Source organism: Pirellulales bacterium, assembly GCA_035656635.1.
In the GTDB taxonomy this organism is placed as follows: domain Bacteria; phylum Planctomycetota; class Planctomycetia; order Pirellulales; family JADZDJ01; genus DATJYL01.
In genome coordinates this window covers 1-48,859 of sequence record DASRSD010000077.1, presented here as the reverse complement: position 1 = coordinate 48,859, position 48,859 = coordinate 1, and the positions used below count along the sequence as shown (strand labels likewise).

Here is a 48,859-nt window from a genome sequence, read left to right as displayed (position 1 = left end):
TGTTTGCTTAATACATTTTCCGCCGTGTGCTGGTACGTTACTTGCAAAATAAACGCCGCATTAAGAAACAGGGCACAGGCGGAGGCGGATCGTCAAGGTCAGCGCGAGAATGCGCCAGAAGGGACTTCTCCAAGAGATTAAACGCGTGCATATCCGCAGGAACCAGGTTGCAGGTCTTTACCCGCCTACTACCAACAATCCTACTGATATTTTGTTCTCTTCCCTTCTTGCGTGCCCAAGCTGCGCATGATCCGTAAGGCGGTCGGATGATGTGGTTGCGTTTTCGTTTTTCAGGCGAGGAATTTTCCTTTGCCGCCGTGCCCGTTTCCAAACCTTCAGGCGTTTGTTTCCATCCTTCTGGCAAATTGAACGAGGTGTTGCATGTCTGCTGATCCTTCCTCTGGCCCGGTCATGAAAAAGACGCTCGGGCTCACCGGGCTGACGATGAACGCCATGGCGCTCATCGCCCCCGGCGCGTTTTTGTGGCTGACATTCCAAATCCAATCGCAATATGGTGCGCCAATGGCTGGCTGCGCTATTTGGTTTGGAATTTTGGCAGCGATTATGCTGTGTTTCGCCACCGCCATTTCCTATGCCGAATTATCGAAGCTGTATCCTGGGGCAGGCTCATCGTACTTCTTTGCCGAACAAGCATTTTTGTCAAAAACGCACGCTTATAAGTTCGCACGGCTGGCCAAATTCATCACCGGCTGGGCTAGCCACTTGTACTACTGGGTCTATCCAGGATTAATGGTTGGTGTAACCGCAATATTGGTGGGCTATTTGGCAAATCAATTCTGGCCTGACACCTTTAACGGAACGATCAGCAGCCCAACGTTGATGATTGGCTTCTGCATCGTATTTGCCATTGGTGTCTCGTACATCGCCCACCGCGGCGTGTCCGGTTCCACTGGCGTAAATATCGCCATCAACGTAATTCAAATTAGCGCATTGTTGGTGTTCTCTGTCATTGCCCTGGGCTATCGCTTGAGCCATGGCGAGGGCTCCGTCGGTTGGACGTTTGACCCCGATGGCAATCCGATCAACGTTGTTTTGGAACAAGATAAAGACGGCAGCCCCGTAAAGATCAAGAACGACAAAGGGGAAGATGTTTACAAAGTCGTTCAGGAAAACGGCACAGATAAGCCGTACCGTCTTACCTACAACGGCGCTGGGGTCGATCAAACCCCGGTCGATGCCACCAAGCCAACGGGCGATAAGCAAGATACGTTTGAATTTCACGACTCGGCGCTCTCGGTGGTTTCTCCGCACGGGTTCAGTTTTATAATCATTCAGGCGTGTGTGGCGATTCTCATCCTTGTCGGTTTCGAATCCGTCACCTCGATGGGCGAGGAAGCGAAAAATGCTAAGCGTGATATTCCTAGAGCCGTCTTGTTGTCGCTATTCATACAAGGCGTGGTTTGTTACTTAATCGAATACTTTTGTGCCGGTTACTTCCTTAATCCTGGTTATCCAATTACCAAAGCCGCCAGCTCCGGGGCTCCCATCGGCGATATGATGACTCTAGCCGGGACGTGGCTGTTCGGCAGCCCATCGGCAGGAAAGACCTTCATGCTGATCGAAGCCGCTACCGTGTTCCTGGCGCTCATTGGCACCACGCTTTCGTGCATGAATACCGGAGCGCGCGTCACGTACGCCATGGGTCGCGACGACGAAATGCCGGCACACTTTGGCATGTTGCATGGCAAGAACTTGTCGCCGCACCGTGCCATTTGGACGCTGTGCGGGGTTTCGATTGTGATCGGAATCATTACCGTGCTCTGGTGCCTATGTGGGCCGGCCGTGCCCGCCACGATGGATACTGCTCTCTCTGACGGCCAAAAAGCAAGCATTTGGTATCCCAGCTTTTTGGTGTTCAGCAGCGCCAAAGCTGCGGCCCTTCCGAACAGTTTGTTGATTGTCACTTTGACGAGTAACTTCGGCACGTTCATGCTGTACATGCTAACTTGCTGGGTGGCTATCGTGGCTTTTCGCGAACATCATAGCTTCAGCGGATTTAAGCACATGTTCATCCCGCTGTTTGGACTAATTGCTAATTTGCTTTGCATGCTCTTTTACATTGTCGGTCCAATATTCGTGAGCGGAATGAGTCCCTACGAACCTCGTTGGGCTCTTGCGGTCGCCGCTGTCTGGGGCATTTACGGCGGCTTATACTTCGTCTTCTCTGGCAAGAAAAAAGGCAAAACGTCGTTCGTCAGCAGTGCCGATGCGGCGGCTCGTCGGGCTGCACCGGCCTGAGGATGTGCCTCGTATAGTTTCAGCCTGTTAAAACTGGTACCCTGGGTGCCACGGGTGGTAATCGCCCGTGGCGCCCTTTTATTTTTTTGCGGCAATAGAGCCTGCGACTTCACCGCATCTGCGCGGCGATTTTCCAGTTCCATAAAGCGGCAGTTTTCGAGTTCAACAAAAATCGAGCCGGACGGAAAAATGGGTGCTAGCCAAGTACAATAGCAAGCGGAAAGGAATGGGCGACGGCTTTCCGTTTCAAACCGATTGAGGGAGCGTTCATGATTCGCAGGCGGAACGTTTTTTCATGGGCCGGGCTGGCCATGCTGCTTGTGGCTTTGAATTCACGAGTGGCATTGGCCCAGGAACCCAATTCGCTGCCCATCGCCCAGCCCACCACGAATTCATCATTCCCGTGGTTTATTACTTGGGCGCTTGCTGCTGGTTGCCTAACGCTGCTTGTCCCGGCGGGCATGGCGCTGGTGGCCGGTGGTATGAATCGCCCCAAGAATTCCGCCCACATGTTTGCTATGAGTTTGATGATTGTGCCGCTGGCCGGTTGCGCGATTTTTTTGTACGGATTTGCACTCGGCTGGGGAAATTTAGCCGGCGGCCTGGCCCCGCCTGGCTGGTCGACCGCCTTAGGCAGCGAGCTGAATCAACTCAATCGCGGAATTGGCTTCGGCTCGGAAGCCAGCGCGCCCGACACATCGATTTTCGGCCTGTTTGGCGCCACGGGCTTTGCGCTAACGGGACTGTACACGCCCGGCGTGTTGGCCCTGTTTTTTTTGATGTCGGCTTTCCTGATGGTCGCCGCAACCATTCCCACCGGCGCCATGGCGGAGCGCTGGGCCTGGCGCAGCTTCGTGCTGTACGGTTTTTGGGTGATTGTGCCGCTGGCATTGTTTGCCAATTGGGTTTGGGGAGGCGGATGGCTCGCCCAAATGGGAAAAAATTGGAACTTGGGTCACGGCGCGGTCGATTTCGCCGGTTCCGGCGTCATTCACGCCATGGGGGCAATCATTGGTTTGGCTGGCACCATTTGCATTGGCTCGCGGTTGGGAAAATTTGTGAACCGCCGCCCCCGTGCCATGCCGGGCCACAATATTCCTTACGTCGTCGTCGGCACCCTCATCTTGCTATTTGCCTGGTTCGGAATGACCGCCGGCGCCACGTTGGCGGGCACCGATTTGCAGCTCAGCTCGGTCTTTGTGAACACGCTGCTGGGCGGTATCGGAGGCGCGGTGGGCGCAATGTTCTATTTACTGGCCACCGTGAAGAAGCCCGATCCCACGCTGATGTGCAATGGTCTGGTGGCAGGCCTGGTATCTATTAGCGGCGCCTGCGCTTTTGTGAGCCCGTGGGCGGCGCTTGTAATTGGCGTTGTAGGCGGTGTGTTGATCATTATCAGCGTGCTGTTTTGGGATAAAGTTGGCGTCGACGATCCGGTGGGCGCGGTTTCCATGCACGGCGTGGCTGGGTTGTGGGGAGTTATTTCCGTCGGGTTGTTTGCCAATGGCAAATTTGGCGCCGGCTGGAACGGAGTGGCCCGGGAAGTTTTTTCCAAGTCCGGCGCTGATGGCGTGCGCGGTCTGTTCTACGGCGACGCCAGCCAATTGACGGCACAACTGATTGAAGCGGGCGTGCTAATTGTGTTCGGATTTCTCGTAGCTTATGGCTGCTTCAAGCTCAGCGCCCTCATCACGCCGTTGCGTGTCAGCCGTGATGCCGAATTGCAGGGACTGGACGGCAGCGAAATGGGCACTCTGGCATATCCCGATTTCGTGCTCAAAAGCGGAATTTTAGATGCGTAATGTCGACGAGCAACCGAGAACCCCAGCCTCTTCGTCCAGCGCCGCAGCACGCAGCGATTCCGTTTCTTGGCAGCGCTACGCCGCCACGACGGCCGTCATCGCCAGCTGCGCTTTGCTGGCTTGGATTAGTGACCATGTCGGGCTGACGTCGACGAACATCGCCATGATTTTTCTGGCGGCCGTGGCCCTGGTGGCGGCGCGGTTTGGCCGCGGGCCGGCAATTGCAGCGGCGGTACTCAGCGTGTTAGTATTCGATTACTTCTTTGTAGAGCCGCGGTTCACGTTTTCTCGCAGCGATACGCAGTACATTGTGACACTGGGCGTGATGTTGGGAATCGGCATCCTCATCAGCGAACTTACCGCCCGGCTGCAAACACAGCTACGTTCCTCGCAACAGCACGAGCGGCAAACGGAGGAGCAATTTCGTGCATCGCAACGCCAAGAACGCCGTACCACCCAACTTTATCGTATGACGCGCCAATTAAGCGAATTGGCAGGGACCGAGTTTCTCGTTCCCCGTGCCGGCCGGCAATTGACTGAAGTGTTTGGCGGCGAGGTGGTGTTGCTGCTGCCCAAGCCTGACGGCGAACTGCTAGTGCGGTTTGGCAGCGAAGCCATCGTGGCTGGCAACCCGGCCGATTTAGCTGCAGCGCATTGGGTGGCCGAAAACCACCGCAGCGGCGGACTGGGAACCGACCTGCTCCCGGATGCCACGGCCATGTGGATTCCGATGATTGGATCGCAGCGCCTCATGGGAGTGCTGGCGGTCCGCCCCGGCGATGTGAATCGGTTGTTCGATCCTGAAGAGCGGCGCATGCTGGAAACCTGCGCCAGCCTGATCGCTCTAGCGATTGAGCGTGATCAATCTCGGCTAGAAGTTCAGCAAGCTCAACTGCACGTTCAGGCGGAACAATTTCGTAATGCGCTGCTAAGTTCCGTTTCGCACGATTTACGCACGCCGCTGGCAATGATCGCGGTGACCGCTTCCAGCATTCTCGATCATTCCACCGATCCCCAGTCCCCCGCCAACCGCGAAATGCTGCAAACCGTGGTCGACGAATCGCACCGCCTATCCCGGCAGGTCGATAATTTGTTGGAAATGGCCCGCCTGAACTCCGGCACCTTGGTGCTGAATTGCGACTGGCAGGTGCTGGAGGAACTGATTGGCGTGGTGCTGGCGCGGCTGCGTGGGGAATTGCAAGGACACAGTGTATCCGTAGATATCCCACACGACTTTCCCATGCTGTGGGTCGCGGCCGACCTCATCGAGCAGGTGCTGGCCAACTTGTTGGAAAATGCGATCCGTTACACGCCCCAGGGCACGCGGATCCAAATTTCAGCCGTCCGCCGCAGCGACATCGCCGAAATCATCGTGGCCGACAACGGCCCCGGCCTGCCCGCAGGAAACCCCACCAAGCTGTTCGAAAAATTTTATCGGGGCACGCGAGTTGTTGCCGACGGCCAGCGCGGCATCGGCCTGGGGTTGCCCATTTGCCAAGGCATTGTGCAGGCGCATCGGGGAAACATTCGGGCGGCCAATCGTCCCACCGGAGGCGCCGAATTTATTATCTCACTGCCCTGCCCACAACAAAGCCCGCAGGTTAATTTAGATGTAGAAGATTCGTTGGCTTGAATCCCTTCGTTCTGAGTTAATCTGCGGCATTTGCCCATGTCGACCGCCACCTCCTCACCGCCGCTGGTCTTGTTGGTGGAAGACGAAGCCCCCATGCGCAAATTCCTGCGAGCATTTTTGTCCGGGGCGGGTTATCGCATTGAGGAAGCCAGCGCCGGCGAGGAAGCACTGTCGATCGCAGCCGAAAGTCCGCCGGACGTGGTGATTTTGGACCTCGGCTTGCCCGATATGGATGGCCAGGAAGTGCTTCGCAAGCTGCGCGATTGGCTAAAGGCGCCCATCATCGTGCTTTCTGTGCGAAATCAGGATGTACAGAAGATTTCCGCACTGGATCACGGCGCCGACGATTACCTACAAAAGCCCTTCAGCACCGGCGAATTGCTGGCCCGCATTCGCGTGGCCTTGCGGCATACCGCCCAAGTGCAAACCGGCAACGAGGCGCCGGTGTTCGAATCGGGCGATTTGAAAGTCGATTTAGCCGCCCGCCGCGTATTTGTTCGCGGCGAGGAGGTGCATTTGACGCGCATGGAGTACAACTTGCTGACCACCCTGGTGCGATACGCGGGCAAAGTGCTGACGCATCAATTTCTCTTGGCCGAAGTGTGGGGCCCGACGCAGGCGGAAAACACGCAGCATTTGCGGGTTTTCATGGCCGGGTTGCGGCGCAAAATCGAGGCCGATCCCGCACAGCCGCGCCACTTGCTTACCGAGCAAGGCGTCGGCTATCGCCTGGCGTTTGAATAACGCAATAGCAGAAATATTGCCTTCAACGTTTAGCCGCGACGCGCTAACGGAGCGGTTGATGGGACGAGCGGGTGGTGAGTTGCTTTGCTGCAGGCGCGCGAAGATTTCATAAAGTTGTATCGCTAAAAAATAAAAACTTTATAAATTTGCCAATCTTTCCGGCAACTGCCGCTTGGCGGCGAAGCATTTGTTTTTCATGCCGCGCATGCGTGCATCCAGTTTTTCTGTGATTGCACACTCGTAAGCTAGCACGCTGTAAGCAGTTGTAAATGCGCGCTTAAATTGCGCGCACTGCGCGCTGCTGCGGTACAGCGATTGCAAATCGCCTCGCGGCCTCCATTAGTGCGAGGTCCAATTCAATTTTGTCGTCGGTGTGCGCTTTGTACGGTCCTTTTATCCGAGGAGAATGTGTCATGTCGAACAGGCGGAAATGGTGGCAAGTATTAATTAGTAGAAAGCCGGTCATTTGGTTTGTGGCAATTGTTTTGGGGTTCGTTGTTTCTCGATCATATGTTTTCTCTCAGGATGCAAAAAAGGCGCCGGACGCAGCCGTTCCTGCTGCTGCCGCTCCTGCTGCTGCCACTACCGCTCCGGCCGCTGCTCCTGCTGAGGCGGCCGCTGCAACGCCCAAGCTACCCGATTATTTCAGTTCGGACTTAACGAAAAAAGACGACAGCGGTTTACTCTTTTGGCCTGATGCCACGGGCGGTCATGCGGGCGTGTGGGCAACCCCAGCCGGCGATGGTAAGGGCGATGTTCCGACCACACTGAGTAAAGAAGACAACTATGATCGCATCTCGCACAATTTATTCTCGATCAACTTCGTGTGGACGTTGGTAACCGGCTTCTTGGTGATGTTCATGCAAGCCGGTTTCGCCATGGTGGAAGGCGGCTTGTGCCGTTCGAAAAACTCGGCCCATACCTTCGCCATGAACTTCATGATTTATCCGCTCGGCTGCATCGCATTTTACGTGTACGGTTTCGCATTGGGTTGGGGTAACTGGTACAACGGTCCCGTGCCGCCAGGTTGGTACGCATCTCTTGGCCCAGGCACTGCGGTTCTGAACCAAGGCATCGGTATCGGACCCGACTCCAGCGGCAACGGCGCTTTCAAATATGGAATTGTTGGCACCAAGGGTTGGTGCTTGCAGGGCGTTGACGATGTCGGCGTGATGGCGCTGTTCTTCTTCATGATGGTGTTCATGGACACCACCGCCACCATTCCCACGGGCGCCATGGCGGAACGTTGGACGTGGAAAAACTTCTGTCTCTATGGTCTGTGGGTCGCGCTGCCGTATTGCATCTATGCCAACTGGCTATGGGGAGGAGGTTGGCTCGCACAAATGGGCGTCAACTGGGGCTTTGGGCATGGCGCCGTCGACTTTGCCGGTTCCGGCGTAGTGCATGCCATGGGTGGCATTATCGGTCTGGCAGGTGCAATCTGTATCGGGCCGCGCATTGGCAAATATGTTGATGGGAAAATTAACGCGTTCCCTGGTCACAGTCTGCCTATGGCCCTCATCGGTACTTTTATTCTGGCCTTCGGTTGGTTCGGATTTAATCCCGGCTCCACGTTGGCAGGCTCCGATCTGCGGATTGCACATGTCGTGGTGAACACCATGTTGGCCAGCGTTACAGGCGCCTTGGCAACCATGTGCTATATGATGTTTGTCCAAGGAAAGAAACCTGATCCATCCATGCTTTGCAACGGCATGTTGGCGGGCTTAGTCGCCATTACAGCTCCTTCCGCCTTTGTAAATAGTATGGGCGCTTGTATCATCGGGGCCGTCGCCGGCGTGCTTGTGGTCTGGAGCGTCGCCTTCTTCGATAAGGTTCGTGTCGACGATCCCGTAGGCGCCATTTCTGTTCACGGAGCTTGTGGCTTGTGGGGCGTTTTGTCGGTCGGATTGCTAGCGACCGGGCAGTACGGAGCTGGCTGGAACGGTGTCGTCCGCGATGCCTGGGTTAAAGCACCAGGAGCGGGTGGAATCGATGGCGTTCGTGGTCTGTTCTACGGTGATCCTAGTCAGCTCGTAGCGCAGATCATCGACTGTGGTGTAGTCTTCGTATTCGGTTTCGCGATGGCGATGATCTGGTTCAAATTCAGCAACCTAATCACGCCGCTTCGTGTCAGCAGGGAAACCGAAATCGAAGGTCTCGATATGCCTGAAATGGGCGCCCTGGGCTGGCCCGATTTCGAGCACACCGGTAGCTCCTAGTTTCTGTCAAACGTTCTGCAAGGTAAAGTCAATCACGTTGACGTCTCGCTCCGATGGTGCATGCACCATCGGAGCGGAGCGCTACTAAAACGGCGGTAAATCCTTCTCACTCACAAATAGATTCCTGATCCAGGAGAATTCCCGTGAAAAAGATCGAGGCGGTAATCCGGCACTTCAAATTGGAAGAAGTAAAAAACGCGCTCAGTGCCAAAGGCGTGCAAGGCATGACGGTAACCGAAGTGCGCGGCTTCGGCCGCCAAAAGGGGCACACCGAAACCTATCGCGGCGCGGAATATGCCGTCGATTTTCTTCCCAAGGTTAAGCTTGAGGTGGTGGCCGACGAAAAAGATGCTCAGAGTGTGATTGACGCCATCGTGAACGCGGCCCGCACCGGCCAAGTGGGCGACGGCAAAATTTTCGTCAGCTCGCTGACCGACGTGGTCCGCATCCGCACCGGCGAAACTAACGCCTCGGCGATTTAATGCACGGCCAGTTTGATGTGGGCCAGATTAACGCGGGCCGATTTCAAGCCCTCTCCCCTTGGGAGAGGGCAGGGTGAGGGTGCCGTAGAACCTTGGCCCGCTTCCAGGCGCGTCCAACTTGCTTTGGCTAGTTCAACCTTGGCCTGCTACAATGTGCCCGGTTCGTTTGCGAGCGTTTCAGTCCAGATGCTTTTCGGCGTGCTTCCACGAAAGCCAGCGTCATGGGCGCTTTTCTCACGGGCGACGATGTAAAACTCCAAGGTGCGCCGGCGCTATCGACCGATGCCGGGCCATCGGCCACGATTCGTCAATCGTCGACGTCGCTAAAACTCCCCAACGATAATTCGCCGCAACATCAAGTCGCCCCCGTCTGGCACCAAAGCCCTTGGTTTTGGGTCATGTGCCTGACGGGGGTCGATTATTTCAGCACGCTGGGGTATCAGCCGTCGATTGCTTTCGAGGCCGCCGGCATGTTGGCCCCCTTGGCCACCGTGGTGTTGGTGCTGCTGACGCTGTTTGGGGCCGTGCCGGTTTATTCGCACGTGGCCGGACAATCGCCTCATGGGCAAGGCTCGATTGCCATGCTGGAGCAATTGGTGCACGGCTGGAAAGGCAAAACGCTGGTGCTGATTCTGCTCGGTTTTGCTGCCACCGATTTTGTCATCACCAAAACGCTGAGCGCCGCCGATGCCGCCGTGCATTTAACTCACAACCCGTATTGGGCGAAAATGCCCGCCTTCATCCGTCAACTGAGCGAAGGCAAGCAACAAATGATGGTAACCATGCTGCTGCTCGTCTTGCTGGGGGCCAGTTTTTTGCGCGGCTTCCGCGAGGTGATTGGCCTGGCTGTGGTCATCGTGGGCGTGTATCTGACGCTAAATGCCATCGTCATCGGCAGCGGATTGGTTTACTTACTGGCGCATCCGGCCCGGTTGGAAGGTTGGTGGCAAAACGTTTGCGACGGCAACTGGCACATTAAGCATTTGCCGGCGCTGGTGTCGGGAACCAGCCTGGGCTCGATTGCCGCCATTTGCCTGCTGATTTTTCCGAAGCTGGCCCTGGGCCTGAGCGGCTTTGAAACCGGCGTGGCCGTGATGCCGCTGATTCAAGGCGACAAAGACGACGATCCGCAAAATCCGCTGGGCCGCATCCGCAACACGCGCAAGCTGATGGTGACGGCCGCCTTGCTGATGTCGGTGTTGTTGCTTAGCTCTTCAATTGTCACCGCCACGCTGATCGACCCCAGTTTGCTCGGCGAAGGGGGCGTGGCCCAAGGGCGTGCGCTGGCGTATTTGGCTCACAACGGCGGCCCAATTTGCCCGCTGTTTGGCGAAGTGTTCGGCACCATTTACGATCTTTCGACCGTGGTCATTCTCAGCTTCGCCGGCGCCAGCGCGATGGCGGGCCTGCTGAATCTGGTGCCGCAGTATTTGCCTCGCTATGGCATGGCCCCGGAATGGGCCCGCGTGGTTCGGCCGCTGGTGCTCATTTTCACCGCCATTAACCTGCTGGTCACTTGGATTTTTCATGCCGATGTGGAAGCCCAAGGGGGCGCTTACGCCACCGGCGTGTTGGTGCTGATTTCCAGCGGCTGCGTGGCCACCGTGATCGATCGCTACCGCAAAAGCGAAAACATTTACACTCCGTTTCGCATTCCCTGGGCATACGTGTTCATTACCGCAGTGTTTTTCTACACCACGGCGCGCAACATGATCGAACGGCCCGACGGCATTAAAATCGCCAGTTGCTTTATCGTGGCCGTGGTCGTGTTGTCGTTCTGGTCGCGGATGCGGCGCAGCACCGAGCTGCGCTTCGCCGGCTTCGAATTTGTGAGCTACGAATCGCGCTTCCTGTGGGACAGCTTGAAGCACTTGGAATTCCCCGTGCTGGTGCCCCATCGCCCCGGTGCGCGCGATTTGGCCCAAAAAGAGCAAATCATCCGCGAGCGCCATCGAATTGCCGATGAGGTGCCGATTGTGTTCATCGAAGCGGAGTTGGGCGACACCAGCGAGTTCGAGCAAATGCCGCTCATGGAAATTCGCCAAAGCGAGGAACGGTTTATCATTGGCGTGCGGCGCTGCGCATCGGTGGCCCACGTCATCGCCACCATTGCCCTGGAGCTGTCGCGCGCCGGCCGGCCGCCGGAGGTGCACTTCGGCTGGTCGAACGAAAACCCGATGGCCGCCAGCATTAGCTTCCTGTTGTTCGGCGAGGGGAACGTTCCCTGGATGGTTCGCGAGCTGATCCGCCGGGCCGAGCCCAACCCCACCCTGCAACCGGAGGTGTTCATCGGTTAGTCGCCACAGGTTTGCCCGGTCGCCTAATTTGAAAAAAATGTAATGGTGGCTGTCCCAGCCGCCGGCGTGTCACTCGAGAAAAACGGCTGAGGACAGCCGTCACTACATTGTGGAGTGGCCAAATTAGGCGATCACCGGCTGCCCTGGCGTTTTCATTCCGCATGACGTAAGAATGCAGGGCGGCGTGGCCGTCCGTAGCCACGTTCTTTCACTCCTGAACGATTTTTTTTGAATGGCCAGCACCAACCACCCGCAAGCTCCGACTTCCGCTACAGGAACGGCATTTACACGGCCGGCTTCCTCGACGGGCGTGATGATTGCCGCCGGCGTCATCATCGCTTGTTACGCTTTCTGGCTGCTAGCCGGCGGGCCGCAGCATGCGACGAGCTTAATCGTGGACGAAATGCATGCCACGGCGGCAGCCGCTACGGCTGAGCCAGCAAGCCCCACCGTGGGGCAACAGGCGGAACACACCCCGCCGCCGTTGTACATGGTGATTCCGTTCGTGCTCATGCTGGCTGCGATTGCGATTCTTCCGCTGCTGCATGGGGCCAAGCATTGGTGGGAAAGCAATTTGCACCGCTTTTACGTGGCCGGTGGGCTGGCAGCCCTGACGGTGCTGTATTACGGATTGGCGCATCAGTTCCCCATCATTGGCCACTTTCCCGCACGCCATGTTTCGCCATTTACCCCGGAAGAATTCCTCCATTGGGGCACAGTCGGCAACTTGTTGGCCAACGCGATGCTGAATGAATATGTTCCATTCATCATTCTGCTGATGTGTTTATACACCATCAGCGGCGGCATTCGCATCGAGGGGGATTTACCGGCACATCCGGCAACCAACACGGCTTTTTTGGCGATTGGCGCCCTGTTGGCGAGCCTGATTGGCACCACCGGCGCGGCCATGGTTTTAATTCGCCCGCTGCTGGAAACGAATCGCCAGCGTAAGCATGTGGCTCATACCGTCGTGCTGTTCACCTTTGTCGTATGCAACTGCGGCGGATGTTTGCTGCCGCTGGGCGACCCCCCGCTGTTCCTGGGCTACCTGCAAGGCGTGCCGTTTTTGTGGACGCTGAGCTTGTGGAAAGAATGGCTCTTCATCAACGGCTGCCTGCTGGCCATTTATTGGGCCTGGGACCGGTACTATGTCTATCCGCGAGAAGAAGCCCGCGATATTGTCCGCGACGAAGCCCAGGTTCATCGCTTGCGCTTCGCCGGCTGGCAACTGAATGGGCTCCTGCTGTTGGGCGTCATTCTGGCCGTGGCGTTCCTCGACCCTAGCAAAGCTTTCCCCGGCACCAATTGGCATCCTTGGCTTTATTTGCGCGAGGTTGTGCAGTTGGGACTGTTGGCTTTATCGCTACTGCTCGGCTCGGCCCATACGCGGAAGATGAACGATTTCAATTTCGCGGCCATCATCGAAGTGGCCGTGTTGTTCTTCGGCATTTTCATTTGCATGCAGCCGGCGCTGCAAATTCTGAACGCCCGGGGGGCCGAGCTCGGCTTGAACACTCCGTACAAATTCTTTTGGGCCAGCGGCACGCTGTCGTCGTTCCTGGACAACGCGCCCACCTATTTGGTGTATTTCGAAGCCGCCAATGCCATGACGACCGCCCCCGGCCATGGCATATTGGCGCTGCAAAGCGGACATTTCATCCGCGAAGATCTGCTGGCCGCCATCAGCCTTGGCGCCGTTATGATGGGCAGCATGACCTACATTGGCAACGGGCCCAATTTCATGGTTAAATCGATCGCCGAATCCTGGGGCGTGCGTATGCCTAGCTTCTTCGGCTACATGGTTTATAGCTGCGTCATTCTCTTGCCGCTTTTGGTGTTGCTAAACCTGCTATTTTTGTAGCCCGATGTTTCACGCCGTGAATTTTTTAGCGTGCCAGCGAGCTGCTAACGACTACTGTGCGACCGATTCCACATGCGCCAGCACTAAGCGGATGAGGTCGTACGGCACGCGGCCATCCAAACGTTCAAACACGGGACTTAATCGGCGTGCTTCGAGTTGAGCCGCAGCGGCGGTCACTTGGCGGTAAATTTCGTCGCTGACCCAGCAATCGATTCGCGGCGGTTTTTCTTCGGCGATGAATTCCACCAGGTAGCTGCACGTCGTACTGCGCGCCCGATTGATTTTGTGTTTCACGTCGTCAATCGACCAGCGTTGGCGAAATAACTCGAACGCTTGCGATTTCACCGCATTCGGCAGCTTTGGCTTGATATAGGCCGCTTGCGGTTCGCCGGCGCTGCCGCCCAATGCAGAAACGGAAGTGGGAGCAATTTGATCGGCATCGATTTTGTATTCGGCGCAGTAATGGCGAACCAGTTCGACCAGCCCGGCGCCAAAATCGGCCAACCGTTTTTCGCCGATGCCCCGGACTTCCTTCAACAATTCCAGCCGAGTGGGCCGAATTCGCGCCAGACTGCGCAACGAGGCATCGTCCAGCACCAAATAGGGCGGCACTTGGCGCTCGTGGGCTAAGTCCAGCCGCCAAGTTCGCAACCGCTCGAACAGGTCGCGGTCCACGCCTTCCCAGGAATCGGCATCCACCTGGGCCTGCGTCGGGGCCGTCTGCTTGGGCCGCAGCAATTTAACTTCTCGCTGGCCGCGCAATACCTCCCGGGAAGCCGCGTTGAGCTTTAGCAGGGGCCGCTCGCCCGGCGTGCGATCCAGCAAACCTTGATCGACCAGTTGATACACCATCGATTGCACGTGCTTTTTGGGCACTTCACGCAACAGGCCGTACGTGCTGAGCTGCTCGTGCCGGCAGTTGCGAATCATTTCGGTGTTCGCGCCGGTCAGCACATCGACCACGTGCCCCACGCCAAATCGCTCCTCAACCCGCGCAACGCACGACAGAATTTTTTGTGCCGCGACGGTGCCATCTTCCACTGTCTCCACGTCGGCCAAGCACACATCGCAGGCTCCGCAGTTTTCCCGTTCGTAGGGTTGGCCGAAGTATTCGACCAGCGCCCGGTGCCGGCAGCGCGGCGAATTGCACAGCCGTTGCATTTGTTGGAGCAATTGCTGTTGGGCCTCGATAAACTGGCCGGGATTTTCGGCATCGGCGGCGCTTTTATGAATCAGGCCATCCCACCGCATGGCGTCGGCAAACGAATACAGTAGCACGCACTCGGCCTCCAACCCGTCGCGCCCGGCCCGGCCTGTTTCTTGCTGATAATGCTCGACCGTTTTTGGCATGGCCGTGTGCAGCACGCAGCGCACATTGCTGCGGTCGATGCCCATGCCAAACGCCACCGTGGCCACAACCACGTTCAATTTCTCTGCAGCAAAGGCATCCTGCACTTGATGCCGCACGGCCGGATCCAAGCCCGCATGATACGCCGCCGCTTGAATGCCATTGGCATTCAACACGGCCGCCACGCACTCGGCATCTTTTCGCGTGAGGCAGTATACGATAACCGCTTCCCCGGCATAACGCCGCACGACTTCGATGCTTTGCCCATATACGTCAACCTGGGGCAGCACACGGTAGACCAAATTCGGCCGATCGAACGAACCGACCAATACCGCCGGGTCGCGCAAATTTAATTGCCGGATCACGTCCTCGCGCACCCGGAGTGTGGCCGTTGCGGTGAACGCGTGCAAGCTGGCCTGCGGAAATTGCTCGCGCAGCTTGGCCAGTTGGCGGTATTCCGGCCGAAAGTCGTGCCCCCAATGGCTGATGCAATGGGCCTCATCAATGGCAAACCGCCGCACATTCAGCCGCTGGGCCATGTTCAAAAACCACGGCGTGACCGCCCGCTCCGGCGCAACAAACAACAACCGATATTCGCCACGCAGCAGACTCTGCTCGATGTTTCTCCGCTCTTCATTTTCGATGCCGCTATGTAGCGCCGCCGCCGGATAGCCGCATTCGCGCAGGCCATCGACCTGGTCTTTCATCAGCGAAATGAGCGGCGAAATGACCACGTCGGTCCCGCCGGTCATGGCCGGCGGCGCCTGATAACACAGCGATTTGCCGCCGCCGGTGGGCAGCACCACCAGCGAATCGCGGCCGGTCAAAGCCGCTTCAATGGCCTCCGCCTGGAACGGCCGCAGTTGCTGAAATCCCCAAAAACGGCGAATGGTGGCCAGCACCGCGGGAGGCACCGTGCCAGAAGCATTATCCGGAACCGCGGGCACAGGGGATACAGCGGCAGTGGACATATGAACCGTTCCTCACGTGGAAAGCTGTTATACCACCCTTTCGGCATAAGTAAAGCGCGCGCGGCATAGAATCTCGCCTTCTCGCTGGACGAGCGGCAGGCTGACATTTATCATTGAGCCACTTGTCGGAAGAAACCGCGCAACTGCCGTCAAATTTGCCAGACCCTAGCCCAGGATTGTTTCATGGCCGAATTGAATTTGGAGCCGCCGGCGAAAATCGATCTGCATCCCGGGCCGTGGTATCGGGAGATGACCGCGCACTGCTGGTTCGTGCTGATTGTCGCGGCCATGGCCTGGCTGTTCGATTGCCTCGATCAGCACTTGTTCAACCAGGCGCGCCGCCCCGCCATGGAAGAATTGCTCTCCGGAACCGGCGCCAATGCTACGGCCTACGGTTATTATGTGACCGGCATTTTTCTCTTGGGCTGGGGCACCGGCGGCATTTTCTTTGGTGCTTTGGGCGATAAAATCGGCCGCGCCAAAACGCTTATCGTTTGTATTTTGCTGTACTCGGTCTGCACCGGACTCATTTTCTTTTCCCACGCATTTTGGGATTTCGCCGTTTTTCAATTGATGACCGGCCTGGGCATTGGCGGCGTGTTTGCCGTCGGCGTAGCCTTGGTGGCCGAAACGGTCCCCTCGTCTGCCCGCGCCGGCGCGCTCGGTTTGCTGCAGGCCCTTTCCACGGTCGGCAATGCGCTGGCGGCCGTCATCGGTTATGCCTTTGGGCTGCTTGCCGTGCCGCATGCCTGGCGATGGATGTTCGTCGTCGGCGCGCTGCCGGCGGCCATGGTTGTTTTAGTCCAACGCAAAGTCCACGAACCAGAACTCTGGCTCAAAGCCAAGGCCGAAGGCAAACTCGCCGGCAGTTTGCTCGGCTCGCTGGGAAAATTGTTTTCCGATCCTCGCTGGCGAAAAAACGCCATCATCGGCCTGGTGTTGGGCTGCGCCGGCATTGTCGGCTTTTGGGGCGTCGGCGTGTTCAGCAACGATTTGGTCCGCACCGTGCTTAAAGATTCGCTCGCTTCCAAACACTTGGAACCGGCGGATCTCGACAGCCAGCTCACCACCTGGGTCGCCATCAATTTGTTCATGATGCAAATCGGCGGCTTCACCGGCATGATGCTCTACGCTCGCTTGGCCCGCGTCCTGGGCCGAAAGCCGACCTTTGCCATTGCCTTCGTCCTGGCGTTTCTGGCCACGGTCCTGGAATTCCAGGGCATGACTTCGCATTACCAGGTCTTCTGGCTCACGCCGATCATGGGCTTTTGCCAACTTGGAATTTTCGCGCTGTATGCGATTTACTTCCCCGAACTTTTCCCGACCAGCCTCCGGGCGACGGGCACCTCGTTTTGCTACAACTTCGGCCGATTCGTGGCGGCCGCCGGCGCGTTCATTCAAGGCTATTACGCCCTCAGCCAGGCGTCGTCCAAACCGGTCGATACGCTTCGCAGCATCGGCACGTGGACGGCGCTGGTGTACCTTGTCGGCATTCTCGCCCTACCCTTCGCCCCGGAAACGAAAGGCAAGCTGCTGCCGGAATAAAGTTTCGGGTATGGTATGGTTATCTAGTGCGCGCCTTATGTTTGTGTAGCGTTTTCGATGCAGCCGGAAGGCCACGCCTTCCGGTCCCGATGCTGTGAGCATCCGGCTACCCCAATACCCAATTAGCCGTCCGCCTCGGTGGGCGCTGCCGGAGAAATAAACGTGGCGGTTTTCCAGTGGATCATCGAGCACGTCAAATGGCTGATGAGCCTGGCTCGTCCGGAAAACTTGCGCGCCATCGTCAATCCAGAGTGGGCTCCTTGGGCCGGTTACGCCATCCTCGGCGCCATCGTCTTTAGCGAAACGGGGCTGTTGGTCGGCTTTTTTCTGCCGGGCGATTCCCTGCTGTTTGCCGCCGGGTTTTTAGCCAGCCAGGATGTATTCAACATCGTCGTGCTCGATCTGGTATTAATTCCGGCGGCCATTTGCGGCGACGCCTGCAATTATTTTCTCGGGCGGCAACTGGAAGAACATGTGTTCGAAAAGGGTCGCTTGCGCTTCGTCAAGCATGAGTACTTGATGTCCGCCAAAGCGTTCTACGAAAAACACGGCGGTAAGGCGATTGTGCTGGCCAAATTCGTGCCGATTGTGCGCACCTTTACGCCGTTTGTGGCCGGCGTTGCGCGCATGACGTACCGCCGCTTTTTAATGTTCAATGTGCTGGGCGCCGGCAGTTGGATTTTGCTGATGACCTGGGCCGGCTATTGGCTGGGGCGCTTTGCGTGGATTAAAGATCATTTCGAGCTGGTGGTGCTGGGCATCGTGTTGGTAAGCGTTTTGCCGGTGCTCTTGGGCATTTTTCGCGCTTGGCGCGGCGAAGAACTGCTCCACGGCGACGAACGCCCGGCAGATTAATTCTCCGCCCGTGGCCCGCGCGCTCCGCTACCGCGTCGCGGCTAAACATCACAACATTCCGCATTCCGCATTCCGCATTCCCTATTCCCTATTCCCTATTCCCTATTCCCATTCCCCAATCGCGGCTCCGCCAGCCGTTCTTCCAACTGCTCCGCCGGCAGCACGACGCCGCAACTCACGATGTATTCCACCGCCTGCTCCACCGTCATGTTGACATCGATCACGTCGCTTTTGGGAATGAGCATCGTATACCCGCTCACCGGCACCGGGCTGGTCGGCAGTCAAATCGTCAACATTGGCACGCCAGCGATCGTTTGCACGTCGGTCATCCCCTCGTTGGTGACAAACGCCAACGACCACACATCGCGGCACGGATATTCCACGGCCACCACGCGAGTGAAATCCAATTCCCGTTCGCTAAACACATAATTCGTGACTTGCTTGGCCGAGCTGTACACGGCCCGCACCACCGGCAGCCGGCCAATCCCTTGTTCAAACCAACCCCAAAACGCCCGGCCCAACCCGGCGGCGAACATGCTCCCCAACACATACATCAGCAGCACAAACACCACCAAAAACACGGGTCCCACAATCCAGGGGCGCAAGTATGTGACATCCAGCCAGCGGCGATACGCCTCTTGCCCGCTTTCCGGCGGCGCTTCCCCCGGGCTGCGTTTCACCACGGTGGTGTAGACCGCAAGCGGAACGAACTGCCCGCTTTCGAGCTGCTTGTATTCGTGCCCTTCGGAAACGAACACCGTCGGATCGGCCGTGGGCTGGGCATCGGGAAGCTGGGTGCGTATGTCGGCCCAGTGGCCCACAATCAATTCGCGCGTGCCGTCCAGCACCGGCTCCAGAATGTAATAATCGACCGTCTTCACAATCCACAGCAAAATCACCAGCGTTAACAGCGGCGCCGCCACCACCCCCAGCCCGCGCAGCACCGCGGTGCGAAATGGCCTGACCCCGGACGAAAGCTGCGTCGATAGGCCCGATTTTTCTAGAGCCATGACCGTTGGGGGCGCTGGGAAAAAGGATCGTTCGGCGACTCCGCCGCGGCGGGGAAAATTCCCGTGGATTGGTAAACCGGGCGCGTGTAGCACCCTGGCGGCGGAGCAAATGCAGCGTCGAGTCTACGCGGTTTTGCTTCCCGTTGCCAGTTCGAGCGGCCCAGCCACCTTGATTGATCGGACGCCAGCCGATAGCTTGGTAGATTCACGTTTTCACGAGGAGATACTCGGCATGGTCCGCACCCGTCCCCGCACCAAACTCAAATTAATGCGTAAAGCCCGCCGCTGCCCCAAGTGCGGCGCGAAGCTCAATAATCAGCAAATCCGCTGCAAGCGCTGCGCCGCCGAAGCAAGCCTGATTGGCATTGCTCCGGGCACAAAAAAAGGGCGCTACGTCAAGCCGTATCGTCGCCGTCGCAAAAGACCGCTAGACGGCGGCTAAATCGAGCGCTTGTCAAGTTCACAAAGCCGGGCATGGTATGCCCGGTGCAGGGCATTTGTGCGGCGCTCCGTTCCGGCGATGCCATCGCCGGCTTTATGGATCGTGGCATTTACTTGTCCGAGGCGTCGTGAATGAGCTGGCCTTTGGTCGGCTCGCCGCGGTCCACCGCTTTGCCGCTGGCTACATAATGCTCAAATTGCAGCGGCAGGCCCTCCCCTTCGCCAAAATTGGGCTTCGTTTGCAAATGGATGTGCAGATGCGGCTCCGAGGTGTTGCCGCTATTGCCGCATAATCCGATGGCCTGCCCTTGCGTGACGTGGTCTCCCGGCTTCACCTTCAGGCTCCCCTTTTGCAAGTGGCACAAAAACAAATACTCGTCATTGCCCAAATCCAGCACGACGTGGTTGCCAGCCGCTTCGGCCGGATTCATCTTTCCCGGCTTGTTGTCGTCAATTCCATCGACAACCGCCGCCACTAAACCAGCCGCCGGTGCGATAATGGCCTGCCCGAAGCAATAGTAATCCTCGTTTTTGACTCCGATGCCCGAGTGCGTTTGGCCATTTTTCATCATCACGATGTCATCGGCAAAGCGCTGATCCGAGTAGGACGCATGATAATTATCTTTGACACTGCGGCCTCCCCAGAACACGGTCCAGGTTCCGGCAAATGGCAAGCGTGCGTCGGCCTTGGTTTTATAGTCCAAGAAATTTGATGGCGCTTCTCCGGTGGGTTGAATCAGGAAGCCGGCCAGTGTTCCGTCGGAGGTGACCGAAGCGCTGATCGAAAACATTTGCCCCTTGGTCGATTTCACCAACCGCGTGTAGTCGGCCCCCAATTTCTCATCGGCGGTGATGGCGCCATTGCCGACGCTGCCGGCGCGCATGGCATTCATGCTGGCGGCGTCCTTCATTAGTGCCCGTAGTTCCGGCGAAGCATGTTCCAGCAACAACTGCATGTTTCCCTTCAAGAACGCATCCACATAGCTGCGCGCAGTTTGTTCCGTCGACTTGTCTTCGGCAAACGCTGTGATGGCCATAACTGCGGGCAGTATCAGCACCAACCGATTTAGGCGTCTCATATTCTTCTCGCTGAGTGAGTTGGGGTGTGGTTGCTCAGAACGTGTTCATCAGGTGGGGCATGGCGTGCCAGGTGGTTGATTGTGGCCTCGCCCTCCCTTTTTCTCCACCATCGCCGGTTTTATGCATGTACCCAAGCGCTGCAATGGTTGTTTCACGCGCGGCGACGATCTTCAAAATTTCTTTCCAAAATTGGGCCACCCGTTTGTTATAGTGCGCTTTCATACCAACAGACTAGCCGTTTGAGCCACTCCGAGCCGGATTTTTCCAGCCTGCTATTGTGAGCCGAGCCGAGCTATCCGCAACTGATGTTGTGGGCCGAGCCGGGCTGTCCACAGCCCGGTGTTGTTCGAACGGCCGCACGCCACGCAGCACAAAATCACCAACAATGCACATGCCGGAACCAAAACGCCATCGAATTTGTCCACCGGCCCGACGATGCCGCTCGGGCATTGGCGCGGTGCGCGTGAATCTGCCGCTGAAGAAACTCACCTTTTCCGTCCGAAAAATAAAAACCTGGAACAAAATGGATAAAGCGACTGTCGGCAGCACACACTTTGAGAGCGTGCCAACTCAACGGTGTGACGGGCGGCGTGGCCTAATTTGCTCATCGCGAATCGACTGCCGCACCGGTATACTAATGAATGATCGGACGCATTTACACGCCGTAGCCGAGAATTTTTTTCATATGCTCGATACCAGTTCCAGCACTCCCGAATTGCTTGCTCCCGCCGGTGATTGGGAAGCGATGCGCGCTGCCGTGGCGAACGGAGCCAACGCGGTTTATTTCGGCCTTTCCAATTTCAATGCCCGGCATCGGGCGGCGAATTTCACGCTCGACGAACTGCCCGAGGTCATGGCGTATTTGCACGGGCATAATGTCCGCGGATACGTGGCTTTGAACACTTTGATTTTCTCCAGCGAATTGCCGGAGGCCGCTGGTTTCGTTGCCGCCATGGTGGCGGCCGGGGCCGACGCCGTCATTGTTCAAGATTTGGGGCTCGCGAATTTGATTCGCCACTTGGCGCCGGACCTGGCGGTTCACGGTTCTACCCAAATGACGTTGACCGAGGCACGCGGAATTGAGTTTGTCCGCCGCTTGGGAGTGCAACGGGTGATTGTGGCCCGGGAACTTTCCATCGACGACATTTCCCACATTGCCGCGAAAACCGCCATGCCGCTGGAGGTGTTTGTCCACGGCGCCCTGTGCGTGGCCTATAGCGGGCAATGCCTAACTAGCGAAGCCTTGGGAGGCCGCAGCGCGAACCGTGGGCAGTGTGCCCAGGCCTGCCGATTGCCGTACGAATTGTTTGTCGACGGCCAGCAGCGCGATACTGGCGACCGACAGTATTTGCTCAGCCCGCAAGATTTGGCGGCCCACGATTTAATTGAGCCGCTGGTGAAACTCGGCGTGTGCAGCTTCAAAATCGAAGGCCGCTTGAAAAGCGCCGAGTATGTAGCGATCACTTCGCAAACTTATCGCGCCGCCATCGATGCGGCCGCGGCGAATCTGCCGTTCGCCTTAGATCGCCAAAAGCAGCGCGATCTGCAACAAAGTTTTTCGCGCGGTTTCAGCCACGGTTTTCTTAGCGGCGTAAACCATCAAGTGTTGGTTCCCGGGCGATTTCCCAAAAGCCGCGGCGTGCGGCTGGGCACGGTGGTCGATAAAACGGCACGTGGCGTCATCGTGGAACTGGATTCCGCAGATTCGGAACATTTGCACCACATCGTTCAACCCGGCGACGGCATCGTGTTTGACGAAGGGCATCCCGAGCAAGACGAACAAGGTGGGCGCGTCATCGAAGCGCAAAAGCTTGCGCCCAACGCTTCGTGTAGCGGGGCTAATTGCAAAACGCGGGGTGGTGAACATTGCATCGAAATGGTTTTGCACCACGGCAGCGTGAATTTGGCCGCCATCGCCCTGGGCAGCCTGGTGTGGAAAACCGACGATCCGCAACTACGCCAGCGAATGGGGCAAACGTTTGCCCGCGACGTGGTGATTCACCGCGAGCCGTTGCAGTTCACGATTTCAGGCACTCTAGGCGCTTCTTTGAATTTGGAAGTGCGCGATTCCCGCGAAAACCTCGGCAGCGCAACGTGGCCCGGGCCTTTGCAGGCAGCGCGAAAGCATCCGGTGACTCCCGAACTGCTGCGCGAACAACTGGGCCGCTTGGGCGGCACGTCTTTTGAATTGGCCGACATGCAAAATGATTTGCCGCCGAATGTGATGGTGCCCAAAAGCGTACTGAACGATTTGCGCCGGCAGGCGGTTGCCTTGTTGCAACGAAATCGCGAAGCGAAGCGCAATCGCACGGTTTATCCGCAAGCCTTGGACGAATTGCGCCGCGACGTTCAGAACCATCGCTGCAAATTCCCTGCTGACCAGCCAGCGCTTAACGTGCTAGTCCGCAACATGGAGCAACTCGAAGCAGTTTTGGCCTGGCGGCCGGAAACTCCGCTCTTGCCTCCCGCGATGGTCTATGCCGATTTCGAAGATCTCCGCCGCTATCACGAAGCGGTGGCCAAAGCCCGTTCTGCCCGCATGCCAATTGGCTTGGCGTCGTTGCGGATCATCAAGCCGGGCGAAGAAGGCCTGCTCCGGATCATCGCCAAGGCCCAACCCGATGCGGTGTTGGTGCGGAACTTGGCGGCGTTGATGTTTTTCCGCGAAGAAGCGCCAGCTGCGGCCGAGCAGAAATTGATTGCATCTTTCCAACTCATTGGCGATTTTTCGCTCAACGTGGCCAACGAATTAACCGCCCATTTGCTGGCACAGGAAGGCCTCTCGCGGCTTGTGCCCAGTTACGATTTGAACTGGGAACAACTGGCCGCCATGCTGCGTCGAATGGATCCTGGGCTATTGGAAGTTGTCGTTCATCAGCACATGCCCATGTTTCACATGGAGCATTGCGTGTTCGCCGCGATGCTTTCGAATGGCAAAGATTCCCGTGATTGCGGCCGGCCGTGCGATCGCCATAAAGTAGAGCTGCGCGACCGCACTGGCGCTGCTTTCCCACTGCTGGCCGATACGGGCTGTCGCAACACGATTTTCAATTCCGTGGCACAATCGGGCGCGGAATATATTCCCAGCATGTTAGCCTTGGGCGTGCGGCATTTCCGCGTGGAATTGCTGCGCGAATCGGCTGTCCAAGTGGCGCCATTATTGGAACACTACGCCCGAGTAATCAACGGGCTGGAGCCACCGCGGCAAGCCTGGAGAAGCTTGCAAGTGTTGAATCAACTGGGTGTTACCCGCGGCACGTTGCAACTGGCGTAAACAAAAATTTGCATAATTAAAGCTCGATTTTGAACCGTGTGTCTGCTTCGCCTGTTTGAATTACAATGAAAGTATCGAGTGGAAACCGCTTCATGTTGCTGGTGCGTGATGTAACCGCCGTTTGCACGGAGGCTGGCCGTTGTTTTGGAGATTTCCGTGCAAAAGCTTGCTTCTGGGCGATGGGTCTGCCTATCGCCATTTGTGGTCCTCTCGATTGCCATGCTGGTAGCGACCGGTGTCGCCTCGCCGGTCGCTGCGCAATTCGATCAAACGCCTACCGCTAGCTCCGCGCAAGGCAGCAACGCACCGAAGACCGATCAATCCCAAACGACGAAAATTCAATTTGGCGTTCGAGTCAGGGCCGTGGGCGGAGCGTGCCGGGGAATGGTAGCGACCATTCCGGTGCCGCTCGATTGGCCCGAGCAAAAAGTATCGATCGACAGTGAAGATATTTCCAGCACTGTACACGAATTGAACTACCGCACTTTGCAAGGCGGTGCCAAGCAAATGATTGTTACCATTCCCATCTTAAACGCCGGCGAAGAGGCCCACGCGTTGGTGACGTTCGAGATCACGCGCTCCTCGGTTCTGCCGCCGGACGACCCTTCCATTTACAAGGAATGCCCCAAGGACAAGCTACCCAAAGACGTTCTGCAATTCTTGCAACCCAGTCCGTTTATCGAAAGCACGCATCCGAAAATTACCGCCCTAGCGAAAGAAACAACCGAAGGCAAAGCCGATTGGGAAAAAGTGGAAGCTCTATACGATGATACTCGCGAAAAAATCAAATACAAAAATGGCCCGCTTAAAGGGGCCCTCAAGGGCCTGCTCGACGGCACGGGGGATTGCGAAGAATTAACCTCGCTGTTTGTCGCGTTGTGCCGGGCCAGCAACATTCCGGCCCGTACCGTCTGGGTGCCGGGACACTGCTATCCGGAATTTTATTTGGTGGACGAGGCGGGCAAAGGATATTGGTTTCCCTGCCAGGCCGCGGGAGCCCGCGCTTTCGGAGGCATTCCGGAACATCGGGCAATTTTGCAAAAGGGAGATAATTTCCACGACCCCGACCGGCCCGACAAAAAGCTGCGTTACGTGAGCCAATTTCTCAAAGGCTCTTCGGTCACGCCACGCGCATCCGGCGGCGCCGCCGCGCCGGCAGGTCAGCCGCAAGTGCAATTTGTCGGCGGCGAATCAACTTAAGCAATGCAACGATGGCACACCGCCATCCTCACCCACAGAATTGCTAGCATCGAACGGTCCGCTATTGGCCCGACCGTCTCAATTTGCTAGAAATGCAAACCCTTTGCGGTTGAACGGGCTTGAGTGATAGCAATGGTCATGGGCCCTGTTCCGCGCGCGCACTTCGCGCACGAAGCGCGGAGTTCCAACCAACTTCCGCCGATTTACCCTGCCACGGATGGCTTTGGAATGAACAATTTTTACCGCACGCTGCGGTTGGTGTTCCGCTATAAGTGGACGCTGGCGGCCTCCACATTCACCGCCATTATGGTGGCGCTGTTGTGGGGCCTAAACATTTCCGGCGTTTTTCCGGTGTTGGCGGTCATCAGCAGCCACGAATCGCTGCAAGATTGGCTGCGCGACGACATCGCGCAAACACAGACCAAAATCGACGGTTTGACTGCAAAAACCGAGCAGCTCCAGACCGAGGTGAAAGAGAAACAAGCGGAACTCAAAGAAAAAAAAGACGCCCAGGCCTCGGCCGCCCCCGCCGATCAGCAGCCTTCCGCCGATCAAAACCATTTGCTTGTCGAGCTGCATCGCCTGCAATCGGAACTGACAACCGGCCGAAACGGCCTCAGGGCCGAGCAATCGCACCTGAAACACTGCCTGCTTTTCCAGCCCTACGTGGAGAAGTATTTGCCCGGCGATGCCTATCAAGCTTTGTTCGTCATCATGATGGTCATTTCGGCCGGCTACATTCTTAAAAACATTTTTCTCGTACTCGATTCGGTTCTGGTCGATCGGCTCTCGAACTTAGTTACGCTCGATTTGCGTAAAAAATTCTACCGCCGCACGTTGCGGATGGATTTAGGCAGCTTCAGCGATGCCCGGGTCAGCGAATTAATGACGCGCTTCACCAACGACATCGCCGCTGTCAATAGCGGTATTCAAACCGTCATCGGCAAGGCGGTGCGCGAGCCGTTAAAAATGCTGGCTTGCTTGATTTTCGCCGCCCTCATCTGCTGGCGGCTGCTGGTCATTTCGCTATTAATCGCTCCGCTGGCGGGCTACCTAATCCGCCGCCTGTCCAAAACTCTGAAGCGCGCCAACCGCAAAGCCTTGGAAGAAACTTCCACGCTGTACAACATTCTCAGCGAAACGTTTGGCGGCATTAAGGTGGTGAAAGCCTTCACCATGGAACGCCACGAACGTCTGCGGTTTCATCAAAACAGCAAAGCGTTTTACCGCAAGTCAATGAAAATTGCGTGGCTCGATGCGCTGATTCATCCCGTGACCGAACTGGCCGGCATCACGATGATTTGCCTTACCATTTTGGCGGGCACGTATCTTATCATTAAGAACGAAACTTACCTGTTGGGCATTAAAATTTGCGATCGGCCGCTGGAATTCACCGATTTAGCATTGTTTTACGCCATGTTGGCCGGTTCGATCGACCCAGCCCGACGGCTCTCCGACGTGTTCAACAGCATCCAACGGGCCTTTGCCGCCTCCGATCGCGTATATCAGCTGTTCGATCGTGAACCCAGCGTGTGCAATCCTGCCAAGCCGCGCACGCTGGCGCGCCATCATCGGCATATTGTTTTCGACGAGGTCTGCTTCAGTTACCTGGCCGATCAGCCGGTGCTCCGCAATCTTAGCCTGCGCATTCCTTACGGCGAAACGCTGGCGATTGTCGGCGCCAACGGTTCTGGAAAAACCACGTTGGCCAATTTAATTGCGCGATTTTATGACCCTAACAGCGGTTCGATCCACATTGACGATGTCGATTTGCGGGAAGTCCGCCTGCGCGATTTGCGCAGTCAAATTGGTTTGGTTACGCAAGAGCCGCTGCTATTTGACGATACGGTGTTCAATAACATTCGCTATGGCTCGCCGCTGGCGACCAAGCAACAGGTGATCGATGCGGCCCGTAAAGCTTATGCGCATCGGTTTATCGAAGAACTGCTGGAAAAGGGCTATGACACCAACGTAGGGCAATTGGGCGGCCGGCTATCCGGAGGGCAGCGGCAGCGCATTTCATTGGCGCGGGCCATCTTGCGCGATCCGCCAATCCTCATTCTCGACGAGGCGACTAGTCAAATCGATTTGGAAAGCGAGCAGTTAATTCACAAGGTGCTGGAGCAATTTGCGCGTGGCAGAACCTCCATCATCATTACGCACCGCTTGCAAACGCTCGACTTGGCCGACCGTGTGCTCGTGCTGGACAACGGTCGCGTGGCCGATTTAGGGACGCACGACGAGCTTGTCAGCCGCTGCGATCTTTACCGCCGGCTATATCAAATTCATCTTCGCGAATCGGCTTGAGTGTTCATGGCTGGTATCATAGTTTGAGAAGCACTTCGCTCAAGTGCCAATCGACATGAACCAATCTGCCACATTGCCGGCGTGCCGGCGCTGCCTTGTTGCGATGTTGCTCAAGCCTAGGTTCCCCTTGGCAGTGATCGCGGTGTCGATGGTCCTGGTATTGCCGGCCCTGCATGTCGGCTGGGCGCTGGACGATTATTACCAGCGATGGCTTTTGCTGGGTTCGCCAAAGTACCCTGAGTTTGGCCACCCACCGCTCGATATGTTCGATTTTTCCGATGGCAACCCACAGCGGGTAGAGCGCGGCAAAGAAATTGGATTTCTTCCCTGGTGGTCATCCCCCAATCTTCGAGCCGCGTTTTGGAAGCCCCTTACCGCATTTACGCACTTGGTCGATTACACGCTGTGGCCGAATTCGCCGTGGACCATGCATTTGCACAGCATCGTGTGGTTTTGCCTATTTTTGGGGAGTGTGGCGCTGCTTTATCGCCAAACTTTAGGTCGAACAATAGCCGCTGCATTGGCCACATTGCTGTTTACCATAGACGGAGCGCATGCCATTCCGGCTGCTTGGCTCGCCAACCGAAATGCAGTGCTGGCGGCGTTTTTTGGAGTGTTAACCGTTAGTACTCACCTGGGCTGGCGGCGCGATGGACGAAAGTGGTGCGCCGCCATGACCCCCATTTTGCTGGCCGCCAGTTTGCTCTCCGCCGAGGCCGGCCTGGGCACGTGTGCATACGTGTTTGCTTATGAAGTAACGCTCAGCCGAGATCGGTGGCGCCGCAAATTTGGCTGCTTACTGCCGTATGCAATGGTCGTCGTCGTTTGGCGCATTGCTTGGAGTTGGCAACACTACGGCGTGGTGGAAACAGGGCTATTTTATTTGGATCCGTTGACCGATCCGCTTGGTTTCATCGGCAGCGCTCTGATGCGCATTCCCATTTTACTGCTCGGGCAATGGGCGTTGCCGCCGGCCGAAATCAACTTGTTCCTTAGTTCACATGGCATTGCTGGTCTGGCTTTGGCTGGATTCGTCGTTCTATCGCTCTTGACGATGGCATTGCTTTCGTTGCTGCGGACCAGCGCTGTAGCACGATTTTGGGCGGTGGGGATGTTGTTGTCCACGCTGCCCATCGCCGCGGCGGTGCCCATGAACCGCCACTTGTTGTTGACTGGGATCGGGGCCATGGGATTGCTGGGACAATACTTGGCCGCTGCGATGCGGGCCCGGTTTTGGCATGTCACCCTCGCGAAAAAAATCTTTCACGCTGTGCTGATTAGTGTGATGTCGCTGATTCATTTGGTTCTGGCTCCGCTGGTATTGGTGGTCATGGCCGCCTTTCCTTTGGGTCCGCCACAATTCCTGGGCAACATGCACGTGATTCCAGGCGTCGAGGCGGATGAAGAAAATCGAAATTTGTTGATTGTCAATCATCCGCTGCCAATGCAAGTGCAGGATTTGCTCTCGCAGCGAATTGTCGATGGCGATCCACTGCCTCGCAGCACCGTCGTTTTGGCTCCTGCCAGCACACCCCTTAGTATTTCGCGGCCCGACGCCGACTCGCTCTTGGTGCATGCCGAAGAAGGATATTTTACGGATCCCTTGTCCCTGCTCGGTTCCAGCGTGGAGCACCCCCTGCCTCAAAGCAGCACGGTTGCTCTGCCGGCCGTGGACATTACGGTGCGGCAGGTTTCGGCCGACGGGCGGCCGGTCGATGTCTTGTACCGGTTTAAGGCGCCGCTGGAAGACCGATCGCTGCACTGGGTCTGCTGGCAAGCGGGCCGTTTTATCCCGTTTATACCGCCGAAGATCGGCGAAACCTGTCTCCTGCCGGCTGCCCGCCAAAAGCTACCCTAACGAGATCGGCCCTATCCCCTGTAACTTGACCGTAGCTCTGCCCGGCGGATAAATTTATTAGTAGCAGGGTTTGCTGCCGGGCGTGCGGAGGACGCTTGGAAAGACGCCTGCAATGGGATTTCTTTTGAATTGGGCCAGTGGCCAATGTCGCAACGTGCAAGCTGCGGCAGGCTAACGGGAAGGGATTTCGATGCCGCCTCTTCTGATCGATGTTCGCAGCGCTGAGGATACGCGCGATTGCATCCACCGCGCCGTGCAGGCGTTGGCCGAAGGAAAACTCGTGGCCTTTCCCACAGAAACCGTCTATGCTCTGGCCACCAGTGCCTTGAACGCCAGCGCTATCGCCAACATGCTAAAAACCAAGCGCCGCTCCCCCGGACAACCACCGCTAACCTTGGGCATTAAAAGCGCCGACGAGGCGCTCGATTATGTCCCTCAAATGACCCCCTTAGGCCAACGCTTGGCCCGCCGTTGTTGGCCGGGGCCGGTCACCATTGTTTGCGCCAACCATCATCCCGAAAGTTTGCTGAACCGATTGCCGGAGGAGGTTCGCAAAGCCGTCACTCCGACGGGAACCGTGGGATTGCGTGTGCCAGGGCATCCCATTTTGCTGGACGCCTTGAAGTTAATTGTCGGCCCCGTGGCGCTGACAAGCGCCAATCGCGCCGGGCAACCCGATCCACTGACTGCACAACAAGTGGTCGCTGGCCTGGGGGACGATGTGGCCCTTGTGCTCGACGATGGACGCACACGCTTCGGACAGTCGTCGTCCGTCATCAAAATTGGCGAGTGCGGTTTTGAAGTCATCCGCGGCGGAGTGGTTTCGGAACAAACGCTTTCGCGGTTGGCCTGTCTGAGCATTGTGTTTGTGTGCACTGGCAATACCTGTCGCAGCCCAATGGCCGAAGCGCTGTGCCGCAGTATGCTGGCCGCTCGGCTGCATTGTACGCCGGACGAATTGCAAGACCGCGGCGTAACGATTTCGTCGGCTGGCATTTCGGCCAGCATGGGCGGGCGGCCCAGCCCGGAAGCCGTGGCGGTTTTGTCCGAAATTGGCGTCGATTTGTCGCATCACGAAAGCCAGCCCTTGGCCGAGCAATTGGTGCGGCATGCCGATATTATTTGGACCATGACCCGGGCCCATCGGCAGGCCATTTTGTCGCAATGGCCCGCAGCCGGCGGCCGGGTGCATTTGCTCAGTATGGATGGGCAAGATATTCCCGATCCCATCGGCGGCCCCGAACAGCAATACCGGCGTAGTGCGGAACTAATTAAGGCCGAGCTGGAATCGCGGCTAAAAGATTTGGAGTTGTAAATGAAAATTGCCGTTGGCTGCGATCATCGCGGCTTCGAGGTCAAAACAAAACTGATCGAACTGGTGTCCAAACTCGGGCATGAAGTGACCGATGTCGGCGCATTCAACGCCGATAGCTGCGATTACCCTGATTTGGCCGCCGCCGTCGGCCGAAAAGTAAGCGCAGGCGAGGTGGACCGCGGCATTCTGCTGTGTGGCAGCGGCATCGGCATGTGCATTGCCGCCAACAAGATTCCGGGCGTGCGTGCAGCCCCCTGTTATGACGACCTGACGGCCGAAATGAGCCGCCGCCATAACGACCTGAACGTGCTGTGCCTCTCCGCCGACATGCTGGGGGAACGGCTCATCGATCGCTTGGTGGAGGTTTGGCTAAACACGCCGTTTGAGGGGGGGAGGCATAGCCGTCGGCTGGAAAAGATCGCCGCTTTAGAGCATGGCGATTGACTGGAGCTCTCCCCAGTGCCGCGATTTTCGGCAACACCTCTCAAAAAACCCATTCGGCCGCTGCCACGTTCTGGCCCCAAAAAGCCCAATCATTGCATGGCATTGCTTGCCAGGTCGGCTACCATCTGGTTATCTTGAAGCATTGATTGCCAGGTTCCGGGCTGGCGATCGCTTCCATCTTTTCTTCGAGGGCGCTTGTTATGAGTTCTGCTCCGCAACCGTCGGTTCCGCAATCGTCGTTTTCATTCGCCCGTGTCGTGACGCTGTTGGTGTTGGCCGTGGTGGTTATTGGCGTGGTGTATGTTGTGAAATCCAGAGAGTGGGAACAACCGTCGCGCCAGAAAGAATCGACCATGCTGGCGCAAATGGGCTTTGGCACCGCCACTCCCATGACGCTTGATCCGCAATATACCGATGCCGACGGCGACCTGGTGGCTGACCCGCCGAAAGATCCAGCGCAGCAAATCGATCCCGATAAAATTGTATTTTCATTCATTGGCTCGGATGCGGCGGATGAAGAGCGCGTCAACTGGAAGGAATTTGCTGATTTTCTCTCCAAGAAAATCGGCAAGCCGGTCGAAGTGGTCGCCTTTAAAAATCGCGAAGACGAAATGCAGGCCATGCGAGACGGAAAGCTCCAAGTGGCCGGCTTCAATACCGGCAACGTTCAATTGGCGGTAAACACTTGCGGCTTTGTGCCCGTTTGCGCACCAGGACGCGAAGATGGCAGCATTGTCAATTACACTTCGCAAATTATTGTACCCGCGGGAAGTTCGCTGCATTCCCTGCAAGACTTGAAAGGGCAAACAATTACGTTTACCGACCGCACCTCCAATGCCGGATATAAAGCGGCGCTCATCTTGTTGAAAGATCGCGACCTGCTGCCTCAGCGCGATTACAATTGCCGGTTTTCTATGTCTTATCAAAGATCGATCGATGGCGTCTCCGCTGGGCAGTACCAGGCGGCGGCGGTCGCTAGCGATATGTTGCAGCGGGCCGTGGCCGGCGGCGCGGCCGATCTTGCAAAATTGCAAGTCATCGACCAATCCAAGGGATTTCCGCCGGCGACGCTGGGATATGTGTATAACTTAAAGCCTGAACTGGCTGAAAAAATTCGCGCAGCCATGCTGGAGTTTTCTTGGTCCGGCACAGGTATCGAAAAACAATTCGCCGGAACTCTAGCCACCAAATTCGTGCCTGTTTCTTATAAGAACGATTTTGAATGGGCCCGGATTGTGGCGGACGCGGTCCGCGATCCGCCAGACGTCGCGATTGAAAAAAATACGGTTTCCCAATCGCCGTAGTTACTGCTGCCGCAAACGACCTACGCGGACTGAACGGCGAAAACGCTCCGGCCTGTTGCGCTGTTCGTTTATCTCCAGCGCGCCGCCAACTTCTCGACAATCAGCCGGCCGATGTTCAGCGAGGCGGTGGCCGCCGGCGATGGCGCATTGCATACATTCACCACGCGCTGGGTATCCAAAATTAAAAAATCGTCCAACATGGCGCCGTCGGGAGCCACCGCCTGGGCACGCACTCCGCTGGGCGCCGCCTCTAAATATTCCATTTGAATTGCCGGCACCAATCGCTGCAGCGCCCGCACAAACGCACGCTTGCTGAAGCTCCGCCACATCTCGCCCAAGCCGGTTCGCCAGTATTTCGCCGCCATTTTCAAAAACCCAGAATACGTGAGCGTTTCGGCCAAGTCGCGCAGCGAGATATCTCGTTTGCGGTAACCTTCTCGGGCAAAGGCCAACACGGCGTTCGGCCCACACTCTACGCCGCCCTGAATCATCCGCGTGAAATGCACTCCCAAAAACGGAAAATTTGGATCAGGCACCGGATAAATTAAATTGCGGCAAAGAAAGTGCGCTGCCGGCTTCAACTCAAAATATTCGCCCCGAAAGGGAATGATTTTTGGATCGACCTGTTGCCCGCTGAGTTTGGCCACACGGTCAGATTGCAATCCTGCGCACGTCACGACCCAGGCGGCTGGAAAATCACCGGCGGTGCTTTCCACAGTCACGCCGTCATGGGTGGTGTGCATGGCCTTCACCCGGGCACCGCACACAATTTGGCCACCCGCTTCGTGGATTCGCTCCGCCAACCGTTGACACACCGCCGAGTAATCCACAATGCCCGCTTCCGGCACGTGAATGGCTTTGATGCCGGCGGTATGCGGCTCCAATTCTGTCAATTGCGCGCGACCGATCATTTCGCACAGCACGCCGTTGGCTTGGCCGCGCTCAAAAATTCGATTGAGCGCCGGCAATTCACTCTCGTCGAGCGCCACAATCACCTTGCCGCAAATCTCAAAGGGGATTCCCTCCGCGGTGCAAAATTGCTCCATCGCGGCTTTGCCCGCGCGGCAATTAAGTGCCCGCAACGTGCCCGGCCGATAATAAATTCCCGAGTGCAGTACGCCCGAATTGTGTCCCGTTTGGTGCTGTGCCAATTCAAGCTCTTTCTCCAGCACCGTAACCCGGCGATTAGGAAATTCGCGGGTCAAATGATACGCCGTCGCCAACCCCACAATGCCGCCGCCCACAATCAGTACGTCGGAGGTCTGCATTGAATTCAAATTCGATGGAGAGGGGGACAGAGACGAAATTTGCAACTGGCCAAGGGCACTTTTCCGCTCCCCGCCAAAGGCCAAATTCACCTGTCAAAAAACGCCCGTTTCGACCACTTCTGCCTGCTACATTTGGGAGTTTAACGATTAAGCAAGCCCTACGGCTGCAGTCTCGCGGTCGTGCCGAATGTGCAAAGACGATATCAAATAAAAATTGTTGGATTCTCTTCCATTCTAGTTGCAGTATCGCAAAGCGTAATTAAATTCGAGATTTAGGGCCAGGGCACTGCCCCGCGCTGGATCTGGATACAAACGGTATTCCTAGCCTGCTCGGGAGTAGTTCCGAACACCTGTCCGGCTCGGGCCGCAGTTTGAAACTGAAAATGCCCGGCGGAAACCGCGTTCCGGGTTCGTGTTCCATCACCTTGTTGAAAGCACTTCGCCGTATGTCGTCGGTTCATCAGCCTAATTCGGATGAAGTGGACCATTTGTTGCGCAACGCTCAATTACGCGACGAGCTGGAGCCTTATCTCGACGAAGCGGTGCTGAGTTTAAACCAAGAGCAAGTTCCCACGCCGGTCGAAAACGAATTTCTGGCCTCAATGCTGGCTTGGGAAAAAGCGCCGATCCTCCCGATCTGTCAATGGTTCACTCCCGAGCTTGCTCCGCCGGCGCCCGATAAACTTGACGACGATCAATTGCACACGTCCCTGTACGAAGTCATCCACAAGTTGTTTGCCAAACGTGTCGTACTCGATTTCACCGATCATCTCACCGACCGCGAGCTGTATTGCCTCATTTGGCGAAACATCCTCCCGTCGCCCGAAAAGAAAATCGACAACTCCTCCACCTATCTTCACTGGGATTGTTCTGACGCCAGCGGCGATGCCCAACTATGGCTGCGCTACTACGCAACGCCTGAAGAGCGCGAGCAATGGGCCGAAGATTTCGGCAACGATTTGCCGCCGCACGAGGAGCCGCCTTATCGCCGCGATTTGCCGCGTGCGGCTTTCTAACGCGCTGGCCAGAATTTAAGTTTCTATGGGCTGCTGCGCAGCGCTCTTTCGGTCCGCGGCAATAAGCACAACAACCAGGCAACTCCTGCGGCGCCCGCAGCCGCTGCAATTCCAAACGCCCATTGCGGCCGCCCCTGGCGCAACAAAAAGCCCACGTACAAGCTGGAAACCATATCGCCGACTGCGTTGGCGCAAGCCAGAATGCCCAATCCCAGGCTGCGCATTTCGCGCGGCAGCAAATCGGCCACGACCGCCTTTTCCAACGTTTCCTCAACAGCGATGTATGTGCCGGAAAGGACGAAAACCAATGACAACCAGGCCATCGAGCCGTTTTCCATGGCCAACAGTGCATTCGTCGCCACGCCTAATGTGTAACCTCCAACCAGCAGCGGCAGTTTGGCCCGACGATCGCCCAAATGCCCGACCGGATAAGCGACCACGGCACTGACGGCATTGTGCATGGCATACAGCAACATCGGCAGCGCCGCGAAATGCAGGATCGTCGCGCCAGTTAAAGCGGCACTTGCTGTTGTTGTCGAGCCTCGCGCCGCGGCGCCAGTGTTCATTGCCATTGCCGCCAGCCACACTAGAAAGGTGCGCGAAAAATCGCCGATGCCAAACAACAGCACTCCCACTAGAATCAACAAATATAATCTTGGAAATTTTTGCCACTGAATTCTTTTGCTGTCGGCGATGTCCGCCTGCTCTGCCAATTTTTTTTCGGTCTGCGCGCTGGTTTCATCCCGCTCCTTGGCCACAAAATAAATCGATGCTGCCGCCAAAATGCCTGGCACCAGGCCCCATTTGATAATGATCGACGGATCAACGTGCCACCAAACCATGGCCGCGGCTAACAGCGGCCCCACCGTGGCGCCCAGCATGTCGCCGGCGCGCTCCAAACCATACGCTCGGCCATAATGCGTTTGTTCCACGGCATCCGCCAGCAAAAAATCTCGCAGCGGAGAGCGATAGCCACGGCCCGCCCAAGCCACCGTGCGCAGCGTAATCATGGCCGTGAGTGTTTTGGTAAATCCAATGGCGGTGGTGCACACCGTGGTAATTAGGTACCCCAACGCCGTCCATGGCTTCTTGTGGCGCACATAATGCCCCAGCAGGCCTCCGCCCAGCTTAGAAATGCTCACGAGAAAATCAGCCAGTCCCTCGATCAGTCCCAACGCCAGCGGACCGAGGCCCACCGATTTGATGAAGTCCGGCAGCACGGCGGTGGCCATTTCGTGGCTCACGTCGGAAAAAAACGTGGCCACGACAATGCCCCACACCGTGCGATTCAGCCACTGGCGGGTTGCAGGTTTTTGGAACATCGGCTATAGAGGTTGCTCCGTTTTGGCGTTGATTGTATCTTGAGGGAATCCCAGTGCCATCCATGAAAAAAAACGATATCCTGTGTACTTCCTGGTTCGATTATCCGCAGTGGTTTGAAATCGGCTTCGAGAATGAAACCAAAAAGGAAGCCGATTTTTTCGAGAAAGCCTTCGATCGCTGGTGCAAATTTCCAGTGCGAAAATTGCTGGAGCCGGCTTGCGGCAGCGGCCGAATTGTCGTCGAAATGGCCCGCCGTGGATACGACGTGACCGGGTTCGACTTAAGCCAACCCTCGCTGGATTTGCTGCGCCAAAAGCTGAAACGTCGCAAGCTCAAAGCCCACGTGCTCAAAGCCGACATGACGAATTTTCGCTTTCCCAAGCGATTCGATGCCGCCTGCTGCACGTTCAACAGCTTTCGGATTTTGACCACGGAAACCGCCGCGCGCAGCCATTTGCAAAGCGTGGGGGCAGCCCTGCGGCCGGGCGGATTGTTCTTTCTTGGCCTGCATTTGGCCCCGCCCGATGCCGAACCGCTGGGCATGGAACGCTGGGTCGGACAACGTGGACGCACACATGTCACCTCTACCCTGAGAGTCATTGCCTCGGACGAAAAGCGCCGGGTGGAGCGGCTACGCATTAACTTGCTGGTTCGCCAATATGGCCGCAACGGAAATGGCCAGGACCACCCGCACACCAACGGAAAATCAAACGGCGGGAAAAAGAATCGCACTATAAACGGCACGCCGGCCACCATAACACGGCTGCGCGATGAGTTCGATTACCGGTTATACACCGCCGCGCAAATTCGGCGGTTATTTAAGAGCGTGCGCCAGTTGGAACTGGTCGAAGTCTTCGACTTCTGGTACGACATGAGCGAACCGCAAAAGCTCGATAACGAGCTGTGCGACGCGCTGTTTGTCCTGCGGCGACGGTAGAAGCAGCACGGTCCAACAGCTTCACTCAAACCGCCTTAAGCATATTCACGCTTGTTCAGGCCAGGCATCGGCACCGGATATTTTCCATCTTTGTCGGCCACCAGAGGCGATGCGGAATCGAGCGTGAGCTTATCGACATTCGGCGCAAATTCATGATCGCAGTGCAGCATGTCGTCGTACGTAATCAACTTTCCGGTATGGCACGCCATCCGACCCATCGCGGTTACCAAGCTGGCTTCCACCCCGCGCTGCACTTCATTGTACGGATAATCGTGCCGAATGGCATCGATTAAATCTTGCCATTCCAGTTGGTACGGATTTTTTTCCGGTTGTGGGTACGCCCACACCAAGTCGTCCTTGGTGTTGATGTGCTGGCTTTTATAAAGCCGGCATTTGGCCGGCGTGTGGGCCGAAGTGGAAATCACTCCGCTCCCCTTCGTGCCATGAATATAGCTGGCAAATTCATCGTAGCAGCCAGCGATGTTGCGCCCTTCCAGCATGAACTTGGCTCCGTCGGGGAACGTGTATTCCACGGTGTAGCTGTCAAAATTCTGATCCACGTTATCGCCCCGGAAGTGCCGGCCACCGTAACCCTTGGCCTGCACTGGCCAGGCGTCTTTCATCCAGCAGCATTCATCGATGTTGTGAATTAAAAAATCGCTGAACGAACCTCCGCTGGCCCACAGGAAGCTGTGGAAGCGCTGGATCTGCCACATCAGCTCGCTTATTTTTTCCGGTTTGGGACCGGAAAAGCACGACCCTGTCGGCCCCGACATCCGATAGGCCCGCAACAACAGCAGATCGCCAATTTCGTCGTTGGCAATGCGATCGTACAGTTCGCGACGGGCCCGGCAGTGGCGACACATCAAGCCGACGGCCACTTTCAAACCCTTTTGCCGCGATTGTTCGCCCAGTGCAAACATTTTTCGCGCCGCCGGACCATCCACCGCCAACGGTTTTTCTTGAAACACGTTCAGGTTCTTCTCAATGGCGTAGGTAAAATGGACCCACCGAAATGCCGGCGGCGTGGCGAAAATGGCAATGTCGCCGGGCCGCAAGCAATCCATTGCCTTTTGATATGCATCGAAACCAATAAATTTGTGATCGTCCGGCACGTCGATTTGGTCGGTATGCTTTTCCTTCAGCGTTTTGTAACTTTCATTCAGCCGGTCATGAAACACGTCGGCCATGGCCACTAGCTTGATGGGCACGTGCCGCACGGAAAGTGCATCGCCCACGGCGCCGGTGCCGCGCCCGCCGCAACCCACCAGCGCCAAGCGAATGGTGTTATCCTCGCCGGCATGAACCTGTGGAACCGCCGCGGCGGTCAAGGCCGTGCCGGCGGCGAGCAAGCCAGTGCTTTTCAAAAACTCACGACGAGAGGTGGAGGCGGGACAAATTTGATCCATGACGTGTCTCGATGAAATAGTATGGCGACCAATCACGTTATTATGCGCTCATTCAATAACTGGTGCGATAGTTAACCTCCGGGGTGAGATACCGTTTTGTCGATTTGTCCGGGAAATTTTTTTCCCTGACAAAACCTGGCCATTATGCGTCCGCTTCGCGCCCTGGGGATCGAGAACTACCGGCGAGTCGGATCGCCACAGCAGACAAAAATCGGCACGTTTTGGTTGATCGGTGGGCATTGGTGGTGAGTAGTTTCGCGGTTGCGTGTTAAGGTTGGGTGTCAGTATGGCGGCCGAACGGTTGATTTCCACCCCGCGACCGTTGGGCTAACGGGCAAGCAATTTCCGGCCGGTCGCCAGCGGGATTAATTGATAGTGTACATAAGATCACTAACGTGCGACAAGCTTACCACAAACACTGGCCCAATTTCAAGAGTCGCGGTACTAATGCATCAAAATGGAGCTAGCCAGGGTGGTGTCTTACCAGCGGGGTGCTGAAACTCAATTGGATGTAGGAGCGTTTTGTTTGGCGATGGGTATGCGTCTAGGGAAAAGCAAAAGCACGACTGTCACCAGTGAAAAAACGAACGTGGCATCATCCGCCCACTTATCCGCCCGCATCCATCCCATCCATCCTGTCTGAAAAATGTCCCCAGGCGCACCGACTGCCAAAAAAATGGCGATCATGCCGATGGAAATGCGTGCCCACTTCGCACCTTGGAATAAAAAAATGCTCGCGACGACGCCAAATAGGCAAAGCAGACTGAGCCAAGCATGAATGCCGTCGTATGCCGGGGCGCATTTCTCCAGAAATTCCCAGAGCCAATAACACGGCAGGGCAATGAACACCGCGAGCCACAGTATGGCGAGTGTGCGTTGTATTTTCATAAACGTGAAGTCGCCTAATAGAATATTAAACAACGCACGCTCGCAGGCTAAACTGTGATCGTTTCATCCCCGCATTGTAGCGTATGGGCGTCGCCATCAGATCGAATTCAACGAACAGTTAAATGGCCCACACAAAAACAATGACACCGAGCGTCAATTGAATTTGCGTGCGGGTCGTGGCTTAATTTAGATCAGAGATAATGTAGTGACGGCTGTCCTCAGCCGTTTTCCTCGAATATAAAGCATGGTGGCTGAGGACAGCCACCGCTACATTTTTCAAATTAAGCCACGACCTGCGTATGGACGGCATTTGCCTTGTACCCTTTCAGTCGGTCAATTTGCTTATCGTTCATGGATTGGCTCACCCAGTGGGCCCGGGTTAGGAGACATACTAATCGCTGTGGCTAGCCACACACCACCACCTAGTTAATCACACACAACCAGCATAGCGGTGCTATGTGACTAGCGGGGTGTCGAAAGTGGATCAGCCGGACCAATTGGCACGGGAATTGAGCAATCGGCGACGGCAAAAAATCTGGCCAGAATTGGGCCAGTCGTTTGTTACAATGCTGGCCAACGGTAGGAAGACCCGCGCCCATGTTGGACGTAGGCAAACCGCCGCTGTCGCAGGCCGTTGCTTAATATCCGACTAGCTGAAAAAATCTCGGCACGTGTACGACACCTTAGTATGTAAGGAGTTACCCTAATTCGAGGATAAATTTCATGCGCGCTCTTATTGACATAGGTGAGCGCAACTGCCTAGTATGACGATACTTACAGAGTAACGTATTTTTGTTAGGCTGGGGGGTTATTGCCTCTGACTGAAAGTTTGACCACTAACGCTGCACGCGTGAACACCGGTCGGCAGGATGCTTCCGTGCGAGCGATTCACGGGGCTATTGTCGGCTGTGCTATTCGGTGACAGCCATAGCTTCGCGCAGGACTGAATGCAATTAGATTTCGCTATGTTGGCATTGAATGCCGATCATACGGCAAACGGCAAACTACACATATTTGGCGGTGGATTCGACATACTATCAGTTCCGGAAGTTCCCGCACAAGTTCCACCATTTAATTTGGTTGCCAGATTTATCTGCGAGCCAGATGAACTGAAGGCCGAACATCGATTGAATTTAGCTATTACAAAACCCGACGGCGTTAGAACGTCAATCACCACAGATCAGCTATTGCAGTTTTCCGAAAATAAACTTGATGTCACACAGCCGACTACAGGCATGGCAATCCTTACATTGGTTGTTCAATTTAAGTCATTCGGAAAATATGCCTTTGACATTGGGGTTGATAACCAGATTCTCAAAACTATACCGCTTAATGTCACACAATTAGTACAAAATTAACACATGCCAGTTACGACCACAATTATGGCGAATGTTTTACTAATCACTGTGCCGCTTACCCCAGGTGCCGCTGATAGATTAGCGAAACCCGTGTGGAATACTCCGACGAAGGATATCGTTTGGTGCGACCCCGATATTGAGGTTCAGGAATGGGCGCGATTAGAGAGAGAAGCCTTCTCAGTTGAAGAACTACAGGAAATCGCGGCATATCTTCTATCGTCTGGTCAAGCCTCAGCATGACATACTGTGAGCGCACCTTCCAATCTGCGCACGGGCTGTATTATCCGAGCTGATGTTAATGATCCGCAGGGAAGGCCAGCAGGTCCTCACTTCTGCGTCATACTGAATAAACAAGCTCAGATTGACGCCGGTGTCGATCTAATGGTTGCTGTTTGTACTACTACATTTCATATCCCACTCGACTCTGGGTGGTTTGATATGCCAAGTAAACCTGGAGCGCCGGGTGGACATGAAGTAACTGGATTCACTGAAGCGACAGTCGTTAAAGCAACTTGGATTCAGCAAGTTCCCCAGAGTCGCGATATTCTCACAGACCGGCGATCACCGCGACAGCAATTCAATCAGGTCAATAATTGGCTTGCAGATAAGCAGCGAGTCATGCGAACCATTCCGGCCTCTCCGTAGTCATGTACTTTCCGACCTCCCACCCTCTCCGCTTTAGCCTCTTTTGCGAGCGGATTTTAACAGTACGTCCCTTGCCCAATTGCGGGCGTTAGACGCTTCCAATAGGCGTTTTTCGTCCAGGGTCAGCTTTACTGAGAATACCTGGTTCCGCCGCTCTGCGAGGGGTTTTGGGGGCCGTCCTGCGCCATCCCGCCGGCCACCGTGTTGTGGTTGTTTTTCCATGCCCAGATTATTTGATAAAAGTTTCCAAAAATCAAGCCCGATCTATTCCATAATCTCTTGATTATGGAATACTTAAATCAAGTGAGAAACAAAAACCCCTGCAATTGCTGAAACAACGATAGGGGCAAGACAATCCAGAACCCCGGCGGTGGCATCGGGCGTCGCGACGCATAAGTGGACAGTTCGGGAACTGTTAGAAAAAGTAGCACCCCAATAATCACACACAACCAGCATAGCGCTGCTAACAATTCTCTAACAATCGGCAGGTACATTGACGGTGCGACCAATCGCGTTTTGGCCGCATCGAAACCATCTTATTTCGAGCCTGCTGATGAAATTCCGCTTCTGGCTGGCGATCATTCTATCGATCTGCGCAGCGATTTGGTCGAGAAGCGCGGGCTGTGCAGAAGAAAACTCGATGCTGGTTTCCGCAGGCGTCACGCAAGCCGCTCAGGCAAACGAAACAGCTCAGCCAAGCGAAACAACTTCCACCGGGCAAGTCGGAAAAACAACGAACACCGTGTCAGCCGAAACGCCAACGGGCGCGGCGCAAGTCAGAAAAACAACGGACGCGGTGCAAATTGATCCGCGCCTGCCCGTTTACCAGCAGCAATCGACTGAAGTTTCCGGCTACATTAAAGCCATTGGCTCTGACTCGATGATCAACCTCATGTTGCTGTGGTCGGACGGCTTCAGGAACTTTTATCCCGACGTGAAAGCGGAGATCGAAGGCAAAGGCTCGTCTACTGCCCCGCCAGCGTTGATTAATGGCATGGCCAACTTCGGACCCATGAGTCGAGATTGGAAAGCTTCGGAGATCGATGATTTCGAAAATAAATTTGGCTACAAGCCAACGACGCTGGTTACCAGCATCGACATGTTGGCCGTGTATGTGAACAAAGATTGTCCCCTGGAAAGTTTATCGCTGGAGCAACTGGACGCCATTTTTTCGTCGACCCGCAAAGGAGGCTACGAAAAAGAGATATTGCGTTGGGGCGATTTGGGATTGAAAGGCGATTGGACTGGAAAACCCATCAGCCTGTATGGCCGCAACTCCGCCAGCGGCACCTACCAGTACTTTAAGGATCACGCTCTATTCGGCGGCGATTTCAAACCCAGTGTGGCGGAGCAGCCTGGCAGTTCCGCGGTAGTCAATAGCATTTCCAACGATCGTTATGGCATCGGCTACAGCGGGATTGGTTACAAAACGCCGAATGTGAAAGCGCTCGCGCTGGACAGTGGCAACGGTTTAGTGCCTGCCCTGCCGGAAAACGCATACAACGGCAAGTATCCCATGACGCGTCCTTTGTGGCTGAGTATCAACTACAATTCAGCCAACGCGCTGGATCCACTGCGGCATGAATTCATTCTGTATTTATTTAGCCGCCAAGGGCAGCGCGATGTGATTAAAGATGGCAACCTGCCGATTACTGCTGCAATGGCCAAGAAGCAGTTGGCGAAAGTCGGCTTGGAATGAAACCGTGCCGCAGGCAGCGAATCAAAAATGACAAGCAGCAAGTATGCCAAATAAGCCTGCATTCACCGGCCGCCGACGCAAACGAACCACTCACTGGAACGTGAGGCTGAGTAATTCGTTGGCCCACGTGGTGATTGCCGTCGGCGGCATCGGAACGATTGTGGCGGTTTCGCTGGTGTGCCTGTTTTTGGTGTGGGTGGTGGTCCCGCTGTTTTTGCCTGTTCAGGTTGGTCCAGAGAAAGCAGTGAGCCCGGGAATGAAATCCGGGGCACATGAAACAGGAATTGAGAATCAGGAAAATGGTGAGAAAAAAATCGTGGCGCTGGGGATCGACGATTACCGCTTGACGGCATGGGAAATTGCTCAGAATGGCGCCATTTGCGTGTTTCGGATCGACAATGGCCAAATCCTCCAACAGCTTACGGCCGAGCAAACTTCTTTGACAGGCATTTCTGCGGTGTCGGTGGCCATCGACGGCCAATCGGCCGCGTTCGGTTTTGCCGACGGACATGTGCAGCTGAGCGATATCCGATTTAATTACCAAATGGTCCCATCGGATCAACTTCCCCCTGCGGCACAAAAATTATTGCCAGGCGAAGTTGTGAAGTTGGACGACGGATCACTGGTTGCTCGAACTGAACAAGGCGACTTTCGAAGGCAGAAATTTGAACTGAAGCTGCAGCCGCCGCTGGCGGCTGCAAATGCTGCAATCTCGCGGCTGGACTATGTAACCGTCGGCTCAGATACACACATCTGTACGCTCTCGGCGGATGGCAAATTGCGGACGAATTTGCTGGCTGTGACCCACAGCGATATTACTGATAAAGATCAAAGCGAGTTCATTGGTGCGGATTTACCGCTGCCCAAAACTGTGTCTACTCCGCCCGATTACGTACTCGTTTCCGATCGTGGCGAGGGTGTATTTATCGCCTGGAACAGTGGTCGGCTATTACGGTTTTCGACTCGCAATCCACGCGCGCCGCGATTAGAAGAAGAAGTGCATTTGGTGTCGGAGTCGGGGCACTCACTAACCGCGTTGTCGTGGCTCTTGGGCCGAAGCTCTCTGGTGGCCGGAGATACCTTGGGCCGCATCCGGGTATGGTTTACGAAGGAAATTGGCGAAGCTGATCGGCTTTCAGATGACGTAATCCCGCCAGATCATCGTGTGCTTGTTGCAGCCCATGAGTTTGCTGCCGAAGGGCACGCGGTCACATCGATTGCGGCCTCGCCACGCTCACGGCTAATAGCAGCCGGATTTGCTGACGGCCAGGTGAAGCTGCTGTATACGGCTGCCGAGCGTACATTAGCGGAACTGAAATGCCCTCATGTGGGGCCCGTTAAATCGTTGGCCATTTCCCCCAAGGGAAATTGCCTACTGGCGTGTACTGCCGCGGGTATCACCCGGTGGAATTTTGACGCCCAGCATCCGGAAGCGACTTTGGGAATGTTGTTTTTACCAGTATGGTACGAAGGCCACCCACAACCAGAACTCGCCTGGGAAAGTACAGGAAGCGATGCTTCGGAAGCTAAATTCGGCTTAATGCCGTTGGTATTCGGCACGCTTAAAGCCACGGTTTATACCATGCTGTTCGGCGCGCCGCTGGCATTATTGGCGGCCATTTATTCCAGTGAGTTTTTACAACCGAGGATGAAATCTCGGATTAAGCCGACCATCGAAATGATGGCTAGCTTGCCAAGTGTGGTGCTTGGCTTTCTGGCCGGTCTAGTCGTGGCGCCATTTATCGAATCAGTCGTTTCGCAAGCCCTGACATGTGTTTTCACGGTTCCCCTGTCTTTTTTGTTAGGCGCATACGTTTGGCAACTGCTTCCGAGCGATGTGGTCGTGCGATTATCGCGATTCCGTTTGCTTTTTATCTTTCTAATGATGCCCCTGGGCATTTTTGCAGGCATTCGGTTAGGACCGCTTGTGGAACAATGGTTGTTTGCGGGGGACATTAAAGAATGGCTGGATGGCCAGCGCGGCAGTGGAGCTGGCGGTTGGGTATTGCTTTTGCTGCCACTGACCGCGCTGTTTACCGCGGTACTGATAGCGCAAAAAATAAACCCCTGGCTCCGCCGTCGGGCGGCCCATTGGTCGCGAATCCAGGCGGGTTTTGCCGAACTGCTAAAGTTCATTGCCAGTGTGCTGTTCGCAATTACGCTTTCGTTCCTAGTTGCCTGGGCACTTGATGCGCTAAAACTCGATCCGCGCGGCACATTTGTCGGCACGTATGTGCAGCGGAACGCGCTGGTGGTTGGTTTTGCAATGGGTTTCGCTATCATCCCCTTGATTTACACAATCGCCGATGACGCGTTGTCGAGCGTGCCTGAACATTTGCGCTCGGCCTCTTTAGGCGCGGGAGCAACTCCATGGCAAACCGCCTTGCGAATCGTCATTCCGACGGCAGCCAGTGGATTGTTTTCGGCGTTAATGATTGGACTAGGCCGAGCGGTGGGGGAAACAATGATCGTGCTCATGGCCGCTGGTAATACCCCGCTGATGGATCTCAATATTTTCCAGGGCTTTGAAACTCTTTCGATGGCGCTGGCCACCGAGCTTCCCGAAGCAGCTAAAAATAGCACGCATTATCGAGTGTTGTTTTTGGCAGCGCTGACATTGTTTGCGGTGACATTTGTCGTGAATACGGTAGCTGAAATAGTTCGACAACGTTTCCGTCGGAGGGCATATGAGCTTTAAAGCCATTACCCTTCAACCGGCCGCCCACAACTTAACCAGTCAAATGAGCGACAAGGTTCAAGAAAACGCAATTCCCACGCACGTTGCTGGCAAGATACAGCGCGTCGCTGTGACGGGCTCAACTCCGACGGCTGGATTGAATGAAACCATGGCGGGTGGGCGACAGCAGCAAGCACGCACTTCCAAGCATCGCGTGTGGTCGGCCCACACAACGCTTTTAGCTCATGGGGCACCCTTTGTCTGGCTAACCGGCGGAGCATTGGCGACCGCTTTAGCAATGATCATTGGACTCTTGGTTCTTATCGCATATCAAGGCTTGCAAACATTCTGGCCGCTGCCATTGGTGCAATTTGAAGTCAGCGACAATATCAGCTTGGGCTCCGACATTTTATTAGGCGAAATCAGTCGCTGCGAGAGCTTCAAACCCGAACCGTCATTTCTCGATGATCTTCAGCAGCGCGCTCCTGTACTGTTCGCCAGAGCTCAGGCCGAGATGAATGCACATTCCGGCTTGCTCCGCCGACAATTGATTTGGACAGGACGCACCAGCGCTGTTGATTTCGCTGGCAGCCGTGCCGTGTGGGTGAACGAATTCTCCATTCAATCGAAATCGTACCCCGAGCAGGCCACCGTGGTGGAACGTTTTGACGGCGGCCGCAGCTACGGTACACTAACCGATTTGTTGGTCGACGGTAAATCCATCGCCAGCGGTGCTGATGAGGTGTGGCGCAAATATAATGCACTTCACGGCGATGTGGTCGGCCGCGGGCGGCAGATTACCGCGCTGGATCGATACGACCGAGGCGCTATTGACCGTCTGGAGCGAGCCACACGATTGGCATTGATCGGCGCACAACTAAATTTACAGGACCAGCGACGAGACCATCCAAATGATAGTGCTGCCATCGAGCATTCCTCGGCATCGGTTGCAGCCAAGCAAGCAGCCTATGACAATGTCGAAAGTCAAGCTGCATCTGACAAAGCCATAATCGCCCAAAAAATTAAAGTATTACAAGCCGAAAATAACCGCTATGTGATTCGGATTGTCACCGCAGACGACCAGGCTCTGGAACTGCCACTAGCTGCTATTGTGCGCGCTTACCCTGCCAACCGGCTATCGCTTTTCGGAAAATTGGGGATTTATGCCTCGCGCTGGTGGGAGTTTTTGAGTGCGGACCCGCGCGAGTCAAATACGGAAGGCGGTGTTTTTCCAGCGATCTGGGGTACTGTGGCCATGACGCTCATCATGTCGATGTTAGTGGTACCTTTCGGGGTGCTTGCGGCGTTATACCTTCGCGAGTATGCAAAGGCCGGCGCGATTGTGAACGCCATCCGAATATCGATTAATAACCTAGCAGGTGTGCCCAGCATCGTATTTGGCGTGTTCGGCCTAGGTTTGTTTTGCTATGTAATTGGTGCAACAATCGATCAAGTGTTCTTTCGGGCCGCTTTGTCCGAAGGCACACCGACTTATGGGACGGGCGGAATTATGTGGGCGTCACTGACGCTGGCTCTCCTCACATTACCCGTCGTAATTGTCGCAACCGAAGAAGCATTATCGGCAGTACCCAATTCAATGCGAGAAGGCTCCTACGCTTGCGGAGCCAGCAAGTGGCAAACCATCCGCCGCATTGTGCTTCCCCGTGCAATGCCTGGCATATTGACTGGTATGATTTTGGCGATGGCCCGTGGCGCCGGCGAAGTCGCTCCGCTGCTTCTTGTTGGCGTGAAGGATTTGTCGGCTTCGTTGCCCGTCGACGGCGTGTTTCCATTTGTGCATCCTGAGCGAAGCTTTATGCATTTGGCTTATCAAATCTACATCGTCGGCTTCAAAAGCCCCAACTCCGAACTCGCTAAACCAATGGTTTTTACAACTACTTTATTGTTGATTGGGATGGTCGCATTGCTTAGCATCAGTGCGGTATACTTACGTTCTAAGTTGCGAAAACGGTTTATGCTTACGCAATTTTGAGGCCATGCTATCCGCTTACAAGCGTCGTTCGAGGTTGCCATGTCGGCATTAAGTTCAAGTGCAGCATTGTCCGGTCCGAATCCGCTGGCAGGCAGGGAATCGGCGCATGAGCCGCCTACGATTGCGGAGGAATCGACGTTTCCACATCTACCGCGGTCGATTCCTTCATCATTAGCGGCAGGGCGGTTAGCAGCCATCGCGCAGGGCGCAACGGTTCCCACCGAAACACACCCAGCAGTGGCCAACGAAGAGCCCGTATTGGAAGTCAATGGCTTCAACCTATGGTACGGAGACAAGCACGCCTTGCACGGCATCAATATGGCCATCCCTCGCAATAAAGTAACGGCGCTGGTAGGGCCATCGGGCTGTGGCAAATCGACATTGTTGCGAAGTGTAAATCGGTTGAACGACTTACTTACACACGTTCGCATTGAAGGCGACATGCTGCTTAACGGCGATTCTATTTATCATACTGCAGTCGATGTGATCGAGCTTCGCAAACGGATGGGAATGGTTTTCCAAAAACCGAATCCGTTCCCAATGAGCATTTACGAGAACGTGGTGTATTCACTTCGGATTGATGGCGAGCGCGATCGTGGTCTGTTGGACGAAGTGTGCGAGCGCAGCCTGCGTGGCGCTGCGCTCTGGGACGAAGTACACAAAGATCTGCACGAAAGCGCACTAAAGCTCTCCGGCGGACAACAGCAACGTCTTTGCATCGCCAGGGCCATCGCCGCCGAGCCTGAAGTGCTATTGCTCGATGAACCATGCTCTGCTTTGGATCCTATCGCCACTGGAAAAATTGAAGACCTGATTCAAGAATTACGCGGTTCCTATTCCGTGTTAATCGTAACACACAACATGCAACAGGCATCACGTACTAGCGACTTCACCGCCTTCATGTATCTTGGGCGTCTATTGGAATACGGCCCAACACGAGATATTTTCACAAAACCCATTCTAAAAGAAACCGAAGATTATGTGACTGGAAGATTCGGATAAAACAGTCATAAAATGGCAGTATGACGAAGCATATTCAGCGACAAACCGAAGTACTCAAGCAAAAAATCCTCTATGTCGGCACATTGGTGGAGGAGGCAATTGCCAAGGCGATTGCCGCGCTGATCAATCGTGATGCCGTCTTGGCTAAAAAAGTAATCGATGCGGACAACGATATAGACCGCATGGAAGTAGACGTAGAAGAAGAGTGCCTTAAGATCCTGGCGTTGTATCAGCCAGTTGCTACGGACTTAAGATTTGTTGTGGCAGTGCTAAAGATTAATAACGACCTAGAACGCATGGGTGACTTGGCACAGAACATAGCCAAGCGGGTCGTGTACCTTTCGAAGGCGGATCCCATGGATTTGCCCATCGATTTCCGCAGCATGGCAGCCAAA

The 48,859-nt window shown here is 55.8% G+C and carries 35 protein-coding genes; 26 read left to right on the top strand and 9 right to left on the bottom strand.

All coding sequences use genetic code 11. The annotated features are described in order from the left end of the window. Positions 1-381 precede the first annotated feature (381 nt). From VFE46_07270 to VFE46_07235, 8 genes are all read left to right on the top strand, one after another. Entirely contained in the window at positions 382-2,259 is a 1,878-nt protein-coding gene (locus VFE46_07270) for an APC family permease (protein HZZ27795.1), read from the top strand. A gap of 269 nt (positions 2,260-2,528) precedes the next feature. Further along, entirely contained in the window at positions 2,529-4,061 is a 1,533-nt protein-coding gene (locus VFE46_07265; protein ID HZZ27794.1) for a hypothetical protein, read from the top strand. Then, a complete protein-coding gene (locus VFE46_07260; protein ID HZZ27793.1) occupies positions 4,054-5,694 on the top strand; it encodes a DUF4118 domain-containing protein in 1,641 nt (546 codons plus the stop codon). The genes VFE46_07265 and VFE46_07260 overlap by 8 nt, the downstream gene beginning before the upstream one ends. A 36-nt stretch (positions 5,695-5,730) precedes the next feature. Next, positions 5,731-6,438: a response regulator gene (locus tag VFE46_07255; protein ID HZZ27792.1), complete on the top strand. Its 708-nt coding sequence runs from the start codon at positions 5,731-5,733 to the stop codon at positions 6,436-6,438. A gap of 380 nt (positions 6,439-6,818) precedes the next feature. Then, entirely contained in the window at positions 6,819-8,657 is a 1,839-nt protein-coding gene (locus tag VFE46_07250) for an ammonium transporter (GenBank protein HZZ27791.1), read from the top strand. A gap of 143 nt (positions 8,658-8,800) precedes the next feature. Next, on the top strand, positions 8,801-9,139 hold the full coding sequence (locus VFE46_07245; GenBank protein ID HZZ27790.1) for a P-II family nitrogen regulator: 339 nt from the start codon (positions 8,801-8,803) through the stop codon (positions 9,137-9,139). Between the two features lie 221 nt (positions 9,140-9,360). Then, a complete protein-coding gene (locus tag VFE46_07240) occupies positions 9,361-11,436 on the top strand; it encodes a hypothetical protein (GenBank protein ID HZZ27789.1) in 2,076 nt (691 codons plus the stop codon). Between the two features lie 232 nt (positions 11,437-11,668). Beyond that, positions 11,669-13,297 (top strand): sodium:proton antiporter, encoded by a 1,629-nt coding sequence (locus tag VFE46_07235; GenBank protein HZZ27788.1) that lies wholly within the window; start codon positions 11,669-11,671, stop codon positions 13,295-13,297. 51 nt (positions 13,298-13,348) lie between these two features. On the opposite strand, the gene recQ is transcribed toward VFE46_07235, so the two are convergent. Beyond that, on the bottom strand, positions 13,349-15,616 hold the full coding sequence (recQ, locus tag VFE46_07230; protein HZZ27787.1) for a DNA helicase RecQ: 2,268 nt from the start codon (positions 15,614-15,616) through the stop codon (positions 13,349-13,351). 183 nt (positions 15,617-15,799) lie between these two features. On the opposite strand from recQ, the gene VFE46_07225 reads away from it, so the two are divergent. After that, positions 15,800-17,161, top strand: coding sequence for an MFS transporter (locus VFE46_07225; GenBank protein ID HZZ27786.1), 1,362 nt, complete (start codon positions 15,800-15,802; stop codon positions 17,159-17,161). Positions 17,162-17,323: 162 nt separating this feature from the next. Next, positions 17,324-18,016 (top strand): VTT domain-containing protein, encoded by a 693-nt coding sequence (locus VFE46_07220; GenBank protein ID HZZ27785.1) that lies wholly within the window; start codon positions 17,324-17,326, stop codon positions 18,014-18,016. Positions 18,017-18,111: 95 nt separating this feature from the next. Here the strand turns inward: VFE46_07220 and VFE46_07215 are convergent, their stop codons facing one another. Then, positions 18,112-18,261, bottom strand: a complete 150-nt coding sequence (locus tag VFE46_07215) for a hypothetical protein (GenBank protein ID HZZ27784.1) — start codon at positions 18,259-18,261, stop codon at positions 18,112-18,114. A 36-nt stretch (positions 18,262-18,297) separates the two neighbouring features. Then, positions 18,298-19,026 (bottom strand): DUF502 domain-containing protein, encoded by a 729-nt coding sequence (locus VFE46_07210; protein HZZ27783.1) that lies wholly within the window; start codon positions 19,024-19,026, stop codon positions 18,298-18,300. Positions 19,027-19,258: 232 nt separating this feature from the next. Between VFE46_07210 and VFE46_07205 the strand changes: the two genes are divergently transcribed. Further along, positions 19,259-19,468, top strand: a complete 210-nt coding sequence (locus VFE46_07205; GenBank protein HZZ27782.1) for a hypothetical protein — start codon at positions 19,259-19,261, stop codon at positions 19,466-19,468. 109 nt (positions 19,469-19,577) lie between these two features. Here the strand turns inward: VFE46_07205 and VFE46_07200 are convergent, their stop codons facing one another. Continuing rightward, a complete protein-coding gene (locus VFE46_07200) occupies positions 19,578-20,546 on the bottom strand; it encodes a M23 family metallopeptidase (protein HZZ27781.1) in 969 nt (322 codons plus the stop codon). A 34-nt stretch (positions 20,547-20,580) separates the two neighbouring features. Then, entirely contained in the window at positions 20,581-20,769 is a 189-nt protein-coding gene (locus VFE46_07195; GenBank protein ID HZZ27780.1) for a hypothetical protein, read from the bottom strand. A gap of 415 nt (positions 20,770-21,184) precedes the next feature. On the opposite strand from VFE46_07195, the gene VFE46_07190 reads away from it, so the two are divergent. From VFE46_07190 to phnD, 7 genes are all read left to right on the top strand, one after another. Continuing rightward, complete coding sequence (locus VFE46_07190; GenBank protein ID HZZ27779.1) at positions 21,185-23,821, top strand: DUF3656 domain-containing protein; 2,637 nt, start codon at positions 21,185-21,187, stop codon at positions 23,819-23,821. Positions 23,822-23,977: 156 nt separating this feature from the next. Beyond that, entirely contained in the window at positions 23,978-25,021 is a 1,044-nt protein-coding gene (locus tag VFE46_07185) for a transglutaminase family protein (GenBank protein HZZ27778.1), read from the top strand. A 138-nt stretch (positions 25,022-25,159) separates the two neighbouring features. Further along, positions 25,160-27,328, top strand: coding sequence for an ABC transporter ATP-binding protein (locus tag VFE46_07180; GenBank protein ID HZZ27777.1), 2,169 nt, complete (start codon positions 25,160-25,162; stop codon positions 27,326-27,328). Between the two features lie 103 nt (positions 27,329-27,431). Continuing rightward, positions 27,432-29,186, top strand: a complete 1,755-nt coding sequence (locus VFE46_07175; protein ID HZZ27776.1) for a hypothetical protein — start codon at positions 27,432-27,434, stop codon at positions 29,184-29,186. A 190-nt stretch (positions 29,187-29,376) separates the two neighbouring features. Next, positions 29,377-30,501 carry an L-threonylcarbamoyladenylate synthase gene (locus tag VFE46_07170; GenBank protein HZZ27775.1) on the top strand — a complete coding sequence of 375 codons (1,125 nt, stop codon included), beginning with the start codon at positions 29,377-29,379 and terminating at the stop codon, positions 30,499-30,501. Next, positions 30,502-30,945: a ribose 5-phosphate isomerase B gene (rpiB, locus tag VFE46_07165; protein ID HZZ27774.1), complete on the top strand. Its 444-nt coding sequence runs from the start codon at positions 30,502-30,504 to the stop codon at positions 30,943-30,945. A gap of 200 nt (positions 30,946-31,145) precedes the next feature. Continuing rightward, positions 31,146-32,249, top strand: coding sequence for a phosphate/phosphite/phosphonate ABC transporter substrate-binding protein (gene phnD / locus VFE46_07160; protein HZZ27773.1), 1,104 nt, complete (start codon positions 31,146-31,148; stop codon positions 32,247-32,249). Positions 32,250-32,317: 68 nt separating this feature from the next. Here the strand turns inward: phnD and lhgO are convergent, their stop codons facing one another. Then, complete coding sequence (gene lhgO, locus VFE46_07155; GenBank protein HZZ27772.1) at positions 32,318-33,517, bottom strand: L-2-hydroxyglutarate oxidase; 1,200 nt, start codon at positions 33,515-33,517, stop codon at positions 32,318-32,320. Between the two features lie 446 nt (positions 33,518-33,963). On the opposite strand from lhgO, the gene VFE46_07150 reads away from it, so the two are divergent. After that, positions 33,964-34,533 carry a hypothetical protein gene (locus VFE46_07150; protein ID HZZ27771.1) on the top strand — a complete coding sequence of 190 codons (570 nt, stop codon included), beginning with the start codon at positions 33,964-33,966 and terminating at the stop codon, positions 34,531-34,533. Between the two features lie 23 nt (positions 34,534-34,556). Here the strand turns inward: VFE46_07150 and VFE46_07145 are convergent, their stop codons facing one another. Further along, complete coding sequence (locus tag VFE46_07145) at positions 34,557-35,855, bottom strand: MFS transporter (protein HZZ27770.1); 1,299 nt, start codon at positions 35,853-35,855, stop codon at positions 34,557-34,559. A 62-nt stretch (positions 35,856-35,917) separates the two neighbouring features. Here VFE46_07145 and VFE46_07140 point away from each other — a divergent pair, with 62 nt between their 5' ends. After that, positions 35,918-36,793, top strand: a complete 876-nt coding sequence (locus VFE46_07140; GenBank protein HZZ27769.1) for a class I SAM-dependent methyltransferase — start codon at positions 35,918-35,920, stop codon at positions 36,791-36,793. A 35-nt stretch (positions 36,794-36,828) separates the two neighbouring features. On the opposite strand, the gene VFE46_07135 is transcribed toward VFE46_07140, so the two are convergent. Together VFE46_07135 and VFE46_07130 are read right to left on the bottom strand one after the other, a co-directional pair. Then, positions 36,829-38,202: a Gfo/Idh/MocA family oxidoreductase gene (locus tag VFE46_07135; protein HZZ27768.1), complete on the bottom strand. Its 1,374-nt coding sequence runs from the start codon at positions 38,200-38,202 to the stop codon at positions 36,829-36,831. 501 nt (positions 38,203-38,703) lie between these two features. Then, entirely contained in the window at positions 38,704-39,090 is a 387-nt protein-coding gene (locus VFE46_07130) for a hypothetical protein (GenBank protein ID HZZ27767.1), read from the bottom strand. A 947-nt stretch (positions 39,091-40,037) separates the two neighbouring features. Between VFE46_07130 and VFE46_07125 the strand changes: the two genes are divergently transcribed. From VFE46_07125 to VFE46_07100, 6 genes are all read left to right on the top strand, one after another. Further along, positions 40,038-40,448, top strand: coding sequence for a hypothetical protein (locus VFE46_07125; protein HZZ27766.1), 411 nt, complete (start codon positions 40,038-40,040; stop codon positions 40,446-40,448). Between the two features lie 1,198 nt (positions 40,449-41,646). Next, positions 41,647-42,792 (top strand): phosphate ABC transporter substrate-binding protein, encoded by a 1,146-nt coding sequence (locus VFE46_07120; GenBank protein ID HZZ27765.1) that lies wholly within the window; start codon positions 41,647-41,649, stop codon positions 42,790-42,792. A 43-nt stretch (positions 42,793-42,835) separates the two neighbouring features. Then, complete coding sequence (locus VFE46_07115; protein ID HZZ27764.1) at positions 42,836-45,490, top strand: hypothetical protein; 2,655 nt, start codon at positions 42,836-42,838, stop codon at positions 45,488-45,490. Beyond that, a complete protein-coding gene (gene pstA, locus VFE46_07110; protein ID HZZ27763.1) occupies positions 45,480-47,462 on the top strand; it encodes a phosphate ABC transporter permease PstA in 1,983 nt (660 codons plus the stop codon). The genes VFE46_07115 and pstA overlap by 11 nt, the downstream gene beginning before the upstream one ends. A gap of 39 nt (positions 47,463-47,501) precedes the next feature. Beyond that, positions 47,502-48,464 carry a phosphate ABC transporter ATP-binding protein PstB gene (gene pstB, locus VFE46_07105; protein ID HZZ27762.1) on the top strand — a complete coding sequence of 321 codons (963 nt, stop codon included), beginning with the start codon at positions 47,502-47,504 and terminating at the stop codon, positions 48,462-48,464. A gap of 20 nt (positions 48,465-48,484) precedes the next feature. Beyond that, positions 48,485-48,859 (top strand): PhoU domain-containing protein (locus VFE46_07100; GenBank protein ID HZZ27761.1); only part of this gene is annotated, 375 nt, incomplete at its 3' end.

Bases quoted from the DNA above. Each gene is read 5' to 3' on its own strand.
- VFE46_07270 (HZZ27795.1), top strand. From the start codon at position 382: ATGTCTGCTGATCCTTCCTCTGGCCCGGTCATGAAAAAGACGCTCGGG.
- VFE46_07265 (HZZ27794.1), top strand. From the start codon at position 2,529: ATGATTCGCAGGCGGAACGTTTTTTCATGGGCCGGGCTGGCCATGCTG.
- VFE46_07260 (HZZ27793.1), top strand. From the start codon at position 4,054: ATGCGTAATGTCGACGAGCAACCGAGAACCCCAGCCTCTTCGTCCAGC.
- VFE46_07255 (HZZ27792.1), top strand. From the start codon at position 5,731: ATGTCGACCGCCACCTCCTCACCGCCGCTGGTCTTGTTGGTGGAAGAC.
- VFE46_07240 (HZZ27789.1), top strand. From the start codon at position 9,361: ATGGGCGCTTTTCTCACGGGCGACGATGTAAAACTCCAAGGTGCGCCG.
- VFE46_07235 (HZZ27788.1), top strand. From the start codon at position 11,669: ATGGCCAGCACCAACCACCCGCAAGCTCCGACTTCCGCTACAGGAACG.
- recQ (HZZ27787.1), bottom strand. From the start codon at position 15,616: ATGTCCACTGCCGCTGTATCCCCTGTGCCCGCGGTTCCGGATAATGCT.
- VFE46_07225 (HZZ27786.1), top strand. From the start codon at position 15,800: ATGGCCGAATTGAATTTGGAGCCGCCGGCGAAAATCGATCTGCATCCC.
- VFE46_07215 (HZZ27784.1), bottom strand. From the start codon at position 18,261: ATGCTCATTCCCAAAAGCGACGTGATCGATGTCAACATGACGGTGGAG.
- VFE46_07210 (HZZ27783.1), bottom strand. From the start codon at position 19,026: ATGGCTCTAGAAAAATCGGGCCTATCGACGCAGCTTTCGTCCGGGGTC.
- VFE46_07205 (HZZ27782.1), top strand. From the start codon at position 19,259: ATGGTCCGCACCCGTCCCCGCACCAAACTCAAATTAATGCGTAAAGCC.
- VFE46_07200 (HZZ27781.1), bottom strand. From the start codon at position 20,546: ATGAGACGCCTAAATCGGTTGGTGCTGATACTGCCCGCAGTTATGGCC.
- VFE46_07195 (HZZ27780.1), bottom strand. From the start codon at position 20,769: ATGAAAGCGCACTATAACAAACGGGTGGCCCAATTTTGGAAAGAAATT.
- VFE46_07190 (HZZ27779.1), top strand. From the start codon at position 21,185: ATGAATGATCGGACGCATTTACACGCCGTAGCCGAGAATTTTTTTCAT.
- VFE46_07180 (HZZ27777.1), top strand. From the start codon at position 25,160: ATGGGCCCTGTTCCGCGCGCGCACTTCGCGCACGAAGCGCGGAGTTCC.
- VFE46_07175 (HZZ27776.1), top strand. From the start codon at position 27,432: ATGTTGCTCAAGCCTAGGTTCCCCTTGGCAGTGATCGCGGTGTCGATG.
- VFE46_07170 (HZZ27775.1), top strand. From the start codon at position 29,377: ATGCCGCCTCTTCTGATCGATGTTCGCAGCGCTGAGGATACGCGCGAT.
- rpiB (HZZ27774.1), top strand. From the start codon at position 30,502: ATGAAAATTGCCGTTGGCTGCGATCATCGCGGCTTCGAGGTCAAAACA.
- phnD (HZZ27773.1), top strand. From the start codon at position 31,146: ATGAGTTCTGCTCCGCAACCGTCGGTTCCGCAATCGTCGTTTTCATTC.
- lhgO (HZZ27772.1), bottom strand. From the start codon at position 33,517: ATGCAGACCTCCGACGTACTGATTGTGGGCGGCGGCATTGTGGGGTTG.
- VFE46_07150 (HZZ27771.1), top strand. From the start codon at position 33,964: ATGTCGTCGGTTCATCAGCCTAATTCGGATGAAGTGGACCATTTGTTG.
- VFE46_07145 (HZZ27770.1), bottom strand. From the start codon at position 35,855: ATGTTCCAAAAACCTGCAACCCGCCAGTGGCTGAATCGCACGGTGTGG.
- VFE46_07140 (HZZ27769.1), top strand. From the start codon at position 35,918: ATGAAAAAAAACGATATCCTGTGTACTTCCTGGTTCGATTATCCGCAG.
- VFE46_07135 (HZZ27768.1), bottom strand. From the start codon at position 38,202: ATGGATCAAATTTGTCCCGCCTCCACCTCTCGTCGTGAGTTTTTGAAA.
- VFE46_07130 (HZZ27767.1), bottom strand. From the start codon at position 39,090: ATGAAAATACAACGCACACTCGCCATACTGTGGCTCGCGGTGTTCATT.
- VFE46_07125 (HZZ27766.1), top strand. From the start codon at position 40,038: ATGCAATTAGATTTCGCTATGTTGGCATTGAATGCCGATCATACGGCA.
- VFE46_07120 (HZZ27765.1), top strand. From the start codon at position 41,647: ATGAAATTCCGCTTCTGGCTGGCGATCATTCTATCGATCTGCGCAGCG.
- VFE46_07115 (HZZ27764.1), top strand. From the start codon at position 42,836: ATGCCAAATAAGCCTGCATTCACCGGCCGCCGACGCAAACGAACCACT.
- pstA (HZZ27763.1), top strand. From the start codon at position 45,480: ATGAGCTTTAAAGCCATTACCCTTCAACCGGCCGCCCACAACTTAACC.
- pstB (HZZ27762.1), top strand. From the start codon at position 47,502: ATGTCGGCATTAAGTTCAAGTGCAGCATTGTCCGGTCCGAATCCGCTG.